Here is a 56,293-nt window from a genome sequence, read left to right as displayed (position 1 = left end):
GGTGCATGAACGGGGGGATCAGCCCGTAACCGGGGACGTTCAGCCCGCCGGTGGCCGCGTCGACCAGTTCCGCCGGCACGGTGACGTGCGCACCGATGGAGACCGAGTCGTCCCTGGTCACTCCGGGGAAGCCGATGCCGCACAGCTTGCGGACGCGGCTGCGTCCGCCGTCCGCGCCGACGAGGAACCGGGTACGCAGCGTGTAGGGGCCCTCCGGGCCGGTGATCTCCACGGTGACCCCGTCCTCGTCCTGGGCGAGCCCCGTCAGGTCGTGCCCCCGGCGGATCCGCACGCCGAGTTCCCGGGCACGCTCCTCCAGGACCTGCTCCACCCGGCGCTGCGGCACCGCCAGCCCGTACATCGGGTTGTCGTCGAGCCTGCCCAGATCCAGGGGCATCGCGCCGAAGACGAAGGCCGGGCTCGGCCGGGGCGGCTCGGTGCCGCCGGTGAGGCGCTCGTACAGGCCGCGCCGGTCGAGGGCCCGCACGACCTGGCCCACCAGCCCGTTGGCCCGGTTCTCCTTGGTGTCGTCCGGCAGGCGCTCCAGCACGATCGGCCGTACGCCGCCCAGGCTCAGCTCGCAGGCGAGCATCAGCCCGTTCGGCCCGGCTCCGGCGATCACGACGTCGACGGTCATGGTGGTCCTCCTTGGTTTCCGGGCGTGCCCGGAGATTCCGGGCACGACGAATCAACCGGCGGCACCGGCAGACGCCGGTGCCCGGTCGGGCGGATCAGGGGATGAACGGCCGCGTGCCGAAGACATGGCACGTCAGTCACACGGAGAACGGCCGTTCCTCAGGAACTGAATCGGTGAGGTCCGGCGGCCCGCGGGCCGCCGGTGACGACTACGACGATCGGGGTTCGGGCAGGCCGGCGGCGAGCCGGCCGAGCGCGTCCTCGATCAGCGGCCGGACCGGCACCGGCGGGGAGGCACGCAGCCACTGGTCCATCGCCACCCTGATCGCGGCCCCCGCCGCGCCCGCCACCAGGCGTGGGTAGAGGTCGTGGTCGACGTCGGTGCCAGTCCGCTCGGCGATCGCGGCGGCCAGCTCGTTCTCGGCGATGGCACTCGCCCTGAGCATCTCGCCCTGCAGCGAGGGCTCGCTGATCATGAGCCGGATGCCGGCCTGCCACTGCTGGTCCGGCCGCCGGTCGTCGTAGTCCGCACCCATCGCGAGCTGGGTGATCACGGCACTCGTGATGGCCTCCCACAGGGGCTCCGACGCCGGGCGGCGGCGCAGCTCCTGCGCGATCATGCGGGTGCGTTCGAGGTGCCGGGCGGCGATCGCCTCGCCCTTGCTGGAGAAGTAGTTGTTGAACGTGCGCGGAGCCACGCCGGCCTCCGCGGCGATGTCCTCCACCCGGACGTTCTCCAGCCCGCGCTCCACGACGAGCCGGATCGCCGCCCAGCTCAGCGCGATGCGCGTCTCCTGCTTCTTGCGCTCGCGCAGCCCCGGGCGCCCGTCATCCCCGCTCACAGGACCACCATACAACTACTTGCGCGTCCCGCAAAGATGCGCAAAAGGCAAAGTTGCGGAACGCGCAATTTCCTGATGTCGGCGTCTCAGTCGCGGGCGCCGGCCAGGCGGACGAACTCCTCCAGCGAGAACCGGCCGTCGGCGTCCACGTCGGCGACCCGGTCCAGTGCGGCGATCGCCTCCGGCGGCAGGCCGGGGAAGTAGGAGAGCAACTCCGCCTCGGTGATGAAGCCGTCGCCGTCGCGGTCGATCGCGTCGAATTCACGCTTGAGGGTCTCGAACCGCTCGTGACTGAGCTCGTGAGTCACAGTGACCTGCCTTTGCCGTCAGTTGGCTGGAACTCCAGACAACCTATGCCGCGACCGGCGGCGGATCGACGGCCGGTTCCCCTCCTGGATCCTGCGATTCCGTCCCCGCCGAGGCGTGACGCGCCGGTCGAACGGTTCAGGCGCTGTTCGCGAGAGCCGGAGGCACATAATGAAAGGCGATGGACACGGAGAGTGACCGGCGTGTCGGCCGGGGGGCCCACGGGCGGATCGACGTCAGCGTCGTCGTCCCGGCGTACAACTGCCGGGCGTCCGTCGACCGCTGCCTCACCTCGCTGCTGGTCCAGCGGGTCGCGAAGGAGATCGTGGTGGTGGACGGCGGGTCCCGCGACGGGACCCGCGAGCTGCTCGACCTCTACGCCGCCTGCCATCCGCGGTTGATCACCGTGATCCACGACCCCCACCCCTGCACCCCGGGCGGCGCCCGCAACAGAGGGCTCGCCCGCGCGACCGGGCGGTACGTCTTCTTCTGCGACGCCGGGGACCGTCTCGCGCCGGACGCGCTGGCGCCCCTGGTCGCCGCGGCCGACCGGAACGGCTCGGACGTCGTCGTGGGACGGGTCTCCGGCGCTCGCGACGGGCTGCGGGACAGCGCCGACCGGGCCTCCTTAGCCGCCGTCTACGACGACCTGACCTGCTTCAAGCTCTTCCGCCGGGCCTTCCTGGAACGGCACGCCCTCCGCTTCGACGAGACCCAGCGGACCGGCGAGGACATGACCTTCACCGTGCACGCCTACTGCCACGCCCGGGTCGTCTCCGTGGTGGCCGACCACGACTGCTACCAGGCCGAAGCCGTGGGGGAGGCCCCGGGAGCGGAGAGCGTTGTACCCGGATGCGCGGCCGACCCGCTGACCCGGCTGCGCCTGGTCCGCACGCCGATCGAGGTGATGGCGCGGCACGTGCCGCCCGGCGCGCTGCGCGACCGGCTGCTCCTGCGGCATCTGCGCCGTGACGTGCTGGCCCGGCTGGGGGCGCCGTTCCTGGCCGCGGACGAGGCGGACCGCGAGAAGATCGCCGTCGAGGTGGCCGACATCTGCGGCCAGTGGCTGACGCCCGGCGTCCGCGCCGCCCTCGACGACATGGACGCCGCCAGGCTCGCCGCGCTCGACGACACCGCCCGTCTCGTACGGCTCGCGCGGGTCGAGGCCGCGCCGCTGCGCCACCGGCTGACCGCCGTCACATGGCACGGCGATCACCTGCTGGTCGGCGGGCACGCCTGCCTGGCCGAACCGGCCGCCCCCGCGGTGAGCGGCACCGCACCCCCGGCCCCCGCGCTGATCGCCCCCTCGCCGGGCGGGTTGGGCGGGGTTGTGGGGCTGGTGCTGCGTGAGCGTCTCTCAGGGGAGGAACGGGCGCTTCCCGCGCGCCACGCCGCCGGCTCCTTCACCATCGTGGTCGACGTGACCGCGTTGCCGCCGGGCGTGTGGGACGTCCACGTCTTCGTCGAGTGCGAGGGCGTGCGCAGACCGGCCCGGTTCGGCTCCAGCCGCGACCCGGGCGTGGGCGTCCCGGGCCCGCGCCTGGTGAACGGCGTCGCCGTGGCGCCCTTCCTCACCCGGTCGCAGGGCACCTTGTCGCACGGCGCCTTGTCGCTCGGACACCTGTCGATCGACGCCGGAGGACACGCGGTCAGGGTCCCGGCCGCCGCGCGGCTGACCCGGGCCCGCCGGCGTGCCGGACGGCTGCTGATCGAGGGGCGGGTGCGGGTCGGCGAGGAGCCCGCGGCCCCGGCCGTACGGCACCTGGTGTGGCGCGAGCGGGGATCGGGACGGGAGCACCGGGAGCGCGCAGCGGCCGTCTCGCCCGAGGGATTCGCGGCCGAGACGGATGTCCCGCGGCCCGGCACCTGGGACGCCTACCTCGAACTCGACCTCGGCGGGCCGCCGGTGCGCCTCCCGGTCAAGGTGGCCGCCATGGACGCGCCCGCCCGGACGATGCGGTGGTGGCAGGGTCCGCTGCGGTGGACGGCCAGGCCGTACGCGACGGCGGTCAACCGGCGGCTCAGCCTGTCGGTGCGCGTGGACACCCCGCTGACCACGGTCAGGCGGGTGCTCCGGGCCTTGCACCGGCGCTAATTGCGAATTAGTTGCAACTACAACCCCGTGCTCTAAAGTGGGACCGAGATTCGCCCGTTTCGGAGGGGTTTGATCGTGCACGTACCCGATGGGTTTTTCGACGTTCCCGTGTCCGTCGGCGCCGGTGTCTTCGCGGCGGCCGGCGTGGCTGTGTGCCTGCGGGGCGCCCGGCGGGAGCTCGACGACCGCACCGCTCCCATGGCGGGCCTGGTGGCCGCGTTCGTCTTCGCGGCGCAGATGCTCAACTTCCCGGTCGCCGCGGGCACCAGTGGCCACCTGCTCGGCGGGGCACTGGCCGCGATACTCGTCGGGCCGTACACCGCCGTGCTGTGCGTCGCGGTCGTGCTGCTCGTCCAGGGGTTCTTCTTCGCCGACGGCGGGCTGACCGCCCTCGGGGTCAACATCACGCTCATGGCGATCGTCACCTCGGTCGTCGGCTGGGCGGTGTTCCGGCTGATCACGCGGACCGGCCCGCGCGGGCGGGGCACGCTGGTGGCCGCGTCGTTCCTGGCCGCGCTGGTCTCGGTGCCCGCCGCGGCGCTCGTCTTCACGGTCCTGTTCTGGCTCGGCGGCACCGCGCCGATCGACCTGGGGGCGGTGGCCGCCGCGATGGGCGGCGTCCACGTGCTCATCGGCCTGGGGGAGGGCCTCATCACCGCGCTCACCGTGAGCAGCGTGCTGGCCGTACGGCCCGACCTCGTCTACGGCGCGCGCGGGACGGCCGCGCCGCTGGTGCTGCGTACGGCCGAGGGGGAGGTCGAGGTCGGCGGGCGGCCCGCCGAGGCGCCCTCGGCGGGGATCGGCCTGCGTCCGGTCCTGGCGGGTGGCGCGATCGTGGCCGTGCTGCTGGCCGGCGTCGTGTCGTTCTATGCCTCCAGCGCCCCCGACGGGCTGGAGAAGGTGGCGTCCGACAAGGGGCTGAGCGCGCAGGAGAAGCCGCACGCGGCGGAGGACGCCCCGCTGGCCGGATACTCCGTGAAGGGCCTGGGCGACCAGCGGCTCTCCGGCGGGCTGGCCGGGGTCGCGGGCGTCGCGCTGACGGTCGCGGCCGGCGGCGGGGTGTTCTACACGGTCCGGCGGCGCCGGCGGCTGACCGGCGGCGTGACGCCCGCCGGGGCCCCGTGAGCCCTGCTTCAGCGTCCGGTGAGCCCTCTCGCGAGCATCCTGTGAGCTCCCGCGTGAGCTCCTCCATGAGCCCTACCGCCCCTCGCGCGCGGAGGGCGGCAGGTCGGCCATGATGGCGGGGTGAGCACGAAGTGATGAGCGCCGGGCACCATCATCCGATCTACCGGCCCGCCGACACGCCCGTCCACCGGCTGCCGCCCCAGTGCAAGCTGGTGGCGGTCGTCGCGTTCGCGGTGTGCGTGGTCGCCACGCCGCGCGAGCGTTTCTGGGCGTTCGCCGTCCACGCGCTGCTGCTGGCCGCGGTCGCGGTTGCCGCGCGGGTGCCCGCGGGCACGATCGCGCGGCGGATGGTGATCGAGGTGCCGTTCGTGCTGTTCGCCCTCGCGATCCCGGTCATCGGCACCGGTGAGCGGGTGCAGGTGCTCGGGATGTCGCTCAGCCTCCCCGGCCTGTGGGCCGCCTGGAACATCCTCGCCAAGGCGACGCTGGGGGTGGCCGCCTCGATCCTGCTCGCGGCCACGACCGAGCCCCGCATGATGCTGCTCGGCGCCGAACGGCTGCGGCTGCCCCGGCTGCTCGTGCAGATCGCGACGTTCATGCTGCGCTACCTCGACGTGATCCTCGACCAGATGCGGCGTATGCGGGTCGCCCGGGAGTCGCGCGGATTCGTCGCCCGTGACCTGCGGCAGGCCCCGGTGCTGGCGAAGTCGGCGGGCGCCCTGTTCATCCGGGCGTACGAGCGGGGGGAGCGGGTCCACCTCGCCATGCTGAGCCGGGGCTACACCGGCGAGATGCCGACGATTAGGGATATATCGGCATCTGGGCGAGACTGGGGGACGGCGGCTATCCTTCCCTGCCTCGCCGCGGCGACGGCCCTACTGGCGTGGAGCACCACATGACCCCCGGCAGCCCCTCGCTCGTGGTGAGCAGGCTCGCGTACGCCTATCCCGACGGGACGCAGGCGCTGTACGGCGTGGACCTGACGATCCGGCGGGGGGAGCGGGTGGCCCTCCTCGGCCCGAACGGCGCGGGCAAGACCACGCTGGTCATGCACCTCAACGGCATCCTCACCGCCGGGCACGGCACGGTGGAGGTGGGCGGCCTTCCGGTGCGCGCCGGCACGCTGCCGGAGATCCGCCGCCGGGTCGGGCTGGTGTTCCAGGATCCCGACGACCAGCTCTTCATGCCGACCGTCCGCGAGGACGTCGCCTTCGGGCCGGCCAACCTCGGCCTGCGCGGCGCCGAACTCGACCGCCGCGTCCGCGACGCGCTGGAGCGGGTCGGCATGCTCGACGCCCTCGACCGGCCGCCGCACCACCTGTCCTTCGGCCAGCGGCGCAGGGTGGCCGTGGCGACCGTGCTGGCGATGGAGCCGGAGATCCTCGTGCTCGACGAGCCCTCGTCCAACCTCGACCCCGCCTCGCGCCGCGAGCTGGCCGAGATCCTCAGAAGCCTGGACGTGACCGTGCTCATGGTCACCCACGACCTGCCGTACGCGCTGGAGTTGTGCGAGCGGTCGCTCGTCATGTCCGAGGGGGTGATCGCCGCGGACGGGCCCACGCGCACGCTGCTCGCCGACGAGCGGTTACTCGCCGAACACCGGCTCGAACTGCCGTACGGCTTCGCCGTGCCGGCTCACCCCGGGTGATGGATAAGTAAAGTGGGCGCAGCGGAGGAGGTCTCACGATGAAGCTGCGGCTCGCGCGCCAATCGCGCCCCAACGCCGTCGTGGTGGCCGTCGAGGGCGAGCTCGACCTGTTCACGGCGCCGTTCCTGCGCGACGAGGTGCGCGATGCCATAACCAACGACAGCCCGACTCTCGTGCTCGACCTCCGCGAGCTGTCGTTCATGGACTCCAGCGGCCTGAGCGTGCTGATCGAGGCCTGGCGCCTCGCCACGAGCGAGGGCGGCGGGGTCAGCCTCGCCTCGCCGCAACCGCCGGTCGCCCGCATCCTGCGCACGACCGGGCTGGACCGGCGGATCAAGGTCTATCCGGACGTCGATACCGCGATTTTGCGTCACCCCGAGTAGAACTTCATTCGGTTGTCGCGTTAGGGTCCGGCTATGGATCTGAACGGAGCAGCAGCAATCATCTCGGGCGGCGCCAGCGGCCTCGGCGAGGCGACGGCCCGCGAGCTGGCCCGTGTCGGCGCGACCGTGGTCGTGGCCGACCTGAACGCGGAGCGCGGCAAGGCGCTGGCCGACGAGATCGGCGGCGTGTTCGCCCACACCGACGTGTCCGACGAGGCGTCGGTGCAGGCCGCGGTGGAGACGGCGGTCGCCACCGGAAAGCCGCTGCGCGCCGTGGTCAGCAGCGCGGGCATCGGCTGGGCCCAGCGCACCGTCGGGCGGGACGGCTCTCCGCACGACCTGGCGTCCTACCGCAAGGTGATCGACGTCAACCTGATCGGCACGTTCAACCTCATGCGCGTCGGCGCGGCGGCCATGGCCAGGACCGAGCCGGTGGACGAGGACGGCGCCCGCGGGGTCGTGATCAACACCGCGTCGGTGGCCGGCATCGAGGGCCAGACGGGCCAGGTGGCCTACTCCGCGTCCAAGGGCGGGATCATCGGCATGACCCTGCCCGCCGCCCGCGACCTCGCCGTGGTCGGCGTCCGCGTGCTGACGATCGCGCCGGGCATCATCGACACCCCCATCTACGGCAAGATCGGCGACCAGGACGCCGAGGCGTTCAAGGCCAAGCTGATCGGGCCGGTGGCGTTCCCGAAGCGGCTGGGCAAGGCGTCCGAGTTCGCCCACCTGGTCCGCACGCTGATCGAGAACGACTACATGAACGGCGAGGTCATCCGCTTCGACGGCGGCATCCGCTTCCAGCCCAAGTGAGGTCAGGTTGTCCGAGGTTGACTCCGGGGCGGCCGGCCCGCCGGACGAGGTGCTCGCCGAGATCGTCGACGGCGGGGTCGCCGTTGTCACCATCAACCGGCCGAGGGCCAGGAACGCCGTCAACGGCGCGGTGGCGCGCGGCATCGCGTCCGCCCTCGACGAGTTCGACGACAGTCCCGAGGTGTCGGTGATCGTCCTGACCGGGGCGGGCGGCACGTTCTCGGCGGGCATGGACCTGAAGGGTTTCCTCACCGGCGACATGCCCACGGTCGAGGGCCGGGGCTTCGGCGGGATCACCGAGGCGCCGCCGAAGAAGCCGATCATCGCGGCCGTCGAGGGATACGCGCTGGCCGGCGGGTTCGAGCTGGCGCTGGCCTGCGACCTCGTCGTCGCGTCCGAGGACGCCAAGTTCGGCCTGCCGGAGCCCAAGCGGGGGCTCGTGGCCGCCGCGGGCGGGATCATGCGGCTGCCGCGCAGGATTCCGTACCACGTCGCGATGGAGATCGCGCTGACCGGCGAGCACTACCCGGCCGCCCGGCTGTACGAGCTGGGGCTGGTCAACCGGGTCACGTACCCGGGCGAGGCCCTGCACGGCGCGCTCGAACTGGCTCGCACGATCGCCGCGAACGCGCCGCTGGCCCTCGCCGCGACCAAGCGGGTCGTCGTCGAGTCGGCCGACTGGTCGAGTGAGGAGATGTTCCGCAGGCAGGGCGACATCATCGGCCCGGTCTTCACCTCCGCCGACGCGATGGAGGGCGCCGCGGCCTTCGCGGAGAAGCGCCCTCCCGTCTGGAAGGGCGAGTGACTCTCAGCTTCTGAGGTCGGCAAGGCCGCCGGGGCGCTTCCACGGGGAGGCGCCCCGAGCCGTGTCCGGGCCGAGGACGGGCTCGTCCGGACTCGGGACGGTTTTCGGGACCAGTGTCCCAGGCGTGTCCCGGGCGGGTCCGGGACATCGCGGCCGCGCCGTAGCCCGAGCGGCGGACCCGGCGTCGCCCGCCAAGATGACGCGTCCCTCCGGCCGGCCCGTCTAGCTTCCTCGTGTTGATCAATCGAGGAACGAGGAAGGGTGATGCACGTGCGAGTTGGTCGTAGTGCCTGGCTCGCGGCCGGGGCTGTCGCGGGGCTGCTCGTGGGCGGCGGGGGAGTCGCCGTGGCCACGACGACGGCGGTGACCTCGCCGATCGTGGCCTGTGTGGGAGCCGACGGCGTGATGCGAATGCCCCCGGAACTGGAGTCGGCGAATTTTTCGGCCACGCAGATCGCCGCACCGACGGCTACCCCCACGCTGCCTGCGGAGGGATGCTTCGACGGCGAGCGGACCGTCGTCTGGAACGTCACCGGCCCCCAGGGTCCGCGGGGGCTGACCGGCCTCCAGGGCCCGCGAGGGCTGGTCGGCCCCCAGGGCCCGGAGGGGCCGCAGGGCCCGCAGGGTGAGAAGGGCGATCCCGGGGCCGCGTACGGGCAGACCTACATCGCCTACGACAACCACGCCTACGACGACGGGACGGTGCGGGAACTCGTCCGGATCCCGCAGGTGCCCGCGGGAGACTACGCCGTTCAGGTCGGTGTGAGCGCCGACCTCCTTCGGGACACCGATCGACTCCTCGTCGAGTGTGACGTCAGCACGCCCACGGGCGTCACTTCCGCCAGGCCGCAGCAGTCCGCCAACAGTGGGCCGGGCTCGACCCTCACGCTCGCCTATTTCGTCACCGCGAAGCTGAACGCGCCCGGTCCGGTGGTTCTCAGGTGCCATGCCCTCACCGATAACGGTCCCATCGTGGTCAACGCCGAGGGCAGGCTGATGGCGACCAGGGTGCCCGAGGTCGTCGCCTGGCCGTCCGCCACGCAGCCCCCGACTCCGACGCCGTCGGTCACGCCGACGCCGTCCGCCACGCAACCTGCGACTCCGACGCCGTCCATCACGTCGCCGGTCACGCCGACGCCGTCCGCCACGCGGCCCGCGACTCCGACGCCATCCGCCACGCAGCCTGTGACTCCGACACCCTCTGCCACGCGGCCCGCGACGCCGACGCCGTGACCCGGCCGGAGGACGGCGGCGCGTGATGCCGGTGCCCCATCGGCCGGGGTGACCCGCGCGGCGGTCTTCTCGATAGTCTCGGGGGTCCGGGTGGTCGCAACGGCATGATCCTCGCGGATCGGGGCAGTCCGCTCGTCCATGGGCGTGACTGCGTACGGTGAATCCATGAGTGTATCCGGGCCCGGGCTGCCCCCGTCCGGCCGGTCGATGCGGGAGCGCACGTCCGAGCTGCTCACCGGCGCCCTCGGCAGCGCGATCCTGATGATCGTGCTCGTGTCGGCGATGTGGGCGATCGAGATCCTCGACTACGTCGAGAACAACAGGCTCGACCGGTACGGCATCGTCGCGCACGAGCCGGACGGCCTGCCCGGGATCCTGTTCGCCCCGTTCCTGCACGCGGGCTTCGCCCACCTGATGGCCAACTCGGTGCCGCTGCTGATCCTGGGGTTCGTGGCCGCCATCCGGGGCATCGGCCGCTTCCTCGCCGCGAGCCTGATCGTCATCCTGGTCAGCGGCATGGGCGTGTGGCTCACCAGCCCGCCCGACACGCTCACGATCGGCGCGAGCGGCCTCGTCTTCGGCTACTTCGGCTACGTCGTGGCCCGGGGCCTGTTCGACCGCCGGGCCCTCGACATCGTGCTCGGCGTCGTGGTCGCCGTGCTGTACTACTCGATCCTGTGGGGAGCCCTGCCCACCCAGCCGGGCGTCTCCTGGCAGGGCCACCTGTTCGGCCTCATCGGCGGCGTGATCGCCGCCTGGCTGCTCCGCCGCCGCCGGGCCTACTGACGCACGGACTCACGACCCGGGCGGCGGCCCGGCGGTCCCCATGTCGAACGCTCCGGGATCGTCGACCACCCGGCAGGGCGTGACCGGGCCGTCCGTCAGGCGCCCGCTGAACTGCCAGGCCACTCCGGGGTGGGCGGTGTCCGGCGGCACCGGGTTCTCGTTGATCTCGATCAGGACGATCTGCCCCGGCCCGATGAACCGGGGACGGATCGTGATGCCGTGCTCCGACCGGATGGCCCGGGCCGAGGCCAGCTTCTCCGCCTTCTTATGGATCCGCGCCTGTACGGCCGGATCCTTGCTCGTTACCTCCTCCTTCGAGAGGGGCAGGTCGTCGCCCGCGACGAAAGGAGCGCGTCCGTCGGCGCATCTCTTTCCGAGCGGCAGATAGGTGACATCGGCCCGCACGCCCATCTTCGCCAGGTCCCGCTCGACCTGGTCGGGGTCCCTGAACTCGTTGATCTGAAGGCTGATGGAGCCGTCCGGGTGTTTCGTCAACGCGTACGCCGGGGTCTGCTGCCCGGCCACGAGCGGCACCGCGACAGCCGTGGCGGCGGCGACGGTGATCGCGGCCCCGGCCACGTAGCGGAGCCGGGGGATCCGGCGCACGCCCGGCGCACGCGCCTGGGCCTTTCGTGCCACGATCTCCGCCTTGAGCTCCGCGAGCAGCCTGTCCTCGAACGTGTCGTTCACTTCGTTCCTCCGATCAGTTCCATGACTCCGGGGACGCGCTGGATTCGCCGCCGGGCGCGGTGCAGCCTGACCCGGGCGGCGCCCTGCCCGATGCCGAGCGCGGCGGCGGCCTCGGCGGGGCTGAGCCCGTCCACCGCCACGAGTTCGAGCAGCGCGCGGTCGCCGTCCGGCAGATCGGCCATCGCCTCCAGCGCCAGCCGGGCCGGCGACTCGGCGTCGACGCGTTCCTCCAGGCGGGCGATGTCGTCGGCGTCGAGCAGGCGGCGGCCGGCGATCCGGCCGGTGGCCCGCAACTCCCTCGCCGTACGGCGGCGCTGCGCGAGCACGGTGTTGCGCGCCACGCCGTACAGCCAGGCGATCTCGGTGCCCCGGTCCGGCCGGTAGGTGTGCGCCGAGTCGAGCACGGCGAGGAACACCTCGGCGGTGAGATCGGCCACCAGGTGCGGATCGGCCGCCCGCCTGGCCAGGAAGCGCGTCACGGCGTCGACATGCCGCCGGTAGAAGGTCTCGAACGCGTCGGGATCTCGGGCGAAGTCCGGCGGACCGGTCTGTTCACGGCGCACCGGCGCTCCCCTCGGTCGTGTGGTTCGGCACACCCCTGCTTGGACGGAGCACCCCGTACCGTTACAGATCCGAGGAAAAAGAAAAAGCCGACGGCCTGAGGCCGTCGGCGAGAACGGCGGCCGCCGGAGAGGCGGCCGCCGTGAAGAAGCGTCAGAGGCGCTCGACCACGTAGTCGACGCAGACGGTCAGCGCCTCGACGTCGGCCGGGTCGACGGCGGGGAACATCGCGATCCGCAGCTGGTTGCGGCCGAGCTTGCGGTACGGCTCGGTGTCCACGATGCCGTTGGCCCGCAGCACCTTCGCCACCGCCGCCGCGTCCACGGAGTCGTCGAAGTCGATGGTGCCGACGACGTTGGAGCGCTGCGCCGGGTCGGCCACGAACGGCGAGGTGTACGACGTCTTGTCGGCCCAGGTGTACAGGCGCGAGGCGGAGTCGGCCGAGCGGGCGGTCGTCCACCCGAGGCCGCCCTGCCCGTTCATCCAGTCGAGCTGGTCGGCCAGCAGGAACAGCGTGGCGACCGCCGGCGTGTTGTAGGTCTGGTCCTTGACCGAGTTGTCGATCGCGGTCGGCAGGCTGAAGAACTCGGGGACGAACCGGCCGCTCTCGGCGATCTCCGTCACCCGGGCCAGCGCCTTCGGCGAGAACAGCGCGATCCACAGGCCGCCGTCGGAGGCGAAGCTCTTCTGCGGCGCGAAGTAGTAGACGTCGAAGTCCTCGGCGGAGACCGGCAGGCCGCCCGCGCCGCTGGTGGCGTCGACGAGGACGAGAGAGTCGTCGCCACCCACGCGCTTGATGGGCATGGCGACGCCGGTGGAGGTCTCGTTGTGGGTGAGCGCGTAGACGTCCACGCCCTCCTCCGTGACCGGCAGCGGGTGGGTGCCCGGCTCAGACTTGATCACCGAGGGGTCGGCGAGCCAGGGGGCCTTCTTCGCGACCGTCGCGAACTTCGAGGAGAACTCCCCGAAGTTGAGGTGCTGCGACTTCTCCCGGATCAGCCCGAAGGAGGCGATGTCCCAGAACGCCGTGGTGCCGCCGTTGCCGAGCACGACCTCGTACCCCTCGGGGAGGGAGAACAGGTCGGTGAGCCCGGCGCGGACACGGGCGACGAGGTTCTTGACGGGCTTCTGCCGGTGGGACGTGCCCATCACCTTCGCGCCCTCGCCGGCGAGGGCGGCGAGCTGCTCGGGGCGTACCTTCGAGGGCCCGCAGCCGAAACGGCCGTCGGCGGGCTTGATGTCAGCGGGAATCACGATGTCAGCCACGGTTCAAGCGTAGTGAGACCTGCGAATGCTCTAGACCATGGTCCGGATTATGAGACACCATGGTCGGGTTTCAAGCGCGCGCACCACCCCGAAAACGGACTCCGCCTCCCGGGAGACATCCACGTGGCCGACGTGCACGGCGTCATCGAGAAACTCGTCCGCAGGCCGTTCTTCTGGCTGCCAGACCAGCCGCTGCCCCTTGTGCTCGTCGTCGAGCGGGACGGCGACGCGTTCGAGGCCGCGCGCCGACTCGCCGCGCCGTTCGAGGACTGCCTCCCGCACGCGACGGTGGCGGCCGGCCGGTACGGCACGCTGCACGACCTCGTGGACGCCCTGGCGGGGGAGCAGGGGCAGCTCGGCAGGCCGGTGGGCGGCTCGTTCCTGCCGCCGCCGCGCTTCTCGCTGGTGCAGTTCGTGCTGTGGGCGCGCAGGCAGCGCGACCTGCCGCCGGAGCCGGACCGCGGCGGGCCGCCGCCCCCGCGCTGGCCCGACCCGCAGTCGCGCGGGAGCCTGGAGGAGTTCAAGGAACGGCTCAAGCTCTGGCGGGGCGGCAGGCACGGCGGGCACCAGGGCCGCAGGACGGCGGCCGACTTCTTCGGGCGCGCGGCGACGACCTGGCTGCCGGTCGGCACCCTGGCCGCGGTGCTGCTGAGCACCCGGGTGTCCGGCGACCACGCCCCCTGGTGGCTCGACAGCGCGCCGGATCTGGTCGGCGTGCTCCCGTGGGCGCTCGGCCTGCTCGTCTTCGCGGCCGGCACGGTCGTCCAGGGGCTGCTGTCGGTCCGGGGCTCGTTCTTCAACGGCTGGTTCCGGCGCCAGCCGTACCTGACCAGGAAGCCGTACGAGCGGCTGGCGCAGTACGCCCTGCGGGTGGCGAGCGCGAGCGACGAGGACGCCGAGCGGCTGCTGGTGCACGCGATGTGCCAGGACCTCCGCCAGGCGTACCAGAAGTGGATCATCCCCTGGCCGAGCTGGGGCCGCGGCCTCTACGGCCTGCTGGTCCTGGACGCCACGCTGCCGGGCTGCGCCAACGAGCGGTTCCTGCGCCTCCTGGAGGAGACCACCGAGGAGACCGGCCTCCTGCCGCCGATGCTGGTGCTGGCGGCGGTGCCGGAGCCGAAGGCCGCGGAGGCGAGGGCGGTCACGGGGGGCCGCCTGACGGAGCTGCCGGCGCTGGCCGACGCCTGGCGGGCCCGGGTGCGGCGGCGGGTGCCGCCGCTGCGCCTGCTGGCCGCCACATCCGGGCCCGCCCTCGACGACGACTACCGGCCGCGGCTGCTGCCCAGCCGGATGCGGGCGCTCGGATACTGGTGCGTGATCGCGCTGCTCGTCGTCGGTCCGGTCACCCTGGCCTGGCGCATCTACCAGGACCAGAGGGCGCGCTGCGGCGGCCTGTCCTGGGCCGAGCTCGTCGGCGACGAGTGTGTGGGCGTCGTCAACGCGGACGGCCCGGCCCCCGACAACCTGTTCGGCAGGAACATCGGCGCCGTCGTGAAGAAGATCGACGACAACAACGCCGCCGCCCGGAACGTCGGCGCGTACGTGAACGTGGTCCTGTTCGGGGAGTACTCGATCCGGAGTCCGCGGCCGGACGGCGAGCCCGCCGAGCCCGGCGAGAACGCGCCGGAGGACGACAGCCGGGTGGCCGGGGCGCTGGCGGAGCTGAAAGCCGTGGAGCAGTACCAGCGCGCGGTCCGGAACGTTCCGCGCCTCCAGGTCTTGATCGCCAACGCCGGGGCGGACTTCCGCCAGGGCCGCCGGGCCGCCCGGCTGGTCAGCAGGCTGGCGGCCGAGGACCCGCACACGCTCGGCGTCATCGGCTTCCCGCGCAGCGTCAGGGGCGTCGAAGAGGCGATCAGCGTGCTGCACCAGGCCAAGATCCCGATGCTCTCCACGACCGCGACCGCGGACGACCTCGGGTACGTGCCCGACACCGCCGACGTCGCCGGCACGTCCGATGCGGCGTCCAAGCGGCCGTCCCCCTACTACTTCCGCATGGGCCCGACGAACTGGCGCGAGGCGGAGCTCGTCGCGCGGTTCGTCCGCCAGACGCTGCTGCCCGGGAAGGCGTCGCCCACCGCGGTGATCGTCCAGGACCGGTCGCCGGGAGACAGCTACACCAACAACCTCGCCCGCGACTACAAGGAGGCGGCCGGCGACCAGGGGATCAAGATCTCCGAGCGCGACGAGGTCTACTACACCGTGGACGGCGGCGGGATCGCCGAGGCGACGTCGGTCGCCTGCGGGCGCGATCCCGACGTGATCCTCTACGCGGGCCGGGCCACCGAGTTCCTCGGCTTCGTCGACGCCGTCGAGAAGTGCAGCGACGGCCAGGTCAAGGTGATCGCGGGGGACGACGTGATCAAGGTGGTGACCGATCACGGCAAGGAGATCGGCGACTACAGGCGCGTGCAGGTGTACTACGCCGCGCTCGCGAGCCGGGAGCTGTGGCGGGACCCGGCGCGCGACCACGGCACGCAGCCCACCGGATACATCCAGTCGCTCTTCGGCCGGGACTCGACCGAGTCGGAGGACAACCTCATCCTGAGCTACGACGCGGTCGAACTGTTCTACGACTCGGCCAACCGGGCCTACCAGGGCAGGAGGCTGCCCAGCAGGGGAGACCTCCTCTACCGGCTCGCACTCGTCTCCGGGCGGCTCGCCCGGAACGGTTCGAGCGGCGTGATCGACTTCGGCGGCCGGGAGGCACACGACCCCGTCGACAAGACCATCGCCATCATGCGGGTGAAGGCCGGCGGCGTGAGCGTGGCGGTCCGCTGCGGGCGTCTCAGCCTGCGGGAGTCCGCGCCGCCCGGCGGCGTCTGCGACCACCTCGCCGACGTGTACGGCGAGGAGGCCGGATCCCGGCGCTGAGGGCCCGCGTACGTCGAGCGAAGCGGGCGCGGGGGACGGCCGGGGGTCCGCGGCCCTCTCGGAAAGCCGCGGGCCCTCGGCGGTCCCTCGGGCGGGCTCAGACCCTGCCGACGACCTCGCCGGCGCCGGGCACGTCGTTGATCGAGCGCTGCTTCGGGCCCACGTAGTTCGCGCTGGGGCGGACCAGCCTGCCCGTGCGCTTCTGCTCCAGGACGTGGGCGGCCCAACCGGCGGTGCGGGCGCAGGTGAACATCGAGGTGAACATGTGCGACGGCACCTCGGCGAAGTCGAGGACGACCGCGGCCCAGTACTCCACGTTCGTGGCGAGCACCCGGTCGGGCTTGCGGGCGTGCAGCTCCTCCAGCGCGGCGGTCTCCAGCGCGGCGGCGACCTCGTAGCGCGGCGCGCCCAGTTCCTTCGCCGTACGGCGGAGCACGCGGGCCCGCGGGTCCTCGGCACGGTAGACCCGGTGGCCGAAGCCCATCAGGCGGTTGCCCTTGTCCAGCTCGCTCTGGACGTACTTGCGGGCGTCGCCCATCTGCTCGACACCCTCGATCATGTGCAGCACCCGCGCCGGCGCGCCGCCGTGCAGCGGGCCGGACATCGCGCCGACCGCGCCCGACAGGGCGGCGGCGACGTCGGCGCCGGTGGAGGCGATCACGCGGGCGGTGAACGTCGAGGCGTTCATGCCGTGCTCCGCGGCGGACGTCCAGTACGCGTCGATGGCCTTCACGTGCTTGGGGTCGGGCTCACCGCGCCAGCGGACCATGAAACGTTCAACGATGCTCTCGGCCTCGTCCACGCGCTTCTGCGGGACCATCGGCAGGCCCAGGCCGCGGGCCGACTGCGCGACGAACGACAGGGCCGTGACCGAGGCGCGTGCGAGATCGTCGCGGGCCTGGTCGTCGTCGATGTCGAGCAGCGGGCGGAAGCCGTACGCGGGCGCCAGCATGGCCAGCGCGCTCTGTACGTCTACTCGGATGTCGCCGGAATGGACGGGAACGGGGTACGGCTCCGCCGGGGGCAGCCCCGGCTGGAACCTGTCGTCGACGAGCAGGCCCCAGACGTTCCCGAAGGAGACGTTGCCCACGAGTTCTTCGATGTCGACGCCCCGGTATCGCAGGGCGCCCCCTTCTTTGTCCGGTTCCGCGATCTCGGTCTCGAACGCCACCACGCCTTCGAGCCCGGGTTTGAAGTCGGACATTCTCGGCCGCCTCCCTCTCTTGTGAAGTCCAGAGCCTTGATGTCGAGATACCGGCGGGTCAATTTAACCCGCAGTGTGACACTGTCGTGTCGCCGCCCCTCCCCCACGCCGTTCCCCCTGTTGGGGGCCACCGGGTGAGAAGTGCGCCGGGCGCGCGACAATACCTTTCCGTGGACAGCGCTTCGCACCTGCCCGGGCTCCGGCACAGCTACGAGGGTGAGCCCCTGCTCGAATCCGGCATGGCCGACGACCCGGTGACGCAGTTCGCGCTCTGGTTCGCCGACGCCGTCGCCGCGGGCCTGCCCGAACCGAACGCCGTGGTCGTCGCCACCAGCTCCGCCGGTGGCCGCCCCTCCGCCCGCACCGTCCTCCTCAAGGGGTTCGACGAACGCGGGTTCGTCTTCTTCACCAACTACGAGTCTCGCAAGGGCCGCGACCTCGCCGAGAACCCGCGGGCCTGTCTGTTGTTCCCCTGGCATCCCATCCGGCGGCAGGTCCGCGTGGAGGGCTCGGTCACCCGGATCTCCCGCGAGGACAGCGCGGCCTACTTCCACTCCCGGCCGTACGGCTCGCGGATCGGCGCGTGGGCCTCCCGCCAGTCCGCCGTGGTGGAGTCGCGTGAGCGGCTCGACGCCCGCTACCGGGAACTGGCCGAGCGCTGGCCGGAGGACCCGCCGATGCCGGACTTCTGGGGCGGCTTCCGGGTGGCGCCCGCGGAGGTCGAGTTCTGGCAGGGCCAGACGGACCGCATGCACGACCGGCTCCGCTACCGGCTCGCGCGCGGCTCCTGGGTCATGGAGCGCCTGGCCCCATGACCCCGGAGGCGGCGGTCCGGGCCGCGACCGTGAGGTCGGCGAGAAAGCCCGCGTACGCCTCGTCCCGGTCGGGCGCGCGCAGGATGGCCGAGGGGTGGATCGTCGCGACGTAGTAGGCGCCCTCCCGCCGGGGGACCGGCTCGCCCCGGCGGCGGGTCACCCGGAAGTCCGGGCCCAGCAGGGCCCGGGCGGCGGTGGCGCCCAGCACCACGGTCACCTCCGGGTCCACCAGGAGCATCTCGGCCTCCAGCCACGGCCGGCAGGCGTTGATCTCGCCGACGGTCGGTTTCTGGTGGATCCGGCGTTTGCCGCCTGGCGTGAACTTGAAATGCTTGACCGCGTTGGTGACGTACACCGCCTCGCGGTCGATGCCCGCCTCCTCCAGCGCCCGGTCCAGCACGCGGCCCGCGGGCCCCACGAACGGCGCGCCCTCCTGGTCCTCCTGGTCGCCCGGCTGCTCTCCGACCAGCATGAACCGTGCATCGGGGACGCCCTCGCCGAAAACCGTCTGGGTGGCGTCGCGGTAGAGATCGCAGCCTTCGCAGCGGCGCGCGGCCTCGCGAAGCGCGGGCAGGCTGACCTCGGTAGGAAGGAATCGCTGGGCTCCGATGTTTCCCATCCTGGGTCGCTTCCCCAATAGGGTCGGCTGCGAACGCGGGGGAGGTCGTAGCATCGTTGTAGTAGTGGAGGAGCCTTGACCGCACACGGCCTGATCGACACGACGGAGATGTATCTCCGTACGATCTTCGAACTCGAAGAAGAAGGCATCGTGCCGCTCCGTGCCCGGATCGCCGAACGCCTGCAGCAGAGCGGCCCGACCGTGAGCCAGACGGTGGCGCGGATGGAACGCGACGGCCTGGTCAAGGTGCAGGGGGACAGACACCTCAGCATGACCGACCTGGGCCGCACGCTCGCGATCCGGGTGATGCGCAAGCACCGGCTGGCGGAGTGCCTGCTGACCCAGGTGATCGGCATGCCCTGGGAGGAGGTCCACATCGAGGCGTGCCGGTGGGAGCACGTGATGTCGGAGTCGGTGGAGACCCGGCTCGTCGGCCTGCTGCAGAACCCCCGGTTCTGCCCGCACGGCAACCCGATCCCCGGTCTCGACGAGCTGGGGGTGCCGCAGCCCGGTTCTGCCGGAGATGAGATGGTGTCTCCCATGGTGACCCTCGCGGGTCCGACCGCCGTGCCCGTCGTCGTGCGGCGAATCAGCGAACAAGTGCAAAGCGACCCGGCTGTGATGCTTAAACTCAAGCAAGTTGGGATACAACCCGGACGCGAGGTCACGCTCGCGGCGAGCGACAACGGTGTACGGGTGACAGGTGATGGTGAGGTGGGCAGCACGACCGCGGACCTTCCGCGCGATGTGGCCTCTCACGTTTTCGTCACCAGACGATGACGGAAAGAGTTGTGCCTGGTTGAATCCCGTAGGGAGTCCCTTCATTTCTCGCGACCCAGCCTTCGCAGGAGCGCCCGTGCCCGGCATAGCGAACCCGCCCCGTCAAGGGAAGGTCGTGGCATGAGGCGCTGGGGAGACTTGTCACAGGACGCGGACGACCGCCTCACGGCGGGTTCCGTCCTGGACCACGCGGAGATGGCCGTGGTCGTGACCGACCGGTTCAGCAACGTCCTCTACTGGAACCCCTTCGCCGAGCGTTTGTTCGGCCGGGTGGGCGCCAATCCGGGCCGGGAGTCGCTGCGTACGCTCGGCATCTCCGAGCACGACCACCCGCTCGCGGCCGACCTCGCCAAGCAGGTGCTGCGCGGCGGCGTGTGGGAGGGCACCTTCGACGTGGTCCGCGGCGACGGCACGCTGATCTACGTACGGGCCCAGGCGGTGCCGCTGCGGCATCCGTCCGGCTCGATCACCGGCATCGTGATCACCGCGCGCGAGGCGATGCGCAGCAACGAGCGCGAGAAGGACCGCTTCGGCCTGCTGGAGCGGATCGGCGAACGGCTGGCCGGCTCCCTCTACGTCGAGGAGACGCTCAACCGGGTCGCGGAGTCGCTCGTCCCGCAGTTCGCCGACCACTGCTTCATCGAACTGGCCGAGGGCGACCGCCTGGTCCGCAAGGTCTCGACCCACGTGAACGGCTGGACGCCGCCGCCGGGCTCCTGGCCGCCGGTGGGCGCGGAGATCTCCTACCCCCTCGGGCACTTCGCCGACACCGCGCTGCGCCGCCAAGAGACGATCATGGTTGAGGACTTCTCCCAGGTCAGCTATCCGGCGCCGAGTGAGGGCGAGGCTCGCCTGTGGGGCGAGATCGGGGTGACCTCCGCCATCGTCGCCCCCCTGTGCGTGCGCGGCGAGACGCTCGGGCTGATGTACCTGATCCTGTCCAACCTCACGAACCGGCACTCGCCCCACTACGACACCTTCGACCGCGACTTCGTCGGCGCCATCGCCACCCGCGTCGCGCTCGCCGTCGACAACGCGCTGCTGTTCGAGGAGGAGCGGCACACCGCCGAGTCGTTCCAGAAGCACCTGCTCCCGCGTGTGCTGCCGTCGTTCGACGGGCTGGAGATCGCCCACCGCTACTTCCCCGCCGCCCCGCTCGCCACCCACGGCCAGGGCATCCAGACCCAGGTGGGCGGCGACTGGTACGACGTGATCCCGCTGTCGGCGGGCCGGGTCGGCATCGTGATCGGCGACGTCGAGGGCCGGGGGGCCAAGGCCGCGGCGGTCATGGGCCAGCTCAGGGCCGCGTTGCGGGCCTTCGCCCAGGACGACAAGCCGCCCGCCGACATCCTCGCCCGGCTGGACGAGTGGACCCGTGTGGTCGCGTCGCCGGAGCACGACGACTTCGGCGCCGACATCACCAACCCGCCGATCGTCACCTGCCAGTACATGGTGTACGACGCCTGGTCGAGGCAGCTGTGGTTCGCCAACGCCGGGCACGCGCCGCCGCTGCTGCTCGTGGACGGCGAGGTCAGGGACCTGGAGATCACCGAGGTCGGCCAGCCGCTCGGGGTGCGGGCCAAGGGCATGCACGCCGACCTGGTCTACAAGGAGGAGACCAGGATCCTGCCGGCCGGGGCGACCCTGCTGCTCTACACCGACGGCCTGGTCGACCGCAGGCCGCCGCGCGACGCGGCCGCGGGTTCGTACGACGACGACGAGACGATGACGGTGCTCCGCGAGAAACTGGCCAAGTCCTCGGCGGAGTCCGTCGAGCGCATCGCCGACCTCGCCACCGGGGCCGTCCCCGGCGAGATCGACGACGACATGGCCATCCTCGTCGTCCGCGCGGCCGGCACCGAACTGCAGTCGCAGGAGCGGACTTTCCCGGCACAGCCGATCATGGTGAGCGAGGCCCGGCGGATGGCGTCCGAGGCGTTCGAGGCGTGGCAGGTGCCCGAGGAGCGCGCGGAGCTGGCCTGCCTGCTGGTCTCCGAGGTCGTGACCAACGTGGTCCTGCACGCCGCCAGCGCCGGCGTACCGCGCCGCGAGCTGGTGCTCGACGGCCCGCCGCTGCCGTTCGACGAGTCGTGGGACGTGCCGGGCTTCGAGGAGGAGATGGCGGGCGACAAGGAGTTCACCCTCCGGCTGCGCCGGGGCGGGGAGTCCGTCTGGGTGGAGGTCTTCGACCAGGACCTGCGCCTGCCGCGCATCCGCAGCGCGGGGGAGAACGACGAGGGGGGCCGGGGCCTCTACCTCGTCGACCAACTCGCCCGGCGCTGGGGTTCCCGTCCGACCCGTGAAGGCAAGGCGGTCTGGTTCGAGATCCCCATCGGCGGCCGGTAGCTCGCCGCGCGCGGGCGGAGAAAGACGCGCATACTGATCGTCATGGACCCCGGACTCATCCTTCTGGTCTTCCTGGCGTTCCTGTTCGCGTGGCTGCTGAACAAGGTGCGCCGGTTCTTCCGGCTGGGCACGATGGCCTACGCGGGGGTGATGATCGTGTTCGTGCTGGTCATGCTGCTCCTGTGGGGCCAGCAGCACCGCTGACGCACGTCGCGGCGACTCCCTCAAGCAGGCAGGCCAGCCCGAACTCGAACCGCTCGCCGTGGGTCTGGTCCCGGGCCTCGACGACCCGGCGGGCGAACTGCGGGTAGGCGCCGCTCTCGATCACCTCGCGGATGTACGGGCCGACCCCCGCCCGCCACTGCTCCTCCGTCAGGCCGGTCCGGCGCTGCGCCTCCTGCTCGGCCACCTCGCGGGAGACGGCTCCCGCCAAATAGTCGCCGACGAGGGCGACGACGCCGGCCGCCAGCGTGATGTCGGAGGTCAGCTGCCCGGCGGCGGCGAGCGCGTGATCCATGTGGCGCAGGGAGTTCGGGCCGAGCGCGGGCCGGGTCGCCATCACCGCGCCGAGCCAGGGATGGCGCAGGAGCGTCTCCCGGTGCCCGCGCGCCATCGCCGCGAGGTCGGCCCGCCAGTCCCCGGTCAGCGGGGCGGGCTCCGTCTCGCCCGCGATCGCGTCGACCATCAGCTCCAGCAGTTCGTCGCGCCCGGTCACGTACCGGTAGAGCGAGGTCGTGCCCGAGCCGAGATCGGCGGCGACGCGCCGCATGGAGAGCGCGTCGAGCCCCTCGGCGTCGGCCAGCGCGATCGACGCCTCGACGATCCGCCCGACCGTCGGCGCCTGCCGCCGGGGCGTGGGCCGCTCCCGGCCCCACACCCGGCCCGGAAGTGAGCTCTCCGCACCCATGGCGCCCATCGTACCGGTGTGGGTACAGTGTTCCCGAAAAGGGAACACCGTGCCCACAGATGGAGGGAGAGTCATGCGGACGACAGAAGTGCTGGTCGTGGGAGGCGGCTCGGTCGGGCTGGCCACGGCGGTCTTCCTGAGTCACCACGGAGTGGGGACGCTGCTGGTGGAGCGCAACGAGGGGCCACAGGCACACCCGCGCGCCACGGGGATCGGCGTCCGGACGGCAGAGATGCTCCGGGAGGTCGGCCTGGCCGGCGCGGTGGACGCGGTCGCCCTCGACTGGTCGGCGGGAGCCCTGGGCAGGGTCAGGGCGCGGACCCTGGCCGACCTGGCGGAGACCGCCCCGCCCGCGCCCGCCGTCCCCCGGCAGGCGCCCTACAGCCCCGCCGCGTTACGCGGCCCCTGCCCGCAGAACCGGCTCGACCCCGTGCTGCTGGCCGCCGCCCGCGAGCGCGGCGCGACCGTGGCGTACGGCGCCGGGCTGGTCTCGTTCGCCCAGGACGAGGAGGGCGTCACGGCCGTGCTGTCCACGGGAGAGCGGGTGCGGGCCCGCTACCTGGTGGCGGCCGACGGCGTGCGCAGCGGGGTCCGGGCCGCGCTGGGCGTCGGCCTGACCGGTCCGGGTGCGCTCACGGAACCGGGGCAGAACATCCTGTTCCGGGCCGACCTGCGGGAGCTGGTCCGTGGACGGCACTTCGTGGCCTGCGAGATCACCGATCCGGCCGCGCCGGGCATGCTCGTCACGATCGACGGCGAGAAGGAGTGGGTGTTCCTCACCGGACTCGACCGGGAGCCTGCCCCCGCGCTGATCCGCGCCGCGACCGGAGTGCCGGACCTGGAGGTGGAGATCCTCAGCACGCTGGTCTGGCGGGCGCGGGCCCAGGTCGCGGAGCGGTTCGCGCAGGGGCGGGTGTTCCTGGCCGGCGACGCCGCGCACGCCGTGCCGCCGCTCGGCGCCTTCGGCCTCAACACGGGTGTCGCCGACGGGCACAACCTGGCCTGGAAGCTGGCCCTCGTGCTCCGCGGCGAGGCCGGTCCCGCGCTGCTCGGCACCTACGACGCCGAACGCCGGCCGGTCGCCTCGCTCACCATGGAGCAGGCGCTGGTGCGGATGTCCGACCCCGCCCTGCACTGGGGCCAGGGCCCGGCCGCCGCCGAGGCCAGGGCGCGGGCGGGTGCTATCAACGCCCCGGTCGTCCACCTCGGCCAGCGGTACGTCTCCGCGGCCGTGATCGATCCGCGGCCCGGACCGCCCTCGGCCGAGGACGTCGTGGCCTGCCTCGACGGCTCCCCCGGCTCCCGGATGCCGCACGCCTGGGTGTCCGAGGGCGTGTCCACCCTCGACCTCGTACGGTCGCGGTTCACGGTCTTCACCAGGCGGTCCGGCGGCGCTGTCTGGACGGCCGAGGCGGCCCGGCTCGGCCTGGACGCCCACGCCGTCGATCTGGCCGAGATCCCGCCGGGCGGCGCCCTGCTGGTGCGCCCCGACGGGTACGTCGCCTGGCGGGCCGAAGGCGCCCCCGAACGGCTCGGCGGCGTGCTCGGCCGCCTGCTGGCCCGGGGGCAGGACGGCTAGAAGCGGAACGACCTGCCGATGATCTCCTTCATGATCTCGGTGGTGCCGCCGTAGATCGTCTGGACGCGGCTGTCCAGCCACGCCTTCGCGACCGGATACTCCAGCATGTAGCCGTAGCCGCCGTGCAGCTGGACGCACCGGTCGACGACCCTGTTCTGCAGCTCGGTCGTCCACCACTTGGCCTTGGCCGCGTCCACCGCCGTCAGTTCCCCGGCGTTGAGCGCGCGTACGCACTTGTCCACGTAGTGGCGGGCGATCTCGACCTCGGTGGCGAGCTCGGCCAGCAGGAACCGGGTGTTCTGGAACTTGCCGAGGTTCCGGCCGAAGGCCGTGCGGTCGCGGCAGTACGCGATCGTCTCCTCCAGGACGGTCTCCGCCGCCGCCACGGCCGCGACCGCGATCGACAGCCGCTCCTGCGGCAGGTTGTTCATCAGCTGGAAGAACCCCTGGCCCTCCTCGTCGCCGAGGAGGTTGGCCACCGGCACCCGGACGTTCTGGAAGAACAACTCGGCCGTGTCCTGGGCGTGCATGCCGACCTTCTCCAGGTTGCGGCCGCGGGTGAAGCCCTCCATGCCGCGCTCCAGCATCAGCAGCGACGTGCCGCGGGCGCCCGCCGAGGGGTCGGTCTTGACGACGACCACGACGAGATCGGAGTTGATGCCGTTGGTGATGAAGGTCTTCTGGCCGTTCACCACGTAGTGGTCGCCCTCGCGTACGGCGGTGGTGCGGATGCCCTGCAGGTCGCTCCCGGCTCCCGGCTCGGTCATCCCGATCGCCGTGATCAGCTCGCCGGACGCGAAGCCCGGCAGCCACCGCTGCTTCTGCTCGTCGTTCGTGAGATCGACCAGGTACGGCGCCATGATGTCGTTGTGCAGGCCGAAGCCCAGGCCCGTCGCGCCGACGCGGATGATCTCCTCGACGATCACCGTGTTGTAGCGGAAGTCGGAGATGCCCGAGCCGCCGTACTCCTCTGGTACCGAGAAGCCGAACATGCCCAGCTCGCCGGCCTTCTTCCACACCTCGCGGGGAACGATGCCGTCCTTCTCCCACTGCGCGTGGTGAGGGACGACCTCGCGGGCCAGGAACTCACGGACGGTCTCACGGAAGAGGTCGTGCTCCTCGTCGAAGAGGTCTCGCCGCATCAGGTACGCCTCCGAAGCAGGAACGGTCAGCGGCACCAGAATACGATTCTGGTAGGGCCCCGGTCGATCGGCTCCTCCTTTAACGGCGGGTCACAACTCCGACACCATCGCCATAACGACCCCTTTGACCACTTCCGTGCCTCTAAGATCTAGCTCGCGTTTGCTGTAGGCCCGCCAGGGCGCGGACCTTTGATCGGAGTATGTGGTGAAACGGTGGAGAGCGGGCCTCCCTAGGACCATGGCCGCCTTGGCCCTCGGCCTGGCCGGAACGGCGGCGATCGTCATACCGTCGATGTCGGCGCAGGCGGAGACCGTCCAGGTCGACATGAACTACCACTGCACCGGTGGGGTGGCCGGGGCGGCCGGGGTGGACCTGAAGGTGACGCTCACCCTGCAGACGGCCCTGGCCGTCGGCCAGCCCCTGGACGTCAGGTGGTCCCTGGCCTACCGGAACAACACACGCTTCCTGTCGCCGGGCCTGTTCCAGCCCGGCGCCCGACTCACCGCCACCGGGGTGGTCGGCGTCACCGACGAACTGTGGACCGGCGAACTCAACTCGGTCGGGTCCAAGGACCAGATCCTTCTGCAGAACGGCGGGCCGCTTGAGCTTCCCGACCTCGTGTCCGGCTCGGTCAGCACGACAGAGGCGGGAGTCTTCGAGGTCGTGCCTCGCCGGCTCCTGATCGACTTCACCCCGCCCGCGGCCGAGACCGTGGTGAACGACGACGATCCGGCGGTGACCTACGTCGGCACGGACTGGACCGACTACAACGACCGCCCGGCCCAGAACAAGGACATTCACGAGGATGTGCACGCATCCGAGGTGAACGGCGCCGAGGCCAGCTTCACGTTCACCGGCACCGGCGTCGACTTCATCACGGAGCAGGACTACCGGGCCGGCCAGGTGCGGTTCACCGTGGACGGCAAGCCGGGCATCCCGGCGACCGCCGACGCGTCCAAGGACACCGAGGGCCGGCCGGTCGTGGTGGCCAACCAGGGCAACTACACCCTCTGGGGCATGCGCAAGCTGCCTTATGGCGAGCACACGCTGGTCGTCAAGAAGACCGACGCCAAGTGGGCGATGGTGGACGGCTTCCGCGTGGTCACCGAGGCGCTGCTCGACCCGCCGAAGCAGTTCCGCGCGCGGTGCGAGCCGGTGAAGAAGCCGACGGCCATCCGCGTCAACATCGGCGGTGGTGACACGCCGACCAGTCCGTCCCCCGACAGTTCGCCGTCCGTTTCGCCGGACACCTCGCCGTCGGGGTCGCCGAGCGCTTCGCCGAGCAGCACGCCCGGTGGCAACAGCCCGTCACCGTCGGGCACGCCGAGCACGACGCCGAGTTCGTCTCCGTCGGCGGCGGCGACGCAGAGCTATCTGACGAGTGTGGTCGTGAAGGGCACTCCGTCGCCGACGGCGACACGGACCGTGACGCTGACCGCGACACCGACGGTGGCCCAGGTGGCGGTCACCCCGCAGGGCGGCGCGCAGACCGGTGAGGCCCCGGAGCGGATGGCGGCCTCGGGCCCGCTGCTGCTCGGCTCGGGTGGCGCGCTACTCACGATCGGCGTGCTCAGTGGTGTGGCACTTCTGCGGCGCAGGGCGGCGCACGCGGGCGAGCGGGGCTGAGGAGGATGACGATGAACCCGACTCCCGAGGGCGGCACCCCCGCCAAGGACGCACAAAGCGGCGAAGCCGCACAGAAGGCGCAGGGCGGCCAGAACGTGCAGGGCGGCCAGGGCGCGCAGAACGCTCAGAGTGCCCAGGGCGTGCCGAACGCGACCGTGCCGAACGCGCAGGGCATGCCGAACGCGCAGAGTCCGCAGAGCGGCCAGGGGGACGCGGCGGGGAAGCGGAAGGGCCTTCCGCAGCCGGTTCTCGCGACGTTGCTCGTGGCCGGGTCGTTCGGCGGCATCGCCGCCGTGATGGCGGGCATGCTCGCCGTGCTGTCGCCCGGTGACTCCCAGAACACCGCTCAGCAGGTGCCGGGCGTCCAGTTGAACGTGCAGGACGTCGGCAGCGAGGCGTACCTGCCTCCGACCGTCGGCCCGGGCGGGCCGGGCGTGCCACTGACGGCGGCGAACCCCACCGCGCCGCCGCCGCTGCCCGCCATCCAGCCGATCGGCCCGCTGGCCCTCACCACCACCACGGCCTCGTCGTCCTCCTCGCCGGTCTCCTCGTCCTCGAACAAGGCGACCTCGAACAAGGCGAAGACGAGCACGGCGGCGGCGAAGAAGGTGACCGGCAGGCCGGTGAAGATCAGCATCCCGTCGATCGGGGTGAAGGCCAGCGTCGGCTCCGTGGGGGTGCAGAAGTCCGGCGTCATCCAGGCGCCGCCGCTGAGCAGGCCGAGCCTCACCGGCTGGTACCGCTTCGGGCCCGCCCCCGGCGACCAGGGGCCGGCGATCATCCTCGGCCACGTCAACACCCGCAAGGGCGCGGCCGTGTTCAGCCGCCTGCGCGAGCTCAAGCGCGGCAACAAGATCGCCGTACTGCGCGCGGACGGCAAGACGGCGATCTTCACGGTGGACGGGATCGAGCAGGTCAGCAAGTCGGCGTTCCCGACCAAGCGGGTCTACGGCAACACGATCACGTCGTCGCTGCGGCTGATCACCTGTGGCGGCGTCTTCAACGCCAAGCGGCACAGCTACACCGACAACATCGTCGTCTACGCCACGCTGACGTCGACCAAGGGCAAGTGATCCGGCCCGACCGCCGGTGAGGGGCGCCGTCGCGCCCCTCACCCCGCGCGGGTGGTCAGCCCAGGCCGATCACCTCCTCGCCCTCCCGCGCCTCGCGCTCGGGCGGGTCGTACGGCTCGCGGCTTCTGGCCGCGCGAGCGGCCCGGACCGCGCGCTGCACCAGCAGCGTTCCGGCCACCGCCGCGAGCGCCACCACGATCAGCGCGTACGGCTGCCGCCAGGGTGAGGAGTCGCCGGCGCTCGCGGCCGTGGCTCCGCTCGCCCGCATCGCCGCGGGCTGCGAGGACGGCGGTGCGAGCCCTGCCTGCCCAGCAGCCTGCGCGGTCGCCTGACCGGCCTTCTGCTCCGACGCGGAGCCCGACGGGGTGGCGAACGGCGCGCGGGCGGGGATCACGGTCGCCGCCTTCCAGGGGAACCCCGGCGGCTTCACCTGACCCCAGTAGTCCGTGATCTCAGATCCGGCCTGCACCGCGTACTGCGGCGGGGCCGGCTTCAGCGTTCCCGGCACGGTGAGCGTCCCGACCTCGTACGGCGCGAACTTGCCCTGCACGCCCTGCACCCGCCACCGCCCGGCCGGCACCGTGATCGTCGTCGCGTAGTGGGCGGGATCCGGCAACGGCGTCCCACCGAAACTCAGGGTCGTGCCGTCCTCTCCCGTCAGCAGCAGGCCGGTCGGCCCGAGCGCGCCGTTGTCGTCGTACGGATGCGTGCCGTGTTGCAGCACCCAGTAGCCGACCGTGTAGGACACATCGGGCCGCAGCGTCGCGGGAAGCGGGTCGAGTTCGGTGACGGCCCAGAACCCCGCCCGGGCGTGTGCGGGCGGCGCCGTCACCAGGACCGCCGCCAGTGCGGCGAGGACCAGGATCAGTCGTCTCATCTTCAGTCACCTCCGTCCTGCTTACCGCCGGAAGTCCATGAGGGTTCCCTGAGAATTTCCTGACTTCTCGGTGCATGTGGTTATGGCGATGGTCAACTCCTGGGAGACTGATGGCCAATCTGTACGCGACTGAGGTGGCGGGAGAGACGTCGTGGCCGACCCCAGCGCCCGGCAGCGGAATGCCCGGCGACGAATCGCGGTGCGGGTGGCGGCCGGAGCGACGGCGGCGTTCGCGCTGATGACGTGGCCGGTGCTCGCCGCGAGCCAGACCACGACCGTCGTCTACTCCTGCGACGCGCTGGGCGGCGGCCAGGGGACCTACCCGGTGAGCGTGACCCTGCTCGGGCCCGACAACCCCGCGGTGGGCGGCAACGTCCCGATCACCTGGCGCATGGCCCCCGCCACGACCGCTGAGGGCCAGAAGCCGATGCTCGCGCCGACGGCGATCGCGGTGGACGACGTCGTGGTCGCCGAGGGCGTGATGGAGGTGACCGGCACGCCCGTGGTGAGCGGGTCCCCCTCGCCGTCCCCGAGCGCCAGCGCGACACCCACCCCGACTCCGACTCCGACTCCGACACCTACACCGACTCCGAGCCCGTCTGACGAGGACACGGATCCGCCGGGCGGCTCCGACTCGACCCCGTCCCCGGACGAGTCGGAGCCGCCGAAGGGATCCCTCGCCGCGGCGGGCGGCCGCACGCTGAGCCCCTCGGCGACGGTGACGGCCGGGACGCCCGTGGCGGCGCAGGCCACCCTGTCGCCGATTCCCGAACTGGTCGTCACCCTGGCCCCGACGGCCACCGGGGTCATAGGCGTGACGGCGGGAGACTTCACGCTGCGGTTGCTGCCGTCCGGGACGGGCACGGGAGCGGCGCTCTACACGTGCACCCTGCCGGCCACCGCGTCCGGGGCCACGCTCGCGCTCACCGTCGCCGCCTCGGCGTCCCCATCGTCATCCGCCTCGCCGAGCCCGTCGGACACCGGTGACGCGGACGACACGACACCGACGCCCAGCCCGACCGAGACCACGACCACAACGGCGACCGCGACGGCCAGAGTCACCCACACTGCCACGGCCAAGGCGACCACGACCGTCTCCCACACGGTGACCGCGCAGGTCAGCAGGACCCCGATCGGCGGCGCGCAGACGGGCGCGGGCGGCGACGCGGGCCCGGACGCCCGGGTCGTCGTGCTGACCGGTCTGCTACTGATGGCCGCCTCCGCGGCCGGAGGGCTGCTGCTCCGCAGGTTCGGCCCGAACCCCCGCCCGTACGGCGGACGGTAGCGTGGCGTGACGTGAAGATAACGAAAACATGACCAGATTTGGGGAATCGGCGGCAATGTTGGGGCTTTTGTCCGTAAACTCTCTACCCTGTCGTGACCGTACTCTGGAATGCTGGTACGCCTGTTCATCCTGAGCACAAGTAGGGGAGAGAAGTCAGTGCTGAAGTTCAAGGCGCGGGGCCGGGTCGCCGGGAGAGCCGCCGCGGCCGGCGTAGTCAGCGCGGGCGTCCTCCTCGGCCTGACCGCGCTCGGCGCGCAGGCCGACTCGAAGACGGTGAGCTACACCTGTTCGCCAGCGGCCACCACGGCCACCGCCGTCACCCATGACTTCACCGTGTCGCTCACGGAGAACCCACGGGCGGCGGGGACCGGCACGCAGTACACCGCGACTCTGACCATCGTGCCGGTCACCACGGCGGGGTCGCCGTTCCCGGCGCCGGTGGCGATCGAGAGCGGCGCGTCGCTCCAGCTGCTGCCCAGCGTGGCGGCCACGGTGCTGCCCGCCACCGCGACCGCGGGCGTCTCCACGCCCTCGCCGACCAACACGGTGACCGCGAACGTGACCGCCCAGGGGACGATGCCCGCCCTGCCGGTGGCGACGCTGACCATCACGCCCTCCGCCGGGGCGACGTCCGTCGCTCTCACGGCGAAGGACTTCAAGATCAATATGTACGCGCCCGCCGGGACGGGCACCGTCACGACGACGCCCACCCTGCTCTACACGTGTGTGATCGCGTCGTCGGGCACCAACACGACGCCCGCCTCGGCGACGATCGCGGTCACGGCCTCCGCCAGCACGACCCCCACTCCCAGCCCCTCCGCCACGCCGAGCGCGACGCCCACGCCGCGCGGCACGCGCACCGTGTACGAGACGGTCACCGCGAAGCCCGCGACCGACAAGGCGACGACCAGGCAGGAGCAGGTTCCCCACACGCCCGCGGGCGGCGCCGCCACCGGCGGCGGAGGGGACGCCGGCCCCGACGCGCGCCTGTTCGTGCTCACCGGCACCGCGCTGATGCTGGCGGCGGGGGGCGGCGGGCTCGTGCTCCGGACCCGGCGCAGGCCGGCGAGGCAGTAGGACGGCGCCATGACGACCCCGCCACCTGGACAGTTCCCGCCGGGCCAGCCGTACGGCATGCCTCCCGGGCCGGGCGGTCAGGGGTACCCGCAGCCGGTCTACGGCCAGCCCGTCTTCCAGCCGGTCATGCTGCCCCCTCAGATGCAGCCCGCGCAGCAGCCGCAGCCGCAGCCGGAGCCGCCTCCGGGCGGCGTCGCGCAGACGGCCCGCCGCGTGCTGATCACGGCGGCGATCGTGGGGCTGGTCACTGTGCTCGTGGGTGTAGTGATCATGGTGAACCACCCTGACGAGTACGCTCCGTCGAGCCGTACGTCGCTGAACAAGATGGTGGCGCCGCCGAACGGCCTGGCTCCGTCGGTGGGTCCGGGCGGCGCGGGGCAGCCGCTGACGCAGGCGGTCGCGAACGCCCCGGCGCCGTTGCCGAAGCTCCCGGCCGCTCCGGCGCTGCAGCCGTCCACGCCCAAGCGCCTGATCATCCGGAAGATCGGCGTGAACGCGCCGATCACCTCGGTCGGTCTCGACCGCGCCGGCGCGATCCAGACCCCGCCGATCAACAACCACAACCTCGTCGGCTGGTATCGGGGCGGCCCGACCGCGGGAGAGGCCGGTCCGGCCGTCATGCTCGGCCACAAGGACACCGTCTCGCGCAGCGCCGTCTTCAGCCGCCTGCACGAGCTCGCGTACGGCGACACGATCGAGGTCACCCGCATGGACGGGACAGTCGCGGTCTTCACCGTGGGCGGCATCGAGCAGGCGGACAAGCAGACGTTCCCCACCAGCCGGGTGTACGGCCAGGCCGCGGACGCCGAGCTCAGGCTGATCACCTGCGGCGGCACCTACAACCACACGACCGGTCACTACACCGACAACGTCATCGTCTACGCCCTGATGACCGGCACCCGCCTGGCGAAGACGAAGTCCTGAACCGGGCGGCCCGCCCGAAAGGGTCGTGGAGAACGCCCCGGTAGGGCTATCGTCTCTTCGACCGATCATGAGGAGGGCCTTGTGGGCTGGTTGTCGAATCTTCTGCTCCCCGGCCGGTTGCGCACGGGCCCCACGGCGTTGCTGCCCGCCCGGCCGGACCCGAAGACGCTGCTGGCGATAGCGCAGCTCGCCGATCCCGAGGCGAGACCGGACGGGGACGACGTCCTCGTGGGCGGCTCGCGCGTCCAGCCACCGATCGAGCTCGGCCCGGACCTCCTGGCCAAGCTCGGCGTCCCCGGCGATGAGCCGCTCTGGGCATGCCGCATCGCCGCCGACGGCCCGCTGCCGGTGGACTTCTTCGACAAGAGCCTGGCCGAGGGCATCGCGTACCGGCTGGGCGGCTGGTCGGTGTGCCAGGGCGAGCCGGTCGACCCCGCCGAGGAGGCGGGTGGCGATCCGGTGGTCTACCTGCCGGCCGTACCGGAACCCGAGGAGGTCCTGCCGATCCTGGCGGGGCTGCTCCACACGGACGCCGTGGACGCCGGTAGGTGGCCGGAGGGCGAGCTCGTCGACGGCGTCGTCCACGTCCCCGTGCGCCGGGGCCGGGTGGCCGACGTGTACGCGGACGACGAACTGGTGGTCACGATCGAGGAGGGCCACCGCGTCCCGCCCGTCGCCCAGGCGCGCTGGCCGTACCTCACGGAGATCGCCGTCGTGAGAGTCTCGCCGGCCGGCCGTACGGAGGAGACGCGGACCACCGCCGAGGCGGCCGGAGGCACAGTAGACGCCGAGGGCGCCGAGGACGAGGCCGCTGCCGCACCGGGCGAGGAGGTTCCCGTCGCGCCGGGCGAGGAGGCCGCGCGTTCCGAGAACCTGGGTGATCCGGACGCCCTGGACGTCGGCGCCACGGACACCGGTGTGGTCGAGACCGCTGCTGTGGACACTGGTGCTGCGGAGACCGGCGCCGCGGACACCGGGGAGGCGGAAGGCGGTGCCGTGTCCGACCGCGACGCATCCGACGGTGACGCGGTCGCCGTCGCGCGGGACGCGCTGGTGCGTCGGGCGGCGGTGGCGCTGGAGATCGCGCAGCGCCTGCAGGGGATCGCCGCCGACAGCCGTGGCTTCCAGCTCGCCGAGCCCGCCGACGCGCTTCCCGGGGGATACGCCGGACCTGCGCTCGCCTGAACCCGCTCGCCTGAACCCGCTCAGCTGAACCCGGCCCTTACCGCGCCCGCCCTGACGAAAGCTCTGGTGTAACCTCTCACTAACCGAACATTGCTCGGTTTTGCTCGGGAGGCACTGTGGCAGAGGCGTACATCGTCGGGGCGGTCCGCACGCCGGTCGGCAGGAAGAAGGGCGGGCTCTCCACCGTCCATCCGGTCGACCTGGCCGCGCACACGCTCTCCGCGCTGGTCGAGCGCACCGGGATCGATCCCGCCGCCGTGGACGACGTGATCATGGGTTGCGTGATGCAGTTCGGCCCGCAGTCCATGGACATCGCGCGCAACGCCTGGCTGAGCGCGGGTCTCCCGGAGACCGTGGCCGGCGTCACGATCGACCGGCAGTGCGGGTCGTCGCAGCAGGCCGTCCACTTCGCCGCGCAGGGGGTGCTGTCGGGCACCCAGGACCTGGTCGTGGCGGCCGGCGTGGAGTCGATGTCGATCGTCCCGATGGGGTCGAGCATCACGGCCGCCCTGGAGAAGGGCATGCCGTTCCCGTTCGGTGACAAGTGGGTCGAGCGGTACGGCACGCAGGAGATCTCCCAGTTCCGCGGGGCCGAGCTGATGTGCGAGAAGTGGGGCTTCACCCGGGAGGACCTGGAGGTCTACGCCTACGAGAGCCACCAGCGGGCGGCCAAGGCGATCGCGGGCGGCCACTTCAGGGAGCAGATCGTCCCGGTCGGCGACGTGACCGACGACGAGGGGCCGCGGCCCGACACGACGCTGGAGAAGATGGCCGGGCTCAAGACGCTGCGCGAGGGCGGCCGGATCACCGCGGCCACCTCCTCGCAGATCTCCGACGGCTCCGGCGCGCTGCTCATCGCGTCCGAGCGGGCGGTGCGCGAGCACGGACTCGTCCCGCGCGCCCGGATCGTCACGCTGGCGCTGGTCGGGGACGACCCCGTCTACATGCTGACGGCCCCGATCCCGGCCACCCGCAAGGCACTGGACAGGACCGGGCTCTCGATCGGGGACATGGACGTCATCGAGATCAACGAGGCCTTCGCCCCGGTGCCGCTGGCCTGGCTCAAGGAGATCGGCGCCGACCCGGCCAGGACCAACCCCAACGGCGGCGCGATCGCCCTGGGGCACCCGCTCGGCGGCACCGGCGCGATCCTCATGACCAAGCTTCTGCACGAACTGGAGCGCACCGGCGGCCGGTACGGCCTGCAGACCATGTGCGAGGGCGGCGGCCAGGCCAACGTCACCATCATCGAGCGGCTCTGACCCATCCCCCCGGCCCGCCAACCCGAGCGACGGTCCTCCCGGCTTCCCCTGGGTTACGCGTCGATCTGTGCTGGTGGGACTCCGGGTGAAGGAGGCGGGTGAGCGCCGGTTACGACGACTCCAGGCGCTCTCGTCGCAACGATAAGAGGGGCACTCCAGGCTGGCCGGAGTGCCCCTTTTGGCGTGGGTGGAACGGCCTACTTGGCCTTAGGGAGCCGCCTGGGCTGCCGTACGGGCCGCATGGGCGGCGCCGGGATCTGACGCGGCGGTGGTGGGAAGGAACGCCGGGGCTGCGGGGTGCGCGGGCTCTGCTTGCCGCCGTCGCCGCTTCTGCCGGACACGCGAGTACGCATAAGGGATCTCCTGGTACGTCGAGACGCGGCACCGAGGTGCCGTCACTCAGCCGCCGCGTCGGATGGACAGGGCCGGAAAGCTGAGCGGATCAGCGTGGGCTGATCAGCGGTCGCCGTAGAGAATCCACATGCCGGTGACCCTAACAAGGCGCCACAACCGGGCACAAAGGCTTTTCGGGCTCCTGGGGGCATCCAACTAAGCGACCGCCCGAGCACAAGCGGAGTCCAAGTCGACTCCCAGATCGTCCCAAGTGGCGTCGTGTCTACTCATATGCGTCAGAGAGACACACGTACCAGGAGTGATACCAGTGAAGTCCATCAAGCGCGCCGCCGCCGTCCTCGCCACCACGGCCGTCGCCGTCACCACCTTCGGCGTCCTGTCCGCCCCGGCGAACGCGATGCAGCCGGAAGGCTGGTACCGCTGCTACGTGTCGGGTTACGGCTGGATGTACTGCTACGACGTGTGAGCCCACCCGGCTCATCCCCGCTCCACGGGCCCGGCCCCGTCCCGCAGTGTCGCGGGGCGGGGCCCGTCCCGTTTCCGGGCACAGTCCGGGTCCGAACAGGGGCGGCTCAGCCGATGCGGCGGTGGACGTCGTCGAACGTGGCCGGTCCGGTGCGCTGCGAGGCGATCCACGGCCCGTCCAGCGACGGGTCCACGATTCCCTCCTCCATGAACGTGTACCGCCCGTCGAGCACCCGCCGGGCCAGCCGTACATCCTGGGCGTCGGTGTTCTCCCACAGCCGGTCGAACAGCGCCTCGGCCCGCGCCCGGGCCTGGTGGCAGAAGGTGTCGGCCAGTTCGTACGGCTTGAGCCCGAACTCGGCGGAGTCCTCCTGCGCGCGCACGCAGACGGCGGTGATCGCGAGCAGTTCCGCGCCGATGTCGACGATCCGCGCCAGGAACCCCTGCCGGTGCTCCAGCCGTCCCTGCCACCGGGACATCCCGTAGAACGTGGACCTCGCCAGCTTGCGGCTGGTCCGCTCGACGTACCGCAGGTGCCGGGCCAGCGGGCCGAACTCCGCGTACGACGTGGGCATCTGGCCCGGACCGGTCACGAGGCCCGGCAGCCACTTGGCGTAGAAGGCGCCGGCCCGGGTGGCCGCACGGCCCTTGGCCCGCAGGTCGGCCTTCGGGTCGATGAGCTCGCCCGCGACCGACAGGTGGGCGTCCACCGCCTCCCGGGCGATGAGCAGATGCATGATCTCGGTCGAGCCCTCGAAGATGCGGTTGATGCGCAGGTCGCGCAGCATCTGCTCGACCGGCACGCCGCGCTCGCCGCGGGCGTGCAGCGACTCGGCGGTCTCGTAGCCGCGGCCGCCCCGCATCTGCACCAGTTCGTCCATGACCTGCCAGCCCATCTCCGAGCCGTACAGCTTGGCCAGGGCGGCCTCGATGCGGATGTCGTTGTGCTCGTCGTCGGCCAGCCGGCCGACCAGGTCCACCACCGCTTCCATCGCGTACGCGGTGGCGGAGATGAAGGCGACCTTCCGGGCGACGGCCTCGTGCTCGCCGACCGGGCGCCCCCACTGGACCCGCGCGCGGCCCCACTCCCGGGCGATCTTGGTGGCCCACTTCGCCGCGCCGACGCAGGTGGCGGGCAGGGACAGCCGCCCGGTGTTCAGCGTGGTGAGGGCGATCTTCAGGCCCTGCCCCTCGCGGCCGATCAGATTCTCGGCCGGCACCCGCACCTGGTGGAGGCGGGTCACGCCGTTCTCGATGCCGCGCAGGCCCATGAACGCGTTGCGGTGCTCGACGGTGATGCCGGGGGCGTCGGCCTCGACGACGAAGGCGGAGATCCTGGCGCCGGTGCGCGCCATCACGACCAGCAGGTCGGCCACGACGCCGTTGGTCGTCCACAGTTTGACGCCGTTGATGACGTAGTCGTCGCCGTCCCGTACGGCGGTCGTCGACAGGCGGGCGGGGTCGGAGCCGACGTCCGGCTCGGTCAGCAGGAACGCCGAGATCTCCCCGCGCGCGCACCTCGGCAGGAAGCGCCGCTTCTGCTCCTCGGTGCCGAACAGCCGCACCGGCTGCGGCACCCCGATGGACTGGTGCGCCGACAGCAGCGCGCTCAGCGCGGGGGAGCACGAGGTCACGAGGGCGAGGGCCCGGCAGTAGTACAGGTGGCTCAGCCCTAGCCCGCCGTACTCCTCCTCGATGGTCATGCCGAACGCGCCGATGGCCGCGAGGCCCTTGATCACCTCGTCCGGGATCACGGCGGTGCGCTCGATCAGCGCGGGTTCGACCTTCTCCTGCAGGAACGTCCGCAGGACGCGCAGGAACTGGTCTCCCTTCTTGACCTCCTCCTCGCTCAGGCGGGGAGCCGGGTGCACCAGGTCCAGCCGGAAGTCTCCGAGAAAGAGTTGCCTGCCGAAACTCGGGCGGGTCCACTCCGTCTCGCGCGCCTGCTCGGCCACCTCTCGGGCCTTGGCGTAATCGGTCGTCATGGTCGGCCTCCTCGGCGGTGAAGCGAGCTGTGCTCGTTACCTACCCGCCAGTAGCCTTTTGCACCACCGGGAGCCCGATATGTACGGCCATGCCTCCGCCGGGGGAGGAGATGATCCGGCACCGGCCGCCGTGCGCCTCCACGATGGCTTTCACGATCGACAGGCCGAGCCCGGCACCGCCCGACAGATGGTCCTCTCCCCGCTGGAACCGGTCGAAGGCGCGCTCGGCCTGCTCCGGGCTCATGCCGGGGCCGGTGTCCGACACCTGGATCGTCACCGCGCCGGGGGCGCGCAGGATCCGTACGGTGGCCTTGGTCTCCTCGGGGGTGTGCGCCCGCACGTTGCCGAGCAGGTTGACCAGCACCTGGCGGATCCTGGCCTCGTCCACCACCGCGACCAGCGAGGACGGGGCGTCCACGGTCACCGGGTACGCCGGGTCGAGGGCCGCCGAGTCGGCCGCGACCTCCCGGGCCAGCTCCGCCAGGTCGGTCTCGGCGAGCGCCAGGGCCGCGCCCCGGTCGAGCCGCGCGAGCTCCAGCATCTCGCCCACCAGGCGGCCCATGCGGTTGGCCTCGGCCTCGATCCTCCCCATGATCTTCGGAAGGTCCTCGGACGGGATCGCGCCCGCCCGGTACAGCTCGGCGTACCCCGAGATGGTCGAGAGCGGGGTGCGCAGCTCGTGGGAGGCGTCGGTGGCGAAGCGGCGCACCCGGTCCTCCGACGCCTGGCGGTCCCTGAAGGCGTCCGCGATCCGGTCGAGCATGAGGTTGATCGCGGCGCCGAGCCTGCCCACCTCCGACGGCCCCTCGGGCATGCGGGCCGAGAGATCCCCTCCCTCGGCCACCAGGTGGGCGGTCCGCGCCATCTTGCCCAGGGGAGCCAGACCACCGGCGATCAGCAGCCGTCCGCCGGCGGCCAGCAGCAGGATCAGCACCCCGCCGGTCGTCAGTTCGCTGACGAGAAGATGGCGCACCGGGTCGTCGACCGCGTCCAGGGGCACCGCGACGACCATCAGCCGCAGGCCGCTCCGGGACAACGCGGCCGCCGCGATCATCTCGTTCTCCCCACCGGGATCGAGGTCGAAGGTGTCGCCCCGCGCGGCGTACGCCAGCAGCCGGTTCCGGCCCAGCGCCTCGGCCAGCCCGGGGACCACCGCGGCGTTGTCGGCGTCGCCGCTGACCAGATGGGCCGTTCCGTTGGCCATGTCATAGGCGGCGACGGCGTAGGTGGAGCCGGTCAGCGCCTGCGCCAGCGGGTCGTCCTCGACCACCCGCCGCGCCGCCGTGACCGTCGCCGCCTGCACCTGCCCCTCCAGGCGCGTACGCAGGTGCCCGCGCAGGACGAGGACGCTGGCCAGGGAGAGCACGACGAGCAGGACGGCGCTCACGCCGAGCAGCCCGGCGAGCAGCCGCGTCCGCAGCGACATCAGGAACCCTGGGGCGGGCGCAGCGCGTACCCGATGCCGCGCTGGGTGTGGATCAGCGGCGGCCCGAGCGGGTCGAGCTTGCGCCGCAGGTAGGAGATGTACGTTTCGAGCACCTGCGAGCTCCCGCCGTAGCCCCAGACCTCCTCCAGCAGGCGTCTCTTGGTGAGCACCAGCCCGGCGTTGGCCATCAGGAACGCCAGCAGGCGGAACTCGGTCGGCGACAGGTCCACTGGCACGCCGCCGCGGCGCACCTCCCACCGCGCCTCGTCGAGCTCTAGGTCGGCCACCCGGAGGGTCGGCCCCTGGCCCCGCTCGGCCGCGGCGGGCACGGTCGTACGGCGCAGCACCGCACGGATCCGGGCGACCAGCGCCTCGACGGAGAAGGGCTTGGTCACGTAGTCGTCCCCGCCGAGGCCCAGCCCGCGCACGGTGTCGGCGACCGCGTCGCGGGCGGTGAGGAAGATCACCGGGGGATGGACGCCGTCCACGCGGATCCGCCGGCACACCTCGAAGCCGTCGATGTCGGGCAGCATGACGTCGAGGACGACCAGGTCGGGCTGGTCCCTGCCGACCTCGTCGATCGCCGCCGCCCCGGTGCCGACGGCCGTCACCGTGAAACCGTGGAACCGCAGGGCGACTTCCACGATGTCTCTGATGTTCGGCTCGTCCTCCACGACGAGGATCCTGGTTTCACTCATTGGGGACCCATTGTGCAGGTCTACGTCCTTGGTCGCATTCCGCCGGTCGATTCCGGGAGGCGGGCGACGCGGGCGACCTACCTCGGAACGCGGGCGACGCAGAACACGGTCTGGCCGAACGGCGGGGTGACGAACCGCTCGATGAACCGGGTCACCGGCACCACGGTCCGGTCGTAGATCTTGACGAGCCGGGGGTCGGGATAGCCCACACCGCCCCGCCGCACGGCCGCCCACCAGGCGATGCCGCCGAGGAAGTTGATCGGCTTGAGCACCTCGACGCCGAGACCGGCGTCGGTGACCGTCTTGCGGAGCGTGGCCGGGGTGTAGCGGGTGACGTGTCCCACCTTGCGGTCGAAGTCCCCGTAAAGCTGCATGTAGCCCGGCACCCAGATGACGATCCGGCCGCCGGGGGCGGTCACCCTGGCCAGGGATCGCAGCGCCTCGGTGTCCTCCTCGATGTGCTCGAGGACGTTCATCATCACGACCGTGTCGACCGGCTCGTCCAGCGGAATCTGGGTCGGCAGGCCGAACTGCAGCACCGATATGTCGTCGCGGTCGGCGAACCGCTTCCGCAACTGCTCCACGCAGTAGGGATCGAAATCGCTCACCACGAGCCGGTCCAGGCGCGGCAGGAACTGCTCCGCGAAGTGCCCGAGCCCCGAACCGATCTCCAGCAGCGACCGCCCGACGTGCGGCGCGACCATGTCGAACTCGTACTGCCGGTAGTTCTTGGCCTCGTCGCCGCCGAGGTGGTTCTCCAGAGCCTCGTCACCGGCGGCCGGCTGGACTACTCGGTCATACCCAGACATAGAATCCTCGTTTGCAGCGGCTGACGATCGTGGAAAGTGTAGTGCCCGTCCCATCGGCCGGTATCCGCTTCGCCGCGGGGGTGGGCTGAGACACGCTTCGGGGTTCTCACGGTCTTTTCCCCGTAGTTCGTGGACGGATCATCCGTCCCCCCATCAGATTCTCCCGAGGGGGCCGTCGCCTTGAGGCGACGGGGGAATCGGGAGCGGGCGGGCCGCCAAGGCCCGAGTGTGCTCTGACCTGCGGGGTCTGCGCATCACGGTTTTCTTTCCAGGTTTCGTCGGTGTAAGGCGATACCGTGGTGTTCTTGTTCCCGCATGTGGGAGGTGGGCGTGCGCAGATCGTTCACGTTCCTGCTGCGTCCCACGGCCAAGCAGGCGGCCGCGCTCGCCGCGTGCCTGCACGACCACCGGGAGCTGTATAACGCCGCTTTGGAGCACCGCCGTACGGCCTACCGCAGGGCTGGGGTGACGGTTCGGTACGGTGACCAGTCGGGCGAGTTGAAGCACATTCGCGCCGACGACCCTGATGGGCAGGGCCGGTGGTCGTTCTCCTCCCAGCAGGCCACCCTGCGCCGGTTGGACAAGGCGTTCGCGGCGTTCTTCACTCGGGTGAAGGCCGGGCGCACACCGGGGTTTCCCCGGTTCAAGGGGCGCGGCTGGTTCGACACGGTGGAGTGGCCCAGGGACGGCGACGGCTGCCGGTGGGACTCCCAGCCCGAGCACCCGGCCGCGACCTACGTGCGACTGCAGGGCATCGGGCATGTCCGGGTTCACCAGCACCGCCGTGTGCTCGGCACCGTCAAGACGATCAGCGTCAAGCGGGAGGGCGCCCGCTGGTATGTGATCCTGTCGTGCGATGACGTGCCCGCCGAAACCCTTCCCGCGACCGGCGCGGCGGTCGGGCTGGACATGGGTGTGGCCTCGCTGGTCACCACCAGCGACGGGGAGCGTCTGGACAACCCGCGCCGCCTTGCCGCGTCCGCCGGCCGTCTCGCGACGGCACAGCAGGCGCTCGCCCGCACAAAGCGCGGGAGCAAGCGCGGCGGTAAGGCCGCTGCCAGAGTCGCCGCGCTGCACGCCAGGGTGCGCCGCCAGCGGTTGGACGGCGCGCACAAGGCCGCGTTCGCACTGGTCCGCGACTACGACGTGATCGTGCACGAGGACCTGCGGATCGTGAACATGACCCGCTCGGCCTCCGGCACGATCGCCCAGCCCGGCCGGAACGTCGCGCAGAAGTCCGGCCTCAACAGGTCGATCCTGGACGCGGGTTGGGGGGTGTTCCTGCGTGTGCTCGCGCACAAGGCTGAAAGCGCCGGTCGAGAGCTGATCGCGGTGAACCCTGCCGGCACCTCCCGCACGTGCTCGCGTTGCGGGCACTGCGCGAAGGAGAACCGCGTCACCCAGGCCGAGTTCCGATGCCAGGTGTGCGGCCACGAGGCGCACGCCGACGTGAACGCGGCCAAGAACATCCTCAGGGCAGGGCTTGCCCTTCGCGACGCTGCGGAAGCGGCTTAGCGAGAAGCCGCTCCCTTCAGGGAGCGGAGGAGTCACAGTCTTCACCTTTCCGACGCCCCCCGAGCGACATTCCCCCCGATGGACGACGACGAGGCTGTGACCCGCGCGCTGGCCGGTGATCTCGGCGCCTACGAGGTGCTGGTCACCCGCTACAGCGCGATCGCCCACCGTACGGCGAGCCTGCTCGGCGCGGGCGACGAGGCCGAGGACGTCGTCCAGGACGCCTTCGTCAGGGCGTTCCGTCACCTGCGGAGCTTCCGCAGGGACGCGTCGTTCCGCCCGTGGTTCCTGCGGATCGTGGCCAACGTGACCCACGACCTCACCCGGTCGCGTGGCCGCCGCTCCGACCTCGCCGTACGGCTGGAGCGGGAGCCGTACACGCCGGACGGGACGGACGACCCGGAGAGCGCGGCGGTCGGCGCCGACGGCCGGAGCCGCCTGTACGAGGCGGTACGGCGTCTGCCGGACGGGGAACGCGAAGCGGTGGTGTGCCGGTATTTCCTGCAGTTGTCCGAGGCGGAGACGGCCGAGGTTCTCGGCGTACGGCTCGGCACGGTGAAGTCGCGGACGTTCCGGGCCCTGCGACGCCTGCGGGAGGAGGTGGGCCGTGAGCATCTCTGACGACGGCCGCTCCGGCGACCCGGACATCCCTGAGACGACGGAGCCGGCAGGGACGGAGGCGCTGGAGGCTCGGCTGCGGGCGCTCGGAGAGCACCTGGGCGCTTCCGGGCCGCCCCCGGCCGAGGTGGCGCTCGCGGTCCGGGCCCGGCTGGAGAACGAGGACGCGCCGATCCTGCCCGCTCGCCGGCCCGGCTGGGGGCAGGGGTGGCGGCCCAGGTGGTGGATCAGGCGGCCGTCGCCGCGCCTGGCGGCCGCCCTGGTGGCGGTGCTGGTGTCGGCGCTGCTCGGCGCGACCCCGCAGGGACGGGCCGCGGTGGTGTCGGTGCTCCGGTTCGCCGGGGTCGAGATCCACGTCGGCGGCGTGGCGCCGCTGCCGACGGGCCTGCCCGGCCCGCTCCCGGGAGAGCGCCGGGTCACGCTCGCCGAGGCGCGGAGGGCCGTGCGGTTTCCCGTCGTCGTGCCGTCCGCGCTGGGCGAGCCGGCGGACGTCCGCGTGGCCGACGGCGGCCGGGTCGTGACCCTGTTGTGGCCGGGTATCCGGCTCGACGAGTACGACGGGACGCTGACCGTGGTCTGGCACAAGGAACTGGGAGAGCCGTGGCCGGAGCAGGTGAGTGCGGTCGACGGCTGGTGGATCTCCCGGAACCACGGCGTGTCGTACGTGTCGGCGCAGGGCCGGGCACGGGAGGAGCGGGTGGCCGGGCCCACGCTCATCTGGCAGCACGGCCTGGTCGGGCTGCGCCTTGAGGGCCCCGGCCGCGACGAGGCCCTACGGATCGCCTCCTCCGTCCGCTGAGGCGGCGACCTCGCGCGCCAGCCGGTCACGATCCTCCCGGACGGCCGTGAGCCGGGCTCGCAGCCGCTCGGCGCGGCGGCGCGACAGGTGCGGCTCCGGCGTGGACTCGCCCCGCCACAGCCGCAGCGTCGCGTCCCTGCCGCCGGTGGCCAGCAGGTGACCGTCCGGGTGGAAGGCCAGCGCGCCGACGGAGCCGCTGTGGGGGAGGGGCTCGCCGACCGGCCGGTGAGCCGACACATCCCACAGCCGCACGTTCCCGTCCTCCAGGCCGGCGGTGGCGAGCAGGTGGCCGTCGGGGTGGAAGGCCGGATCGGCGACGAAGCCGATGTGCCCCATGAGCGGGGAGCAGACCGGTTCTCCCGTCATCACATCCCACAGGCGCACGGTCGCGTCGTTGCCGGTGGACGCGAGCAGATGACCGTCCGGATGGAAGACCACCCCCGTGACCTCGCTCTGATGCCCGGCCAGAGGTCCGCCGACCGCTTCGCCGGTGACCACGTCGCACACCCGCACGGTCGCGTCGTTGCCGGCGGTCGCCAGCAGCCGGCCCTCCGGGTGGAAGGCCAGAGCGCGGATGGCGAAGACCGGATGTCTGTGCCCCGTACGGACCTCGCCCGCGGGCCTGCCGGTGGTCACGTCCCACAGCCGCACGGTGTCGTCGTTTCCGCCGACGGCGATCAGCCGGCCGCCGGGGTGGAAGGCCACGGTGTGGTGCCCTGTGGAGTGGATGGTCAGGGGGTCGCCGACGGACTCGCCGGTGGTCCCGTCCCACAGGCGCAACGCCTCGTCGCCCACGGCGGCGAGAAGGTGCCCGTCCGGGTGGAAGGCCAGCATGTGGACCCAGCCGTTGTGGGTGACGAGGGGGCCGCCGAGAGGATCACCGGTGGTCACGTCCCACAGCCGCACCGTCGCGTTCCTGCCCTCCGTGTGCGTGGCCAGGAGACGGCCCTCGGGATGGAACGCCACGCCGTCGACCGCGTCGCCATGAGGAAGTGCGGTACCGGTCGGCCGGTACGGCCCTCCGGGGCGTGCCGGAGGGCGCGTGCCCACCGCTGCCGAGTCCGCTGCCGAGTCCGCTTCGTCGGCGGCGAGCCACAGGCCCTGGTACGCCTCCGGGTCGCCGTCCAGAGCCTCGACGACGAGTTCGAGCTGGCCGAGGCGCGGCAGCCTCCGGCAGTGGATCACCATGCCGACCGTGGTGTGGCTGAGCGCATGGCCGGTCAGCCTGGCCAGCTCGCGGTAGCTGGGCCTGCCCCGGCGCCGGTACAGCTCCTGTAACCGGTCGCGCAGCGCGGCCAGCGCCTCCTCACCGGAGCCGGGTGACGAGTTCTGGGACATCGTGGACGAGCATCCCAGACCACCGCACAACGCACGGCGTTTCGCGTGACGTCACTGACGCGGACGTACGGCGCCTGTCAGGGGGCGTACGACCTTGTCCGGCGGAGTCAAAGATCGGCCGTAACCGTCAACGGGCCTCCGGCGTCTTCCACCCTGGGATCACCGCCGAATCACCGGCGGCAGGCTGTCCGCCGTACGAACGGCGGGTCCACGGGATGACGCCGGCCGCCGGGCCGTCCCCGCGGCGCACGCCGCCTCCTCGAAGGGATCCACCCCATGACGATCCTGTCCCAGCTGACCGTCGCAGGCGTCGTCGGCCTGTCGCTGCCGGCCGTTCTCACGGCGGTCTACCTGTTCTCCGCCGACTCCGCCCGCCGTGCCCGGGCCATGCGCGTGCTGCGGCTGTTGCTGCGCCGCTGACCTCGCGGGCCGGACGGGAGAGATCAGGCGGGAGCGGCGAGCCAGGTGTCGATCTCGGCCAGGAGTTCCTTCCTGACCGGTTCGGGGGCGGCCGACGACCGGATGGACTGCCGGGCGAGCTCGGCGATCTCCGCGTCGGCGAAGCCGTACACCTCTCTGGCGAGCTCGTACTGCGGCAGCAGCCGGGCGCCGAACAGCAGTGGGTCGTCGGCGCCGAGCGCGATCGGCACTCCCGCCTCGAACAGCCGCCGCAGCGGCACGTCCTCCGGCCGCTCGGCGACCCCCAGCCCGACGTTCGACAGCGGGCACACCTCGCAGGTGACCTGCCGGTCGGCCAGCCGTTCCATCAGCCGGGGCGACTCGGCCGCACGCACCCCGTGCCCGATCCGGTCGGCGGACAGCTCGTCGAGGCACTCGGCGACGCTCGCCGCCCCCAGCAGTTCGCCTCCGTGCGGCACGGCGAGCAGGCCCCCGCGCCTGGCGATGCGGAAGGCGTGCTCGAAGTCCCTGGCCCGACCCCGCCGCTCGTCGTTGGAGAGCCCGAAGCCCACCACGCCCCGGCCCTCGTACCGCACCGCGAGCCGGGCCAGCGTCCTGGCGTCGAGCATGTGCCGGGTGCGGTTGGCGGCCACGATCACCGCCATCCCGATCCCCGCCGCCCGCGCCGCCTTCTCCGTCGCGTCGAGCATCAGCTCAAGGGTCTCGGTCAGCCCGCCGAAACGCTGCGCGTAGCCGGACGGGTCGACCTGGATCTCCAGCCAGCGCGAGCCTTCCCTGGCCTCGTCCTCGGCGGCCTCGCGCAGCAGCCGGTAGACGTCCTCCGGGCGGCGCAGCACCGACCGCGCGATGTCGTACAACCGCTGGAACCGGAACCAGCCCCGCTCGTCGGTCGCCCGCAGTTTCGGCGGCCAGTCCTGCACCAGCGCGTCGGGCAGATGGACGCCCTGGTCCCGGGCGAGCTCGATGAGCGTCGAGTGCCGCATGGAACCGGTGAAGTGCAGGTGCAGGTGTGCCTTCGGGAGCATGTCGAGTGGGCGTGCCATCTCCATATCCTGCCGTATGCCGCTCTCAACCCGCCGCCGGGCTCGCGCGTTGTGGACAGGCGAAAGGGGAGCTCATGACCGATGAAGACGAGGCGGCCTTCGACGAGTTCCTGGCCGCGCGCAGCACCGCCCTGCTGCGCACCGCGATCCTGGTCTGCGGCGCCTCCGCCGTCGACGCCGAGGACATGGTCCAGAGCGCACTGGAGAAGGTCTACCGCCACTGGCCGCGCATCCGCCACGACAACCCCGAGGCGTACGCGCGGCGGGTCGTGGTGAACGGCGCGATCAGCAGGGCGAGGCGGCGCAGGGTGATCCGGGAGATCACCTTCGCCCAGCCGCCTGAGACGCCGGTGGAGTCGCCCGACCTCGGCCTGCGGGAGGTGCTGCTCGCCGAACTCAGGAAACTGCCGGCCCGGATGCGGGCCGTGCTGGTCCTCCGCTACTGGGAGGACCTGTCGGAGGCCGAGACCGCCGCGCTGCTCGGCTGCTCGGTCGGCACCGTCAAGAGCCAGGCCGCCCGCGGCCTCGCCCGCGTGCGCGCACGCATGGAGAACCTGGAAGGAGCGTCGGCATGAACGTCGAAGAAGCGCTGAGGGACGCGATGGCCGCGCAGGTCGCCGGCGTGCACGCCTCGCCGTACCTGGGCCAGTCGGTCCGGCGGCGCAGCCGCCGCGCCACTGTCCGGTTTCGTACGGCGGGAGCCGCCGTGCTCACCGCGGCGGTCGCGGTGGGGGTGCCCGTGGCGATGACCGCTCAGCCCGGCACCGACCCGGTCGCCGGCGGCCTCGCCGGACCGGGGACCGGGGCCGGTGCCGGCGTCGCCGCTCCGGGGACGGCGACTCCGTCCGAGACCGGCCCCGGTGACACGATCGCCGTACCCGAGGGCGTCGTCCCCGACGTGGTCGGCAAGAGCGCCGGGGACGTCATGACCCTCCTGGACGAGGCCGGATACACGGTGCGGATCGTGAAGGTCGTCACCGGCGACGCCCCGGAGGGGACGGTCATCGCGCAGATGCCGGCCGCCGGGACGACAGCGCCCGCCGGGGCGGCGGTCATGATCACGATCGCGACGACGGTCGTCTCGACGTCCGACACCGCACCGGACGCCCAGACCTCGTGGACGCCGCAGGACCTCGGCGACCTCGGGGACGGCCGGACGCTCGGCGGCGTCCACGTCGGTTACCTGCCCAAGGACCTCGAATGGGGCAAGTGGTCGGGCAAGGACGGGTTCGGCACCGAGAGCTACACCACGAGCTGGGTGGAGCCGGGGCAGGAGCCCGGCGTGTACAGCATCCAGCTGATCGTCTACCGGAAGGAGGCGGCGAGCCTGCTCGCGAAGCGGCTGAGAGGCTACGCCGGGCAGGGCGCCAGGCCGGTCGACGTCGACGGCAAGAGGGCGTACCTGGTCAGCCTGTCGGAGGGAGGCGACCGGATCACGGACGGGGGCACCCGCACGATCACGTGGACGCTCGCTTCCGGCGTCGGGATCGAAGTGATGATGAGCCCCGACTACGAGGCGAAGCTCGGCCGGGGCGCGGCCGACCGGGAACTGCGGAAGATCGCCGCCGGAGTCGCCCTCGACCGCTGACGCACCCCACCCCGGCCCCCACCCCGCCTCCGGCCCCCCAAGCCGGAGGCGCTGCCCGCCCCCCGGCCACGAGAAGATCGTCGCGGCGCCCATCTGCGTCCTCTGGTCCTGAACGCGTCCACGGCGGCCGACCGCAAGCCGTCGTTCACCTGATCACCGGCATGGCGAAGGCCCGGTCCCGCGTGGCGGGGGCCGGGCCTTCGTGCCGGGTGAGCCCGGGTGGGCGAGGTCCTAGTGCGCCTCGGACAGGAGCTTGGCCAGCCGGCTGACACCCTCGGCCAGGTCGTCGTCGCCCAGGGCGTAGGAGAGGCGGAAGTAGCCCGGGGTGCCGAAGGCCTCACCGGGCACCAGCGCGACCTCGGCCTCCTCCAGGATGAGCTCGGCCAGCTCGGCCGACGACGCCGGGCGCCTGCCGCGGATCTCCTTGCCGAGCAGCGCCTTCACCGACGGGTACGCGTAGAACGCGCCGAACGGCTCGGGGCAGACCACGCCGGGGATCTCGTTGAGCATCCGGACCATGGTCTGGCGGCGCCGGTCGAAGGCCGTGCGCATCTCGGCGACGGCGGACAGGTCGCCGGAGACCGCGGCGAGCGCGGCGGCCTGCGCGACGTTGGAGACGTTCGAGGTGGCGTGGGACTGCAGGTTGGTGGCCGCCTTGACCACGTCGGACGGGCCGATCAGCCAGCCCACCCGCCAGCCGGTCATCGCGTACGTCTTGGCCACGCCGTTCAGCACGACGACCCGGTCCCGCAGCTCGGGCACGGCGGTGGCGATGCTGGAGAACTCCGCCTCGCCGTAGACCAGGTGCTCGTAGATCTCGTCGGTGACGACCCACAGGCCCTTGTCCAGCGCCCAGCGGCCGATCTCCTCGACCTGGGCGGGGGAGTAGACGGCCCCCGTCGGGTTGGACGGCGACACGAACAGCAGCACCTTCGTGCGGTCGGTCAGCTTCTCCTCCAGCTGCTCGACCGAGGCGAGGTAACCGGTCGTCTCGTCGGTGACCACGTCGACCTGGACGCCGCCCGCGAGCTTGATCGCCTCCGGGTACGTCGTCCAGTACGGCGCCACGACCAGCACCTCGTCACCGGGGTCGAGCAGCGTGGCGAACGCCTCGTAGACCGCCTGCTTGCCGCCGTTCGTCACCAGCACCTGGGCGGCCTCGACCCGGAACCCGCTGTCGCGCAGCGTCTTGTCGGCGATCGCCTGCCTGAGCTCGGGCAGGCCTCCGGCGGGCGTGTACTTGTGGAACCTGGGGTTCCGGCACGCCTCGACGGCCGCCTCGACGATGTAGCCGGGCGTCGGGAAGTCGGGCTCGCCGGCGCCGAAGCCGATGACCGGCCGACCGGCCGCCTTCATCGCCTTGGCCTTGGCGTCCACGGCCAGAGTCGCGGACTCGGAGATCGCGGAAATACGTGCGGAGATGCGAGGTCGGGTCATGCCTCCATCGTTCCAGACGCGCCGCGCGGTTTCGCATCCATATCCGGCCCGCGGACGGGTCCGCACGGTAACTTTGAGCCCGGGCCGGAGCGGCGCCGGACCGTCTCCGGACGGCGGGCGAGCGTTCTGGTTCGACGCAGTGGTGATTCCCGCGTACACTTCACCGACTAGTGGGCCACGTGAGAGACGGACGGATGCGTCAACGCGTTTCTCGGGTATCGTGGTGCACGGCCTAGGGCACTAGCGCAATTGGTAGCGCACCGGTCTCCAAAACCGGCGGTTGGGGGTTCGAGTCCCTCGTGCCCTGCGGAGTGCGGTCCGCGCAACAATGGCGTGAAAGCGCGCCGCAAGCTGCGACGGACACGACGGATCAGGTGAGGACTGTGGCGATCGACACCCGCGGCGAGACCGCTGGAAAGCCCGGTAAGCCAACCGGCGAGAAGAAGGCAAGGCGTACCTCGCCCGCTCTGTTCTACCGGCAGGTCGTCGCCGAGCTGCGTAAGGTCATCTGGCCGAGGCGCACTGAGCTGATCTCGTACACGGTGGTCGTCCTGGTCTTCGTCGTGATTATGGTTGCGCTCGTTTTCGGGATCGACACCGTGCTGGGTAAGGCTGTGCTGTGGGTCTTCGGCGGATCCTGATCCGGCCCGAGACGTCTTAGCACGTCCACGACACCAAGCGAAGAAGGAAGAGTCCCGTGTCCGAGTCCCCGATGCCGGCCGACCGCTCCCATGATGAGCATGACGAGTGGGGCACCGAGCAGGACGAGGCCGTAGAAGAGGTCGAGGAGACCACGGCCGCCGACTCTGACGGCGGTGACGGCGGCGAAGACTCGGCCGAGGCCGCCGAAGAGGTCGACGTCGCGCAGGTCGACGAGGACGGCGACGTCCTCCCCGATGTCGACCCGGTCGAGGAGTTCAAGCGTCAGCTTCGCGGTCAGTTCGGCGAGTGGTACGTCATCCACTCCTACGCCGGCTACGAGAACCGCGTGAAGCAGAACATCGAGAGCCGTATCGGGTCCCTCAACATGGAGGACTTCATCTTCCAGGTCGAGGTGCCGACCCACACGATCACCGAGTTCAAGGGCGGCAAGAAGACTCCGATCAAGGAGCGGGTGCTTCCCGGCTACGTGCTGGTCCGGATGGAGCTGTCCGACGAGTCCTGGGCCGCCGTGCGCAACACGCCCGGTGTGACCGGCTTCGTCGGGCTGTCGAACAAGCCGAGCCCGCTGAACCTCGACGAGGTCGCCAAGCTGCTCGCCCCGGAGCCGTCCGAGGAAGTCAAGAAGGCCGCGGCCAAGACGGCCACCGCGACCGTCGACTTCGAGGTCGGCGAGTCGGTCACCGTCATGGACGGGCCGTTCGCCACGCTGCCGGCCACGGTGAGCGAGATCAGTGCCGAGTCGCAGAAGCTCAAGGTCCTCGTCTCGATCTTCGGCCGGGAGACCCCGGTTGAGCTGTCGTTCAACCAGGTCTCGAAGATCTGACCGGCTCGCGTAGACTCGATAGCCGTCCTCACGCACGCCGTGTTCCGGCGTGCCGTGAGGCTTTTGTAGGACCAAGGACCCGGAGAAGGACTAATGCCTCCAAAGAAGAAAGTCGCGGCCCTGGTGAAGGTCCAGCTTCCCGCTGGCCAGGCCACCCCCGCGCCGCCGGTCGGTACCGCGCTCGGTCCGCACGGCGTCAACATCATGGACTTCGTCAAGCAGTACAACGCTGCGACGGAGGCCCAGCGGGGCAACATCATCCCCGTCGAGATCACCATCTTCGAAGACCGCAGCTTCACCTTCATCACGAAGACGCCGCCGGCGCCTGAGTTGATCAAGAAGGCCGCCGGTCTGCAGAAGGGCAGCGCGAACCCGCACAAGGACAAGGTGGGCAAGCTGACCCGCGAGCAGCTTCGCCAGATCGCCGAGACCAAGATGCAGGACCTCAACGCCAACGACGTCGAGGCCGCCGAGAAGATCATCGCCGGCACCGCCCGCTCCATGGGCATCACCATCGCCGACTGACTCTCACCGGCGAATTCGAACGCTGTGGGAGGGCCGAGGCGCGGCCCGGACCACGATCTCCTTAGGAGTACGAAGTGAAGCGCAGCAAGAGCTGGAAGAACGCGGCGGCCGAGGTCGACCGCGCGGCCCTGTACGCCCCTCTGGACGGCGTGCGGCTGGCCAAGAAGACGGCGACCACGAAGTTCGACGCCACCGTCGAGGTGGCCCTGCGGCTGGGCGTCGACCCGCGCAAGGCCGACCAGATGGTCCGCGGCACCGTCAACCTCCCGCACGGCACCGGCAAGACCGCCCGGGTCCTGGTCTTCGCGACCGGTGACCGTGCCGAGGAGGCCCGCGCGGCGGGCGCCGACATCGTCGGCTCCGACGAGCTGATCGACGAGGTGTCGAAGGGCCGTCTGGACTTCGACGCGGTCGTCGCGACGCCGGACATGATGGGCAAGGTCGGCCGCCTGGGCCGCGTGCTCGGCCCCCGTGGCCTCATGCCGAACCCCAAGACCGGCACCGTGACGCCGGCCGTGGCCAAGGCCGTGACCGACATCAAGGGCGGCAAGATCGAGTTCCGGGTCGACCGGCACGCGAACCTGCACTTCATCATCGGCAAGGCGTCCTTCGACGACCGCCAGCTGGTGGAGAACTACGCCGCCGCGCTGGACGAGGTGCTTCGTCTCAAGCCGTCGGCCGCCAAGGGCCGCTACCTCAAGAAGGTCACCTTCACCACGTCCATGGGCCCCGGCATCCCGGTCGACCCGAACGTGACGCGGGCGATGACCGCCGAGATCGACGCCTGACCGTTCCACGACGGCCGAACAGGCCGCCGAGCCTGACAGAAGCCCCCGCCCGGGACATCGGGCGGGGGCTTCTGTCTGTCTGTCTATGTGCAGGTTTCGTGCACATGTCATGAGGGTTGCGACAGGGGCGGCGCACATAGGGCGTTAGGCGAATAGGGTCAAGGGCAGGTAAAGGGGGAACCCAGAAAGGGATGGAAAAATGCGACGACTACTAGTGGCCGCGGGGGCGGTTGCCGCGATCACGGTCGCGGGCTGCGGGACGACCGCGACTCCGTCTCTCGAGAACGTCACGCTCTCGGCGTCCGAGGTCCTGCAGCAGAGCGCGCAGAAGGCCGACGACGTCAACACCTACGCCGCGGATCTCGTGGTGAACGTCACCGACGCCAAGGGCGCCCAGGCGGGGCTCGTGCAGGGCACGATGCTCTACCAGAAGAGCCCGCAGGTCGCCACGGACATCAACCTGAGCCAGGTGTCGTTCAACGGCCAGAACCTGCCCGGCGGCGTGCGCGTCATCGTCGACGGCGAAGTGGCGTACGTGAAGGTCGACATGCTCAAGAACCTGCTGGGCGCGACCAAGCCGTACATCAGGCTCGACCTGAAGCAGCTCGGCTCGCAGGCGGGCGTGGACATCGACCAGTACCTCGCCCAGGCCCGGCAGTTCGACCTGAAGACCAGCACCGCCCTGCTCACGGCGTCCAAGGACGTCAAGTCGGTGGGCAGCGAGCAGGTCGGCGGGGTGGACACGACCCACTACTCGGGCACGTTCCCGGTGGAGGAGGCGGTCAAGCAGCTGTCCGAGGACCAGCGCTCGCAGCTGCGCGGTGAGCTGGCCGGCGCCAAGGACGTCAAGTTCGACGCCTGGATCGACGCCCAGGGCCTGCCGCGGAAGGTCGAGCTGAACGGCGGCAAGCCGGACGCGGGCGCCTTCAAGGCCACGGCGATGTTCAAGTCGTTCAACGAGCCGGTCTCCATCAAGGCGCCGGCGGCCGACCAGGTGGGCGAGCTGCCGCAGCGCGCCACCGCCGATTTGCCGTCCTGACGGTTGACAACGTAGTCTGTCTCCTGCCGAAGACCGCCGGTCGTCGCCGGGCGTGCAGCCCGATGACTGAAGGATCCACGTGAGTGGACGGCCCGCGTAGGTGTGGAGACGCTTGAAGACGTGTGACGTCTGCCCAAGCCCCGTGCGCCTGCGCCGGGGCTCGTCTGTTTTCCGAGGGCCTTCCGCCGGCGGCACATCTGGAAGGAGGCCCATGGCGAAGTCGGAGAAGAGCGTCGCGATCGCCGAGCTCAAGAATGAGTTCGAGGGATCCAGCGCCGCCGTTCTGACCGAATACCGCGGTCTCACCGTCGCGCAGCTCAAGCAGCTGCGTGTTTCTCTCGGTGGGAATGCGAAGTTCGCCGTGGCGAAGAACACGCTGACCAAGATCGCGGCCAACAACGCCGGGATCACCTCTCTGGACGACCTGTTCCAGGGCCCGACCGCCATCGCGTTCGTCAAGGGCGACGTGGTGGAGGCGGCCAAGGGGCTGCGTGACTTCGCCAAGGCCAACCCCCTCCTGGTGATCAAGGGCGGCGTCGTCGACGGCAAGTCGATGACCCCCGACGAGATCACCAAGCTTGCCGACCTCGAGTCCCGTGAGGTGCTCCTCGCGAAGCTGGCCGGTGCGCTGAAGGCCAAGCAGTCCCAGGCTGCCGCCACCTTCGCCGCGCTGCCCACCACCATGGCTCGACTGGCCGAGGCTCTGCGCGCCAAGCGCGAAGAGGCCGGCGAGTAGGTCCGCGCAGCGGGCGGGGGAAACGCGCACCGCGGTCCCCTTACACGTTTTCTGCTAGATCCACTGGAGGAACACCATCATGGCGAAGCTCAGCACCGACGAGCTGCTCGAGACCTTCAAGGAGATGACTCTCCTTGAGCTGTCCGACTTCGTGAAGGTCTTCGAGGAGACCTTCGACGTCAAGGCCGCCGCGCCGGTCGCCGTCGCCGCCGCCCCGGCCGCCGGTGGCGCCGCCGCCGCCGAGGAGGCCGAGGAGCAGGACGAGTTCGACGTCGTCCTCGAGGCCGCCGGCGACAAGAAGATCCAGGTCATCAAGGAGATCCGGGCCCTGACGAGCCTGGGCCTCAAGGAGGCCAAGGACCTCGTGGACGGCGCTCCGAAGGCCGTCTTCGACGGCAAGGTCAACAAGGAGCAGGCCGAGAAGGCGAAGGCCGCCCTGGAGGGCGCCGGCGCGACCGTCACGGTCAAGTAGTCTCCACGCTTCACCGAAGGGGCGGGTCCATCCAGGTGCCGGATGGGACCGCCCCTTTCGCGTGCCCGGGCCCGTGCGGTATCGAGACCCTATGGGCAGGGCGGGCCCGTTGATCTATGGTCGGGGCGTAGGATCCGGCGCGACGTGATCAGGCCGAGACGGTCGGGTGCTCGGGGAGGTGGGCGGGGATGCGGCGCGCGCTGACCGTCGGGCTCGTCCTCGTCGCGGTCGCGCTGGCCCTCGTGGTCCAGCGCCTCGCCGGAGCCCGTACGGAGGCCGAGGCGGCCGCACAGGACCGGCAGATGGCCGTCCGGGCCGCCATGGCGCACGCCGTGAGCCTCATGACGATCGACCACCACCGCATCGACGACGACATCAAACGCGCGCTGGCCACCTCCACCGGCCCGGAGAAGGCGCGCTACGCCGCGAACCAGGCGGCCCTGAGGTCCGCCACGCTGAAGAACAAGGCCGTTCAGACGGGTGTTCTGCGGGCCTCCGCGCTCGCCTCCATCGCCGGAGACCGGCGTACGGCGCAGGTCCTGGTCGTGGCCGACGCGGTGATCCACTGGGAGGACGGCAGGAAGGCCGCGCCCGAGGAACGCTTCTTCCGGTGGCGGATGGACGTGACCAAGGCGTCGGGCCTGTGGCTGGTCTCCGGGGCGGAGCTGGTGCAGTGAGGCGGCTGCTGCGGGCGCTGCCGGCGCTCGCCGCCGTGGCGCTGGCCGTCGCCGCCGTGTGGCTGCTGCTTGACCTTCGCCGTCTCCAGGCCGCCGACACGGCCTCCCGCGAGGCCCTCGCGGCCGCCCGGTCGTACGCGCCCGACATGCTGTCGTACGACTACCGTACGATCGACCGGGACATGGCGCGGGCGGGCGCCCACGCGACCGGGGAGCTGGCCGAGCACTACCGCACGCTCGCGGCGACGCTGGGCCCGGAGGCCCGGGAGCGGCGGACGGTCCAGCAGACCGTCGTGGCGGCCGCGGGCGTGGAGTCGGCGACGCCCGAAGAGGTCCGCGTGCTGCTGTTCGTGAACATGGTCACGACACGGTCGGGCGGGGGCGAAGAAGAGCCCAAACAGCAGGTCAGCCAGGGCAGGGCACGTCTGGTGATGGTGACGCAGGGCGACGGCTGGCGGGCCTCCCGGCTGTCGACCCTTCTGGGGGACACGCCCGCCCCGTGAGCGCGTGGCTAAATTGTTAGCAAAGACCGCGTTTGAACCATGCTTGCCGATGGGTATTCAAGGGCACGGCAGCGTAGACCCACGGTCAGCGTTGGGCCGTTCGCGTGACTGAGCGTTACCCGTCTCCGGTCCCGGGTAGGGACTGGATCCCCGGCGTTCGCTAAGGTCCCGAGGGCGGGAAAACCCAGCGTGACCCCTGTCGGTTAGGCGAAATGTCGGCTCTCGGGCTTGACGTTTCGGCGCGGACGGGTGATGCTGCCAGCAACGTGGAGCGCAGAGCGAGAGCGGAGTGGACAGGTGTATGCCGATCGGCTACACTGCCCCTTTGCGCTGCCCTTTGACGACCGCTTCTCTGAGTAACCTCTGATCTTGGTCGTCTGGCGTGCGTGTAGTCAGTCCGCGAGCCCTCGGAAGGACATCTGTTGGCAGCCTCGCGCAACGCCTCCGCCGTACCCGCCGGTCCCCGTACCGTGTCGTTCGCACGAATCGAGGAGCCGCTCGAAGTACCCGACCTTCTCGCCCTGCAGACCGAGTCGTTCGACTGGTTGCTCGGAAACGAGAGATGGAAGGGCCGGGTCGAGGTGGCTCGCCAGGCCGGGCGCAAGGACATTCCGGCCCAATCAGGTCTCGAAGAGATCTTCGAGGAGATCAGTCCCATCGAGGACTTCTCCGGAACCATGTCCCTGTCGTTCCGGGATCACAGGTTCGAGCCGCCCAAGTACTCCGTAGATGAGTGCAAAGACAAGGACATGACCTACTCCGCCCCGATGTTCGTCACGGCGGAGTTCATCAATAACACCACAGGTG

Annotated in this window: 57 protein-coding genes and 1 tRNA gene (2 of these 58 running past the window's edge); 40 read left to right on the top strand and 18 right to left on the bottom strand. The window is 71.4% G+C overall.

Annotation, left to right across the window (positions count from 1 at the left end):
- The 3 genes from F5972_RS03515 to F5972_RS03505 all read right to left on the bottom strand — a co-directional run.
- Window positions 1-637, bottom strand: the beginning of a protein-coding gene (locus F5972_RS03515; RefSeq protein ID WP_150930947.1) for an FAD-dependent monooxygenase. Its footprint begins 914 nt before the window's first position; only the first 637 of its 1,551 coding nucleotides appear in the window; its start codon is at window positions 635-637; its stop codon lies off the left edge, out of view.
- A 208-nt stretch (window positions 638-845) separates the two neighbouring features.
- On the bottom strand, window positions 846-1,478 hold the full coding sequence (locus F5972_RS03510; protein WP_150930945.1) for an acyl-CoA-like ligand-binding transcription factor: 633 nt from the start codon (window positions 1,476-1,478) through the stop codon (window positions 846-848).
- A gap of 86 nt (window positions 1,479-1,564) precedes the next feature.
- Window positions 1,565-1,786, bottom strand: a complete 222-nt coding sequence (locus F5972_RS03505) for an EF-hand domain-containing protein (RefSeq protein WP_150930943.1) — start codon at window positions 1,784-1,786, stop codon at window positions 1,565-1,567.
- Between the two features lie 179 nt (window positions 1,787-1,965).
- Here F5972_RS03505 and F5972_RS03500 point away from each other — a divergent pair, with 179 nt between their 5' ends.
- The 9 genes from F5972_RS03500 (at window position 1,966) to F5972_RS03460 (ending at window position 10,672) form a co-directional block, all read left to right on the top strand.
- The gene (locus F5972_RS03500) at window positions 1,966-3,879 is read left to right on the top strand and encodes a glycosyltransferase family 2 protein (protein WP_150930941.1); all 1,914 of its coding nucleotides are present in this window, start codon (window positions 1,966-1,968) and stop codon (window positions 3,877-3,879) included.
- A gap of 75 nt (window positions 3,880-3,954) precedes the next feature.
- Window positions 3,955-5,004 (top strand): energy-coupling factor ABC transporter permease, encoded by a 1,050-nt coding sequence (locus tag F5972_RS03495; RefSeq protein ID WP_150930939.1) that lies wholly within the window; start codon window positions 3,955-3,957, stop codon window positions 5,002-5,004.
- A gap of 134 nt (window positions 5,005-5,138) precedes the next feature.
- Window positions 5,139-5,903, top strand: a complete 765-nt coding sequence (gene cbiQ / locus F5972_RS03490; RefSeq protein ID WP_150930937.1) for a cobalt ECF transporter T component CbiQ — start codon at window positions 5,139-5,141, stop codon at window positions 5,901-5,903.
- Window positions 5,900-6,652, top strand: a complete 753-nt coding sequence (locus F5972_RS03485; RefSeq protein WP_150930935.1) for an energy-coupling factor ABC transporter ATP-binding protein — start codon at window positions 5,900-5,902, stop codon at window positions 6,650-6,652. The genes cbiQ and F5972_RS03485 overlap by 4 nt, the downstream gene beginning before the upstream one ends.
- 38 nt (window positions 6,653-6,690) lie before the next feature.
- Window positions 6,691-7,035: an STAS domain-containing protein gene (locus F5972_RS03480; protein WP_150930933.1), complete on the top strand. Its 345-nt coding sequence runs from the start codon at window positions 6,691-6,693 to the stop codon at window positions 7,033-7,035.
- 33 nt (window positions 7,036-7,068) lie between these two features.
- Entirely contained in the window at window positions 7,069-7,848 is a 780-nt protein-coding gene (locus F5972_RS03475; protein WP_150930932.1) for an SDR family NAD(P)-dependent oxidoreductase, read from the top strand.
- A gap of 7 nt (window positions 7,849-7,855) precedes the next feature.
- On the top strand, window positions 7,856-8,653 hold the full coding sequence (locus F5972_RS03470) for a crotonase/enoyl-CoA hydratase family protein (protein WP_150930930.1): 798 nt from the start codon (window positions 7,856-7,858) through the stop codon (window positions 8,651-8,653).
- A 264-nt stretch (window positions 8,654-8,917) separates the two neighbouring features.
- Window positions 8,918-9,886 (top strand): hypothetical protein, encoded by a 969-nt coding sequence (locus F5972_RS38705; protein WP_191909919.1) that lies wholly within the window; start codon window positions 8,918-8,920, stop codon window positions 9,884-9,886.
- A gap of 165 nt (window positions 9,887-10,051) precedes the next feature.
- Entirely contained in the window at window positions 10,052-10,672 is a 621-nt protein-coding gene (locus F5972_RS03460) for a rhomboid family intramembrane serine protease (RefSeq protein WP_225311119.1), read from the top strand.
- Window positions 10,673-10,681: 9 nt separating this feature from the next.
- Here F5972_RS03460 and F5972_RS03455 read toward each other — a convergent pair whose 3' ends face one another.
- The 3 genes from F5972_RS03455 to serC form a co-directional block, all read right to left on the bottom strand.
- Window positions 10,682-11,362 (bottom strand): hypothetical protein, encoded by a 681-nt coding sequence (locus F5972_RS03455; RefSeq protein ID WP_150930928.1) that lies wholly within the window; start codon window positions 11,360-11,362, stop codon window positions 10,682-10,684.
- Entirely contained in the window at window positions 11,359-11,925 is a 567-nt protein-coding gene (locus F5972_RS03450; RefSeq protein WP_150930926.1) for an RNA polymerase sigma factor, read from the bottom strand. The genes F5972_RS03455 and F5972_RS03450 overlap by 4 nt, the downstream gene beginning before the upstream one ends.
- A gap of 151 nt (window positions 11,926-12,076) precedes the next feature.
- Complete coding sequence (serC, locus tag F5972_RS03445; protein ID WP_150930924.1) at window positions 12,077-13,189, bottom strand: phosphoserine transaminase; 1,113 nt, start codon at window positions 13,187-13,189, stop codon at window positions 12,077-12,079.
- A 123-nt stretch (window positions 13,190-13,312) separates the two neighbouring features.
- Between serC and F5972_RS03440 the strand changes: the two genes are divergently transcribed.
- Window positions 13,313-16,063: an ABC transporter substrate-binding protein gene (locus F5972_RS03440; RefSeq protein WP_150930922.1), complete on the top strand. Its 2,751-nt coding sequence runs from the start codon at window positions 13,313-13,315 to the stop codon at window positions 16,061-16,063.
- Window positions 16,064-16,160: 97 nt separating this feature from the next.
- Here F5972_RS03440 and F5972_RS03435 read toward each other — a convergent pair whose 3' ends face one another.
- Complete coding sequence (locus F5972_RS03435) at window positions 16,161-17,267, bottom strand: citrate synthase 2 (protein ID WP_150930920.1); 1,107 nt, start codon at window positions 17,265-17,267, stop codon at window positions 16,161-16,163.
- A 170-nt stretch (window positions 17,268-17,437) separates the two neighbouring features.
- Here F5972_RS03435 and pdxH point away from each other — a divergent pair, with 170 nt between their 5' ends.
- Window positions 17,438-18,082: a pyridoxamine 5'-phosphate oxidase gene (gene pdxH / locus F5972_RS03430; protein WP_150930918.1), complete on the top strand. Its 645-nt coding sequence runs from the start codon at window positions 17,438-17,440 to the stop codon at window positions 18,080-18,082.
- Here the strand turns inward: pdxH and F5972_RS03425 are convergent.
- A complete protein-coding gene (locus F5972_RS03425) occupies window positions 18,060-18,701 on the bottom strand; it encodes a UdgX family uracil-DNA binding protein (protein WP_150930916.1) in 642 nt (213 codons plus the stop codon). The two genes, pdxH and F5972_RS03425, sit on opposite strands and share 23 nt — an antisense overlap.
- A 75-nt stretch (window positions 18,702-18,776) precedes the next feature.
- Between F5972_RS03425 and F5972_RS03420 the strand changes: the two genes are divergently transcribed.
- The 3 genes from F5972_RS03420 (at window position 18,777) to F5972_RS36900 (ending at window position 22,031) form a co-directional block, all read left to right on the top strand.
- On the top strand, window positions 18,777-19,481 hold the full coding sequence (locus tag F5972_RS03420; protein WP_150930914.1) for a metal-dependent transcriptional regulator: 705 nt from the start codon (window positions 18,777-18,779) through the stop codon (window positions 19,479-19,481).
- 120 nt (window positions 19,482-19,601) lie between these two features.
- Complete coding sequence (locus F5972_RS03415) at window positions 19,602-21,827, top strand: ATP-binding SpoIIE family protein phosphatase (RefSeq protein ID WP_150930911.1); 2,226 nt, start codon at window positions 19,602-19,604, stop codon at window positions 21,825-21,827.
- Window positions 21,828-21,869: 42 nt separating this feature from the next.
- The gene (locus tag F5972_RS36900; RefSeq protein WP_191909918.1) at window positions 21,870-22,031 is read left to right on the top strand and encodes a hypothetical protein; all 162 of its coding nucleotides are present in this window, start codon (window positions 21,870-21,872) and stop codon (window positions 22,029-22,031) included.
- Here the strand turns inward: F5972_RS36900 and F5972_RS03410 are convergent.
- Entirely contained in the window at window positions 21,997-22,734 is a 738-nt protein-coding gene (locus F5972_RS03410; RefSeq protein ID WP_150930909.1) for a TetR/AcrR family transcriptional regulator C-terminal domain-containing protein, read from the bottom strand. The genes F5972_RS36900 and F5972_RS03410 overlap by 35 nt on opposite strands.
- 73 nt (window positions 22,735-22,807) lie before the next feature.
- Between F5972_RS03410 and F5972_RS03405 the strand changes: the two genes are divergently transcribed.
- Window positions 22,808-24,313 (top strand): FAD-dependent monooxygenase, encoded by a 1,506-nt coding sequence (locus F5972_RS03405; protein WP_150930907.1) that lies wholly within the window; start codon window positions 22,808-22,810, stop codon window positions 24,311-24,313.
- Here the strand turns inward: F5972_RS03405 and F5972_RS03400 are convergent.
- Window positions 24,310-25,455, bottom strand: coding sequence for an acyl-CoA dehydrogenase family protein (locus tag F5972_RS03400; protein WP_150930905.1), 1,146 nt, complete (start codon window positions 25,453-25,455; stop codon window positions 24,310-24,312). The genes F5972_RS03405 and F5972_RS03400 overlap by 4 nt on opposite strands.
- A 238-nt stretch (window positions 25,456-25,693) precedes the next feature.
- Between F5972_RS03400 and F5972_RS03395 the strand changes: the two genes are divergently transcribed.
- Together F5972_RS03395 and F5972_RS03390 are read left to right on the top strand one after the other, a co-directional pair.
- Window positions 25,694-27,082 carry a hypothetical protein gene (locus F5972_RS03395; protein WP_150930904.1) on the top strand — a complete coding sequence of 463 codons (1,389 nt, stop codon included), beginning with the start codon at window positions 25,694-25,696 and terminating at the stop codon, window positions 27,080-27,082.
- A gap of 11 nt (window positions 27,083-27,093) precedes the next feature.
- Window positions 27,094-28,155 (top strand): class F sortase, encoded by a 1,062-nt coding sequence (locus tag F5972_RS03390; protein WP_150930902.1) that lies wholly within the window; start codon window positions 27,094-27,096, stop codon window positions 28,153-28,155.
- Between the two features lie 55 nt (window positions 28,156-28,210).
- Here F5972_RS03390 and F5972_RS03385 read toward each other — a convergent pair whose 3' ends face one another.
- Window positions 28,211-29,032 carry a hypothetical protein gene (locus tag F5972_RS03385; RefSeq protein ID WP_150930900.1) on the bottom strand — a complete coding sequence of 274 codons (822 nt, stop codon included), beginning with the start codon at window positions 29,030-29,032 and terminating at the stop codon, window positions 28,211-28,213.
- Window positions 29,033-29,183: 151 nt separating this feature from the next.
- Here F5972_RS03385 and F5972_RS36895 point away from each other — a divergent pair, with 151 nt between their 5' ends.
- From F5972_RS36895 to F5972_RS36890, 6 genes are all read left to right on the top strand, one after another.
- Complete coding sequence (locus F5972_RS36895; protein ID WP_191909917.1) at window positions 29,184-30,317, top strand: hypothetical protein; 1,134 nt, start codon at window positions 29,184-29,186, stop codon at window positions 30,315-30,317.
- A 156-nt stretch (window positions 30,318-30,473) separates the two neighbouring features.
- Window positions 30,474-31,394, top strand: a complete 921-nt coding sequence (locus tag F5972_RS03375; protein WP_150930898.1) for a hypothetical protein — start codon at window positions 30,474-30,476, stop codon at window positions 31,392-31,394.
- Between the two features lie 9 nt (window positions 31,395-31,403).
- On the top strand, window positions 31,404-32,318 hold the full coding sequence (locus F5972_RS03370) for a class F sortase (protein ID WP_150930896.1): 915 nt from the start codon (window positions 31,404-31,406) through the stop codon (window positions 32,316-32,318).
- Between the two features lie 81 nt (window positions 32,319-32,399).
- On the top strand, window positions 32,400-33,503 hold the full coding sequence (locus F5972_RS03365) for a hypothetical protein (RefSeq protein WP_150930894.1): 1,104 nt from the start codon (window positions 32,400-32,402) through the stop codon (window positions 33,501-33,503).
- Between the two features lie 116 nt (window positions 33,504-33,619).
- Window positions 33,620-34,765: an acetyl-CoA C-acetyltransferase gene (locus tag F5972_RS03360; RefSeq protein ID WP_150930892.1), complete on the top strand. Its 1,146-nt coding sequence runs from the start codon at window positions 33,620-33,622 to the stop codon at window positions 34,763-34,765.
- 661 nt (window positions 34,766-35,426) lie between these two features.
- Window positions 35,427-35,585 carry a hypothetical protein gene (locus F5972_RS36890; protein ID WP_191909916.1) on the top strand — a complete coding sequence of 53 codons (159 nt, stop codon included), beginning with the start codon at window positions 35,427-35,429 and terminating at the stop codon, window positions 35,583-35,585.
- Between the two features lie 106 nt (window positions 35,586-35,691).
- Here the strand turns inward: F5972_RS36890 and F5972_RS03355 are convergent, their stop codons facing one another.
- The 4 genes from F5972_RS03355 to F5972_RS03340 form a co-directional block, all read right to left on the bottom strand.
- A complete protein-coding gene (locus F5972_RS03355; RefSeq protein WP_150930890.1) occupies window positions 35,692-37,569 on the bottom strand; it encodes an acyl-CoA dehydrogenase family protein in 1,878 nt (625 codons plus the stop codon).
- 40 nt (window positions 37,570-37,609) lie between these two features.
- Window positions 37,610-38,995 (bottom strand): sensor histidine kinase, encoded by a 1,386-nt coding sequence (locus tag F5972_RS03350; RefSeq protein ID WP_150930888.1) that lies wholly within the window; start codon window positions 38,993-38,995, stop codon window positions 37,610-37,612.
- Window positions 38,995-39,693 (bottom strand): response regulator transcription factor, encoded by a 699-nt coding sequence (locus F5972_RS03345; RefSeq protein ID WP_111699932.1) that lies wholly within the window; start codon window positions 39,691-39,693, stop codon window positions 38,995-38,997. The genes F5972_RS03350 and F5972_RS03345 overlap by 1 nt, the downstream gene beginning before the upstream one ends.
- A 77-nt stretch (window positions 39,694-39,770) precedes the next feature.
- On the bottom strand, window positions 39,771-40,502 hold the full coding sequence (locus tag F5972_RS03340; RefSeq protein WP_150930886.1) for a class I SAM-dependent methyltransferase: 732 nt from the start codon (window positions 40,500-40,502) through the stop codon (window positions 39,771-39,773).
- Between the two features lie 330 nt (window positions 40,503-40,832).
- Here F5972_RS03340 and F5972_RS03335 point away from each other — a divergent pair, with 330 nt between their 5' ends.
- The 3 genes from F5972_RS03335 (at window position 40,833) to F5972_RS03325 (ending at window position 43,434) form a co-directional block, all read left to right on the top strand.
- Window positions 40,833-42,017 (top strand): RNA-guided endonuclease InsQ/TnpB family protein, encoded by a 1,185-nt coding sequence (locus F5972_RS03335; protein ID WP_225311118.1) that lies wholly within the window; start codon window positions 40,833-40,835, stop codon window positions 42,015-42,017.
- Window positions 42,018-42,095: 78 nt separating this feature from the next.
- Window positions 42,096-42,638 (top strand): RNA polymerase sigma factor, encoded by a 543-nt coding sequence (locus F5972_RS03330; RefSeq protein WP_150930882.1) that lies wholly within the window; start codon window positions 42,096-42,098, stop codon window positions 42,636-42,638.
- The gene (locus F5972_RS03325; RefSeq protein ID WP_150930880.1) at window positions 42,625-43,434 is read left to right on the top strand and encodes a hypothetical protein; all 810 of its coding nucleotides are present in this window, start codon (window positions 42,625-42,627) and stop codon (window positions 43,432-43,434) included. Before F5972_RS03330 ends, F5972_RS03325 begins: the two co-directional genes overlap by 14 nt.
- Here the strand turns inward: F5972_RS03325 and F5972_RS03320 are convergent.
- A complete protein-coding gene (locus tag F5972_RS03320) occupies window positions 43,408-44,772 on the bottom strand; it encodes a WD40 repeat domain-containing protein (RefSeq protein ID WP_150930878.1) in 1,365 nt (454 codons plus the stop codon). The genes F5972_RS03325 and F5972_RS03320 overlap by 27 nt on opposite strands.
- 276 nt (window positions 44,773-45,048) lie before the next feature.
- On the opposite strand from F5972_RS03320, the gene F5972_RS36885 reads away from it, so the two are divergent.
- On the top strand, window positions 45,049-45,192 hold the full coding sequence (locus tag F5972_RS36885) for a hypothetical protein (protein WP_191909914.1): 144 nt from the start codon (window positions 45,049-45,051) through the stop codon (window positions 45,190-45,192).
- 23 nt (window positions 45,193-45,215) lie between these two features.
- On the opposite strand, the gene F5972_RS03315 is transcribed toward F5972_RS36885, so the two are convergent.
- Complete coding sequence (locus F5972_RS03315) at window positions 45,216-46,235, bottom strand: adenosine deaminase (protein WP_150930877.1); 1,020 nt, start codon at window positions 46,233-46,235, stop codon at window positions 45,216-45,218.
- Between the two features lie 74 nt (window positions 46,236-46,309).
- Here F5972_RS03315 and F5972_RS03310 point away from each other — a divergent pair, with 74 nt between their 5' ends.
- Both F5972_RS03310 and F5972_RS03305 read left to right on the top strand, forming a co-directional pair.
- Window positions 46,310-46,810, top strand: coding sequence for a SigE family RNA polymerase sigma factor (locus F5972_RS03310; protein ID WP_150930875.1), 501 nt, complete (start codon window positions 46,310-46,312; stop codon window positions 46,808-46,810).
- Entirely contained in the window at window positions 46,807-47,823 is a 1,017-nt protein-coding gene (locus F5972_RS03305; RefSeq protein WP_150930873.1) for a PASTA domain-containing protein, read from the top strand. The genes F5972_RS03310 and F5972_RS03305 overlap by 4 nt, the downstream gene beginning before the upstream one ends.
- Window positions 47,824-48,054: 231 nt before the next feature.
- Here the strand turns inward: F5972_RS03305 and F5972_RS03300 are convergent, their stop codons facing one another.
- Window positions 48,055-49,260, bottom strand: coding sequence for a pyridoxal phosphate-dependent aminotransferase (locus tag F5972_RS03300; RefSeq protein WP_150930871.1), 1,206 nt, complete (start codon window positions 49,258-49,260; stop codon window positions 48,055-48,057).
- Between the two features lie 234 nt (window positions 49,261-49,494).
- On the opposite strand from F5972_RS03300, the gene F5972_RS03295 reads away from it, so the two are divergent.
- The 11 genes from F5972_RS03295 to rpoB form a co-directional block, all read left to right on the top strand.
- Window positions 49,495-49,567 (top strand) — tRNA-Trp (locus F5972_RS03295).
- Window positions 49,568-49,643: 76 nt separating this feature from the next.
- A complete protein-coding gene (gene secE, locus F5972_RS03290) occupies window positions 49,644-49,901 on the top strand; it encodes a preprotein translocase subunit SecE (RefSeq protein ID WP_111699923.1) in 258 nt (85 codons plus the stop codon).
- Between the two features lie 56 nt (window positions 49,902-49,957).
- A complete protein-coding gene (gene nusG / locus F5972_RS03285) occupies window positions 49,958-50,746 on the top strand; it encodes a transcription termination/antitermination protein NusG (RefSeq protein WP_225311117.1) in 789 nt (262 codons plus the stop codon).
- 93 nt (window positions 50,747-50,839) lie between these two features.
- On the top strand, window positions 50,840-51,271 hold the full coding sequence (rplK, locus tag F5972_RS03280; protein WP_139580512.1) for a 50S ribosomal protein L11: 432 nt from the start codon (window positions 50,840-50,842) through the stop codon (window positions 51,269-51,271).
- A 74-nt stretch (window positions 51,272-51,345) separates the two neighbouring features.
- Window positions 51,346-52,059, top strand: coding sequence for a 50S ribosomal protein L1 (gene rplA, locus F5972_RS03275; protein WP_111699920.1), 714 nt, complete (start codon window positions 51,346-51,348; stop codon window positions 52,057-52,059).
- Between the two features lie 199 nt (window positions 52,060-52,258).
- Complete coding sequence (locus F5972_RS03270) at window positions 52,259-53,098, top strand: LolA-like protein (protein WP_150930869.1); 840 nt, start codon at window positions 52,259-52,261, stop codon at window positions 53,096-53,098.
- Window positions 53,099-53,309: 211 nt separating this feature from the next.
- Window positions 53,310-53,834: a 50S ribosomal protein L10 gene (gene rplJ, locus F5972_RS03265; RefSeq protein WP_150930867.1), complete on the top strand. Its 525-nt coding sequence runs from the start codon at window positions 53,310-53,312 to the stop codon at window positions 53,832-53,834.
- Between the two features lie 79 nt (window positions 53,835-53,913).
- A complete protein-coding gene (gene rplL / locus F5972_RS03260; RefSeq protein WP_150930865.1) occupies window positions 53,914-54,306 on the top strand; it encodes a 50S ribosomal protein L7/L12 in 393 nt (130 codons plus the stop codon).
- Between the two features lie 188 nt (window positions 54,307-54,494).
- Window positions 54,495-54,983 (top strand): hypothetical protein, encoded by a 489-nt coding sequence (locus F5972_RS03255; RefSeq protein ID WP_150930863.1) that lies wholly within the window; start codon window positions 54,495-54,497, stop codon window positions 54,981-54,983.
- Window positions 54,980-55,486 carry a hypothetical protein gene (locus tag F5972_RS03250; protein WP_225311116.1) on the top strand — a complete coding sequence of 169 codons (507 nt, stop codon included), beginning with the start codon at window positions 54,980-54,982 and terminating at the stop codon, window positions 55,484-55,486. Before F5972_RS03255 ends, F5972_RS03250 begins: the two co-directional genes overlap by 4 nt.
- Window positions 55,487-55,908: 422 nt before the next feature.
- A protein-coding gene (rpoB, locus tag F5972_RS03245; RefSeq protein WP_150930861.1) for a DNA-directed RNA polymerase subunit beta crosses the window boundary here: on the top strand, window positions 55,909-56,293 show its 5' end (the start). The gene runs 3,089 nt beyond the window's last position; 385 of the gene's 3,474 nt are visible here — the first part of the coding sequence; the start codon lies at window positions 55,909-55,911; its stop codon lies off the right edge, out of view.

Source organism: Microbispora cellulosiformans (genome assembly GCF_008728085.1).
Lineage (GTDB): Bacteria > Actinomycetota > Actinomycetes > Streptosporangiales > Streptosporangiaceae > Microbispora > Microbispora amethystogenes.
The sequence above is the reverse complement of the archived record's forward strand: the minus strand, read 5'-3'. Positions and strand labels throughout refer to the sequence as shown.

Coding starts and splice junctions, on each gene's coding strand:
- rplK (WP_139580512.1), top strand. CDS start 50,840: ATGCCTCCAAAGAAGAAAGTCGCGGCCCTGGTGAAGGTCCAGCTTCCC.
- F5972_RS03435 (WP_150930920.1), bottom strand. CDS start 17,267: ATGTCCGACTTCAAACCCGGGCTCGAAGGCGTGGTGGCGTTCGAGACC.
- F5972_RS03400 (WP_150930905.1), bottom strand. CDS start 25,455: ATGCGGCGAGACCTCTTCGACGAGGAGCACGACCTCTTCCGTGAGACC.
- cbiQ (WP_150930937.1), top strand. CDS start 5,139: ATGAGCGCCGGGCACCATCATCCGATCTACCGGCCCGCCGACACGCCC.
- rplL (WP_150930865.1), top strand. CDS start 53,914: ATGGCGAAGCTCAGCACCGACGAGCTGCTCGAGACCTTCAAGGAGATG.
- F5972_RS03405 (WP_150930907.1), top strand. CDS start 22,808: ATGCGGACGACAGAAGTGCTGGTCGTGGGAGGCGGCTCGGTCGGGCTG.
- rplJ (WP_150930867.1), top strand. CDS start 53,310: ATGGCGAAGTCGGAGAAGAGCGTCGCGATCGCCGAGCTCAAGAATGAG.
- F5972_RS03385 (WP_150930900.1), bottom strand. CDS start 29,032: ATGAGACGACTGATCCTGGTCCTCGCCGCACTGGCGGCGGTCCTGGTG.
- F5972_RS38705 (WP_191909919.1), top strand. CDS start 8,918: ATGCACGTGCGAGTTGGTCGTAGTGCCTGGCTCGCGGCCGGGGCTGTC.
- F5972_RS03390 (WP_150930902.1), top strand. CDS start 27,094: ATGAACCCGACTCCCGAGGGCGGCACCCCCGCCAAGGACGCACAAAGC.
- F5972_RS03500 (WP_150930941.1), top strand. CDS start 1,966: ATGGACACGGAGAGTGACCGGCGTGTCGGCCGGGGGGCCCACGGGCGG.
- F5972_RS03395 (WP_150930904.1), top strand. CDS start 25,694: ATGGCCGCCTTGGCCCTCGGCCTGGCCGGAACGGCGGCGATCGTCATA.
- F5972_RS03425 (WP_150930916.1), bottom strand. CDS start 18,701: ATGGGAAACATCGGAGCCCAGCGATTCCTTCCTACCGAGGTCAGCCTG.
- F5972_RS03460 (WP_225311119.1), top strand. CDS start 10,052: ATGAGTGTATCCGGGCCCGGGCTGCCCCCGTCCGGCCGGTCGATGCGG.
- F5972_RS03355 (WP_150930890.1), bottom strand. CDS start 37,569: ATGACGACCGATTACGCCAAGGCCCGAGAGGTGGCCGAGCAGGCGCGC.
- F5972_RS03300 (WP_150930871.1), bottom strand. CDS start 49,260: ATGACCCGACCTCGCATCTCCGCACGTATTTCCGCGATCTCCGAGTCC.
- F5972_RS03320 (WP_150930878.1), bottom strand. CDS start 44,772: ATGTCCCAGAACTCGTCACCCGGCTCCGGTGAGGAGGCGCTGGCCGCG.
- F5972_RS03370 (WP_150930896.1), top strand. CDS start 31,404: ATGACGACCCCGCCACCTGGACAGTTCCCGCCGGGCCAGCCGTACGGC.
- F5972_RS03315 (WP_150930877.1), bottom strand. CDS start 46,235: ATGGCACGCCCACTCGACATGCTCCCGAAGGCACACCTGCACCTGCAC.
- F5972_RS03415 (WP_150930911.1), top strand. CDS start 19,602: ATGAGGCGCTGGGGAGACTTGTCACAGGACGCGGACGACCGCCTCACG.
- F5972_RS03330 (WP_150930882.1), top strand. CDS start 42,096: ATGGACGACGACGAGGCTGTGACCCGCGCGCTGGCCGGTGATCTCGGC.
- F5972_RS36900 (WP_191909918.1), top strand. CDS start 21,870: ATGGACCCCGGACTCATCCTTCTGGTCTTCCTGGCGTTCCTGTTCGCG.
- F5972_RS03345 (WP_111699932.1), bottom strand. CDS start 39,693: ATGAGTGAAACCAGGATCCTCGTCGTGGAGGACGAGCCGAACATCAGA.
- F5972_RS03305 (WP_150930873.1), top strand. CDS start 46,807: ATGAACGTCGAAGAAGCGCTGAGGGACGCGATGGCCGCGCAGGTCGCC.
- F5972_RS03310 (WP_150930875.1), top strand. CDS start 46,310: ATGACCGATGAAGACGAGGCGGCCTTCGACGAGTTCCTGGCCGCGCGC.
- F5972_RS03475 (WP_150930932.1), top strand. CDS start 7,069: ATGGATCTGAACGGAGCAGCAGCAATCATCTCGGGCGGCGCCAGCGGC.
- F5972_RS36885 (WP_191909914.1), top strand. CDS start 45,049: ATGACGATCCTGTCCCAGCTGACCGTCGCAGGCGTCGTCGGCCTGTCG.
- F5972_RS03255 (WP_150930863.1), top strand. CDS start 54,495: ATGCGGCGCGCGCTGACCGTCGGGCTCGTCCTCGTCGCGGTCGCGCTG.
- F5972_RS03410 (WP_150930909.1), bottom strand. CDS start 22,734: ATGGGTGCGGAGAGCTCACTTCCGGGCCGGGTGTGGGGCCGGGAGCGG.
- F5972_RS03485 (WP_150930935.1), top strand. CDS start 5,900: ATGACCCCCGGCAGCCCCTCGCTCGTGGTGAGCAGGCTCGCGTACGCC.
- F5972_RS03340 (WP_150930886.1), bottom strand. CDS start 40,502: ATGTCTGGGTATGACCGAGTAGTCCAGCCGGCCGCCGGTGACGAGGCT.
- F5972_RS03480 (WP_150930933.1), top strand. CDS start 6,691: ATGAAGCTGCGGCTCGCGCGCCAATCGCGCCCCAACGCCGTCGTGGTG.
- F5972_RS03270 (WP_150930869.1), top strand. CDS start 52,259: ATGCGACGACTACTAGTGGCCGCGGGGGCGGTTGCCGCGATCACGGTC.
- F5972_RS03350 (WP_150930888.1), bottom strand. CDS start 38,995: ATGTCGCTGCGGACGCGGCTGCTCGCCGGGCTGCTCGGCGTGAGCGCC.